The sequence below is a fragment of the Dendronalium sp. ChiSLP03b genome (genome assembly GCF_034531165.2).
Lineage (GTDB): Bacteria > Cyanobacteriota > Cyanobacteriia > Cyanobacteriales > Nostocaceae > Dendronalium > Dendronalium minutum.
This window is the reverse complement of sequence record NZ_JAVRBR020000012.1, coordinates 1-57,671: the sequence shown is the minus strand read 5'-3', so window position 1 is coordinate 57,671 and position 57,671 is coordinate 1. Positions and strand designations below refer to the sequence as shown.

Annotated in this window: 38 protein-coding genes and 2 pseudogenes (1 of these 40 running past the window's edge); 19 read left to right on the top strand and 21 right to left on the bottom strand. The window is 43.1% G+C overall.

The genetic code is table 11. The features are described 5' to 3' along the window. The 3 genes from RMY31_RS02330 to RMY31_RS02320 all read right to left on the bottom strand — a co-directional run. Nucleotides 1–535, bottom strand: partial view of a TldD/PmbA family protein gene (locus RMY31_RS02330; protein WP_322658935.1) — the beginning only. The gene continues 779 nt to the left of window position 1, outside the view; the window shows 535 of its 1,314 coding nt (coding positions 1–535); the start codon lies at nt 533–535; its stop codon lies beyond the left edge, outside the window. Nucleotides 536–867: 332 nt separating this feature from the next. Continuing rightward, the gene (locus tag RMY31_RS02325) at nt 868–1,731 is read right to left on the bottom strand and encodes a Tab2/Atab2 family RNA-binding protein (protein ID WP_322658976.1); all 864 of its coding nucleotides are present in this window, start codon (nt 1,729–1,731) and stop codon (nt 868–870) included. A 62-nt stretch (nt 1,732–1,793) separates the two neighbouring features. After that, nucleotides 1,794–2,459, bottom strand: coding sequence for a phosphoribosyltransferase (locus RMY31_RS02320; protein ID WP_322658936.1), 666 nt, complete (start codon nt 2,457–2,459; stop codon nt 1,794–1,796). 756 nt (nt 2,460–3,215) lie between these two features. Between RMY31_RS02320 and RMY31_RS02315 the strand changes: the two genes are divergently transcribed. The 4 genes from RMY31_RS02315 to RMY31_RS02300 all read left to right on the top strand — a co-directional run bounded on the left by RMY31_RS02315 (nt 3,216) and on the right by RMY31_RS02300 (nt 7,604). Then, nucleotides 3,216–4,427 carry a sigma-70 family RNA polymerase sigma factor gene (locus RMY31_RS02315; protein WP_322658937.1) on the top strand — a complete coding sequence of 404 codons (1,212 nt, stop codon included), beginning with the start codon at nt 3,216–3,218 and terminating at the stop codon, nt 4,425–4,427. Nucleotides 4,428–4,429: 2 nt separating this feature from the next. Next, nucleotides 4,430–5,575 (top strand): DUF1822 family protein, encoded by a 1,146-nt coding sequence (locus tag RMY31_RS02310; RefSeq protein ID WP_322658938.1) that lies wholly within the window; start codon nt 4,430–4,432, stop codon nt 5,573–5,575. Between the two features lie 445 nt (nt 5,576–6,020). Continuing rightward, a complete protein-coding gene (locus RMY31_RS02305) occupies nt 6,021–7,289 on the top strand; it encodes an alkaline phosphatase PhoX (RefSeq protein WP_322658939.1) in 1,269 nt (422 codons plus the stop codon). Between the two features lie 45 nt (nt 7,290–7,334). Next, nucleotides 7,335–7,604 (top strand): element excision factor XisH family protein, encoded by a 270-nt coding sequence (locus RMY31_RS02300; protein WP_409877138.1) that lies wholly within the window; start codon nt 7,335–7,337, stop codon nt 7,602–7,604. A gap of 226 nt (nt 7,605–7,830) precedes the next feature. On the opposite strand, the gene RMY31_RS02295 is transcribed toward RMY31_RS02300, so the two are convergent. Further along, on the bottom strand, nt 7,831–8,076 hold the full coding sequence (locus RMY31_RS02295; RefSeq protein WP_322658940.1) for a hypothetical protein: 246 nt from the start codon (nt 8,074–8,076) through the stop codon (nt 7,831–7,833). Nucleotides 8,077–8,345: 269 nt separating this feature from the next. Here RMY31_RS02295 and RMY31_RS02290 point away from each other — a divergent pair, with 269 nt between their 5' ends. Together RMY31_RS02290 and RMY31_RS02285 are read left to right on the top strand one after the other, a co-directional pair. Then, nucleotides 8,346–10,691, top strand: coding sequence for a CHASE2 domain-containing protein (locus tag RMY31_RS02290; protein ID WP_322658941.1), 2,346 nt, complete (start codon nt 8,346–8,348; stop codon nt 10,689–10,691). A gap of 107 nt (nt 10,692–10,798) precedes the next feature. Next, a complete protein-coding gene (locus RMY31_RS02285) occupies nt 10,799–11,596 on the top strand; it encodes a DUF928 domain-containing protein (protein WP_322658942.1) in 798 nt (265 codons plus the stop codon). Between the two features lie 325 nt (nt 11,597–11,921). Here RMY31_RS02285 and RMY31_RS02280 read toward each other — a convergent pair whose 3' ends face one another. The 5 genes from RMY31_RS02280 to RMY31_RS02260 form a co-directional block, all read right to left on the bottom strand. Beyond that, nucleotides 11,922–14,915: a calcium-binding protein gene (locus tag RMY31_RS02280; protein ID WP_322658943.1), complete on the bottom strand. Its 2,994-nt coding sequence runs from the start codon at nt 14,913–14,915 to the stop codon at nt 11,922–11,924. A 277-nt stretch (nt 14,916–15,192) separates the two neighbouring features. Next, nucleotides 15,193–15,318, bottom strand: a complete 126-nt coding sequence (locus tag RMY31_RS02275; RefSeq protein ID WP_322658944.1) for a DUF4258 domain-containing protein — start codon at nt 15,316–15,318, stop codon at nt 15,193–15,195. A gap of 146 nt (nt 15,319–15,464) precedes the next feature. Further along, nucleotides 15,465–17,903, bottom strand: coding sequence for a CHAT domain-containing protein (locus tag RMY31_RS02270; RefSeq protein WP_322658945.1), 2,439 nt, complete (start codon nt 17,901–17,903; stop codon nt 15,465–15,467). A 236-nt stretch (nt 17,904–18,139) separates the two neighbouring features. Further along, nucleotides 18,140–20,551, bottom strand: a complete 2,412-nt coding sequence (locus RMY31_RS02265) for a filamentous hemagglutinin N-terminal domain-containing protein (protein WP_322658946.1) — start codon at nt 20,549–20,551, stop codon at nt 18,140–18,142. A 289-nt stretch (nt 20,552–20,840) separates the two neighbouring features. Then, nucleotides 20,841–21,824 carry an alpha/beta hydrolase gene (locus RMY31_RS02260; RefSeq protein WP_322658947.1) on the bottom strand — a complete coding sequence of 328 codons (984 nt, stop codon included), beginning with the start codon at nt 21,822–21,824 and terminating at the stop codon, nt 20,841–20,843. Between the two features lie 41 nt (nt 21,825–21,865). Here RMY31_RS02260 and RMY31_RS02255 point away from each other — a divergent pair, with 41 nt between their 5' ends. The 3 genes from RMY31_RS02255 to RMY31_RS02245 all read left to right on the top strand — a co-directional run bounded on the left by RMY31_RS02255 (nt 21,866) and on the right by RMY31_RS02245 (nt 24,850). Further along, complete coding sequence (locus RMY31_RS02255; protein WP_322658948.1) at nt 21,866–22,051, top strand: hypothetical protein; 186 nt, start codon at nt 21,866–21,868, stop codon at nt 22,049–22,051. Nucleotides 22,052–22,224: 173 nt separating this feature from the next. Continuing rightward, nucleotides 22,225–22,743, top strand: a complete 519-nt coding sequence (locus RMY31_RS02250; RefSeq protein WP_322658949.1) for a hypothetical protein — start codon at nt 22,225–22,227, stop codon at nt 22,741–22,743. A gap of 382 nt (nt 22,744–23,125) precedes the next feature. Further along, nucleotides 23,126–24,850, top strand: coding sequence for an ABC transporter ATP-binding protein (locus RMY31_RS02245; protein WP_322658977.1), 1,725 nt, complete (start codon nt 23,126–23,128; stop codon nt 24,848–24,850). Between the two features lie 21 nt (nt 24,851–24,871). Here RMY31_RS02245 and RMY31_RS02240 read toward each other — a convergent pair whose 3' ends face one another. The 6 genes from RMY31_RS02240 to RMY31_RS02215 all read right to left on the bottom strand — a co-directional run bounded on the left by RMY31_RS02240 (nt 24,872) and on the right by RMY31_RS02215 (nt 33,702). Next, on the bottom strand, nt 24,872–25,624 hold the full coding sequence (locus RMY31_RS02240; RefSeq protein WP_322658950.1) for a peptidylprolyl isomerase: 753 nt from the start codon (nt 25,622–25,624) through the stop codon (nt 24,872–24,874). 243 nt (nt 25,625–25,867) lie between these two features. Next, nucleotides 25,868–30,277 carry an ELWxxDGT repeat protein gene (locus RMY31_RS02235; protein ID WP_322658951.1) on the bottom strand — a complete coding sequence of 1,470 codons (4,410 nt, stop codon included), beginning with the start codon at nt 30,275–30,277 and terminating at the stop codon, nt 25,868–25,870. Between the two features lie 134 nt (nt 30,278–30,411). Next, the gene (locus RMY31_RS02230; protein WP_322658952.1) at nt 30,412–30,564 is read right to left on the bottom strand and encodes a hypothetical protein; all 153 of its coding nucleotides are present in this window, start codon (nt 30,562–30,564) and stop codon (nt 30,412–30,414) included. Between the two features lie 104 nt (nt 30,565–30,668). Beyond that, nucleotides 30,669–31,307, bottom strand: coding sequence for a PEP-CTERM sorting domain-containing protein (locus tag RMY31_RS02225; protein WP_322658953.1), 639 nt, complete (start codon nt 31,305–31,307; stop codon nt 30,669–30,671). 753 nt (nt 31,308–32,060) lie between these two features. Next, nucleotides 32,061–32,498 (bottom strand): molybdopterin-binding protein, encoded by a 438-nt coding sequence (locus RMY31_RS02220; RefSeq protein ID WP_322658954.1) that lies wholly within the window; start codon nt 32,496–32,498, stop codon nt 32,061–32,063. Between the two features lie 274 nt (nt 32,499–32,772). Beyond that, a complete protein-coding gene (locus RMY31_RS02215) occupies nt 32,773–33,702 on the bottom strand; it encodes a DMT family transporter (protein WP_322658978.1) in 930 nt (309 codons plus the stop codon). 229 nt (nt 33,703–33,931) lie between these two features. Here RMY31_RS02215 and RMY31_RS02210 point away from each other — a divergent pair, with 229 nt between their 5' ends. Further along, the gene (locus RMY31_RS02210; protein ID WP_322658955.1) at nt 33,932–34,282 is read left to right on the top strand and encodes a hypothetical protein; all 351 of its coding nucleotides are present in this window, start codon (nt 33,932–33,934) and stop codon (nt 34,280–34,282) included. Between the two features lie 485 nt (nt 34,283–34,767). Further along, nucleotides 34,768–37,527 carry an NHLP bacteriocin export ABC transporter permease/ATPase subunit gene (locus RMY31_RS02205; RefSeq protein WP_322658956.1) on the top strand — a complete coding sequence of 920 codons (2,760 nt, stop codon included), beginning with the start codon at nt 34,768–34,770 and terminating at the stop codon, nt 37,525–37,527. Nucleotides 37,528–37,577: 50 nt separating this feature from the next. Here RMY31_RS02205 and tsaB read toward each other — a convergent pair whose 3' ends face one another. Both tsaB and RMY31_RS02195 read right to left on the bottom strand, forming a co-directional pair. Then, the gene (gene tsaB, locus RMY31_RS02200) at nt 37,578–38,234 is read right to left on the bottom strand and encodes a tRNA (adenosine(37)-N6)-threonylcarbamoyltransferase complex dimerization subunit type 1 TsaB (RefSeq protein ID WP_322658957.1); all 657 of its coding nucleotides are present in this window, start codon (nt 38,232–38,234) and stop codon (nt 37,578–37,580) included. 137 nt (nt 38,235–38,371) lie between these two features. Then, a complete protein-coding gene (locus RMY31_RS02195) occupies nt 38,372–38,620 on the bottom strand; it encodes a Ycf34 family protein (protein WP_198125284.1) in 249 nt (82 codons plus the stop codon). A gap of 86 nt (nt 38,621–38,706) precedes the next feature. Between RMY31_RS02195 and RMY31_RS02190 the strand changes: the two genes are divergently transcribed. The 3 genes from RMY31_RS02190 (at nt 38,707) to RMY31_RS02180 (ending at nt 43,542) form a co-directional block, all read left to right on the top strand. Then, nucleotides 38,707–39,978, top strand: coding sequence for a CCA tRNA nucleotidyltransferase (locus RMY31_RS02190; RefSeq protein ID WP_322658958.1), 1,272 nt, complete (start codon nt 38,707–38,709; stop codon nt 39,976–39,978). Nucleotides 39,979–40,508: 530 nt separating this feature from the next. Continuing rightward, nucleotides 40,509–42,731, top strand: coding sequence for an FdhF/YdeP family oxidoreductase (locus RMY31_RS02185; protein ID WP_322658959.1), 2,223 nt, complete (start codon nt 40,509–40,511; stop codon nt 42,729–42,731). Between the two features lie 22 nt (nt 42,732–42,753). After that, nucleotides 42,754–43,542 (top strand): ADP-ribosylglycohydrolase family protein, encoded by a 789-nt coding sequence (locus RMY31_RS02180; RefSeq protein WP_322658960.1) that lies wholly within the window; start codon nt 42,754–42,756, stop codon nt 43,540–43,542. A gap of 124 nt (nt 43,543–43,666) precedes the next feature. Here the strand turns inward: RMY31_RS02180 and RMY31_RS02175 are convergent, their stop codons facing one another. From RMY31_RS02175 to RMY31_RS02165, 3 genes and pseudogenes are all read right to left on the bottom strand, one after another. Continuing rightward, nucleotides 43,667–45,478 carry an ABC transporter ATP-binding protein gene (locus tag RMY31_RS02175; RefSeq protein WP_322658961.1) on the bottom strand — a complete coding sequence of 604 codons (1,812 nt, stop codon included), beginning with the start codon at nt 45,476–45,478 and terminating at the stop codon, nt 43,667–43,669. Between the two features lie 560 nt (nt 45,479–46,038). After that, nucleotides 46,039–46,288, bottom strand: a pseudogene (locus RMY31_RS02170) (cobalamin/Fe(3+)-siderophore ABC transporter ATP-binding protein); the annotation flags it as partial. After that, nucleotides 46,284–46,465, bottom strand: a pseudogene (locus RMY31_RS02165) (iron chelate uptake ABC transporter family permease subunit); the annotation flags it as partial. The pseudogenes RMY31_RS02170 and RMY31_RS02165, both read right to left, overlap by 5 nt. Nucleotides 46,466–46,683: 218 nt before the next feature. Here RMY31_RS02165 and RMY31_RS02160 point away from each other — a divergent pair. From RMY31_RS02160 to RMY31_RS02145, 4 genes are all read left to right on the top strand, one after another. After that, nucleotides 46,684–49,977 carry an aminotransferase class I/II-fold pyridoxal phosphate-dependent enzyme gene (locus tag RMY31_RS02160; RefSeq protein ID WP_322658979.1) on the top strand — a complete coding sequence of 1,098 codons (3,294 nt, stop codon included), beginning with the start codon at nt 46,684–46,686 and terminating at the stop codon, nt 49,975–49,977. Next, complete coding sequence (locus tag RMY31_RS02155) at nt 49,970–50,800, top strand: SDR family oxidoreductase (protein ID WP_322658962.1); 831 nt, start codon at nt 49,970–49,972, stop codon at nt 50,798–50,800. The genes RMY31_RS02160 and RMY31_RS02155 overlap by 8 nt, the downstream gene beginning before the upstream one ends. Nucleotides 50,801–50,925: 125 nt before the next feature. After that, on the top strand, nt 50,926–52,107 hold the full coding sequence (locus tag RMY31_RS02150) for a low temperature requirement protein A (protein WP_322658963.1): 1,182 nt from the start codon (nt 50,926–50,928) through the stop codon (nt 52,105–52,107). Between the two features lie 257 nt (nt 52,108–52,364). Then, the gene (locus RMY31_RS02145) at nt 52,365–54,152 is read left to right on the top strand and encodes an ABC transporter ATP-binding protein (RefSeq protein ID WP_322658964.1); all 1,788 of its coding nucleotides are present in this window, start codon (nt 52,365–52,367) and stop codon (nt 54,150–54,152) included. A 161-nt stretch (nt 54,153–54,313) separates the two neighbouring features. Here RMY31_RS02145 and RMY31_RS02140 read toward each other — a convergent pair whose 3' ends face one another. After that, on the bottom strand, nt 54,314–55,255 hold the full coding sequence (locus tag RMY31_RS02140) for a hypothetical protein (RefSeq protein WP_322658965.1): 942 nt from the start codon (nt 55,253–55,255) through the stop codon (nt 54,314–54,316). Between the two features lie 856 nt (nt 55,256–56,111). Between RMY31_RS02140 and RMY31_RS02135 the strand changes: the two genes are divergently transcribed. Next, complete coding sequence (locus tag RMY31_RS02135) at nt 56,112–56,627, top strand: N-acetyltransferase family protein (protein ID WP_322658966.1); 516 nt, start codon at nt 56,112–56,114, stop codon at nt 56,625–56,627. The last annotated feature ends 1,044 nt before the right edge of the window (nt 56,628–57,671 follow it).

The window sequence follows — 57,671 nt, the reverse complement described above, 5'->3', positions numbered from 1 at the left end:
CGCCTCGTATCCATTCGGCTGAAATATAGCAGCTAAGAGTAGTGTCAGTGTAGTAACAATCTAAACCTTGACTATTGACAAGTCTAGTAGTTTCCACATCACATTCCCAGTCGCTGCTGCAAAGCACATCTGGATAAACCTCGCGGATGAGGGCGATCGCTTCTTTGCCCCAGTCTACCAACACTTCTATGGGTACAGCTTTCCCCACATCTGGATAGACTGACCCAGAGTTACCACCCAATTCTACAGGTTCGGGTTGATTGAGGTGACTCAAAGCCAGAGCGCGTTCCACCATCGCTTGTGCTGGGACATCACCATAAGCGACTGTGAGTCCTGGACGACCATTTCGCCACAGCCGCAGTGCTGTGCCTTCAGATTGGCTGGTTTCTATCTGCTTAAGTCGGTTAGCCTCAAAAAACACGGGACGAGAAAGCGATCGCGACTGATACACTTCAGCTGCTTGCGCTCCCGATTTTATGGCTAGTTCCAGTAGCTGTTCTGCTAGTGTATCTTGTGACAAATTTTCAGCACCCATGACCCTTGATAAAATATAGATTTTGGATTTTTAACTGCGGCTAAACGCAGATAATTATCCCAAATCATTGGTATCTATCCGCATGTATCGGCAGTTGCCATTTTTAAAAGCAGATAGACGCAGATAATTATCCCAAATCATTGGTGTCTATCCGCATGTCATGGACGCAGAGAATTATCCCAAAATCATAAATTTTGTATCAGAGTGTCTCAGTAGAAGGATAAAGGATGAAGTATGAAGCAAACCTATGAATAAATTCAGCAGCTTGTATCCCCTTTTTCTTGTTTTAGCCTTTATCCTTTATCCTTTCTTATCCCTTCTTTATATATACTTTACGGCAGATTCACCTCTTGCAGCAGCCAAAAACCAGCAAAAGATTCTGCTTGGGGATCGGATTGCACCCCGATAAAATGCACTCCATTGGCTTGTTGTTTAGCTTCTTCAAAACCTTTGGCTTCCGCTAGGGTTTGGGGATTTTTGATATTAGCCAAAATCCAACTTTCAGTAGCACCTGTTTCTAAAACTAATCTCTCCCCTTGGCTAGTGTCAAACTTCAAAAAAGCCAACTCTAAACCTGACATCCAACCCGCTATGGGTAATGCCCTAGGAGAGAAAATCAAAACTCCAGGAATGCGGGTTTCGGGCGATACTTGTGCCAACTCTAGGGGAAATGCCTCGCCGAAACCAATTTCCCACTCTGTCATTTCTGCAAAATCCGCAGCTTGTAAAGTGACAAATACCCACTGTTTTCCTTCCAAAGCATCTGGTAAACGTTGGGGTAAGGGTCTTTCTAAGCGCACCGAGGGATTAGTCCCTCCTTGATACCCAGGTTCTTGAGGATAGACTTCCTCCATCCGCTGTTTCAGCCATTGATTGAGAAACAAAGTGCGGCGGCTAGGTTGGGCGGGGATACCCGCATCTTGACAGGCTTTAGTAATCATGTTGTTCATTTGGCGACGGAAAAAGCGAATTTTGATTGGTGCTTCTCCCGCTTTAGCGATCGCCTCTTGCAATGCTGTCCGCAACCAACCCGAATTTACCTGGGTACTGGAACAATATTGAGCATAACGAAATAAAGAATCTGTTCTGGTCTCAACATTCAAGGGGCTTTCGCAAATTAAGACTTCCCAAACTTTTTTTTGATTTTCGTCCAAAATTGGACGGGAGTAAAAATCGATTTCCCAAATACTGCCCATGTTTTGCCGTGAAAGTCTGGCGACTTCATATTTTTCTGATATTTTTACTCTACCAAGGTTCGTCAATGGTCATTGGTCATTGATAAAAGCTGACCCCTTGCCAACAGGTCGCGTACTTCTTCGTCGCTGGTTTGCGAGAACTCTTCATACCAAAGACCGATCGCATATAACGGCTCTGGTGCTGTCAAACAAATTACTTCGTCTACTTCAGTGCGTAACTGTTCGCAAGTTGCGGGTGGTGCGACTGGAACTGCAACAACAATCCGCTGAGCTTGCTGTGCCCGTAGTACGGCAATGGCAGCACGCATGGTTGAACTCGTGGCAATACCGTCATCTACTAAAATTACGGTGCGATTTTTAACCTCTGGTTGGGGTTTCTCGCCGCGATAGGCGCGATCGCGACGCTGTAATTCCCGCAATTCTTTGGCAGCTACTTCATCAATCGTATGACTGGAGATGCCCAACCAACTGACAACTTCGTAATTTAACACCCGAACGCCCCCAGAGGCGATCGCGCCCATCGCCAATTCTTTGTGAGTCGGGACACCAAGTTTTCTCACCAAACAAATATCCAGTGGTACATTTAGTTCTTTTGCGACTTCAAATGCTACTGGTACACCACCACGGGGCAAACCTAAGACTAATACATCTTCACGGTTAGCGTAAGCTGTGAGATGTTTTGCTAACATCTGACCTGCTTCAGTGCGGTTGCGAAATCTAATAGTCATAATTAGAACCTCCCAAGGATGAGAGCAAAATGAATCCAAATACTTTTCGGTTAACGGGAGCACCCCAATTTTGCGACTCATCCATTTTTAAACTGATAGCTCTAGGTAGTTCTCATCACTCATGAGACAGCATCTCTACGTTCAAATTAGAAGGTAATTTTGAGGAACTTGTGAGTCTTGATAGCAACATCCTGTTAATCGCAATAATAATTAATAATAATTTTTATTTTCTTTACATACTTTTCAAATTTATTTTTTACTTTCATAGTAAATTCAAATCATACATTGTTTTAACTTCATGTGATAGTAATTTTCTCAAAAATGCACTGAATATTTAATAAAGGTAAACGCGCAAACGTGAGTTGGTGCTGGCAAATTCCCCGACCTAAGTGGCAACTGCTGTTAGCGACATGTAGCGGATGCACCAGAAGCAGCTTCACCCCGTTGAAGTAACTGGAATGCCAAAGACACAGAGGAAAAAAGGGGTAATTATTACTAGTTAACTCTAGTTGTTAAAATCGGTTAATTTTATTTTCTCTCCATAAATGGAATGGTAAACACATAATAATTCAGCTTCTATTAGTTGATTTTCTAAGTTTGTTTGATACAATGGGTGATAATCTTTTTAAGAGATAAGTCTTCTTGACAATAAATGATTTATCTTTATGTACCATAATTTGGTCAAGGATTTATACCACCTGAAATATGGGACGTATAATGTCCCTCAGATATTTTTCCACACCTAGTTAGTAATTCATGCGTCCTCGCCAAAGCATTTATGAAGTTTTTTCAACCTTCCTAAAATTTGAGTTTGATAGCGTCCAGAGTTGGGTATATGATGCGAAACTACGCCGCAGCATCCAGAATTGCTTGCTACAGATACCAGAAACGAAAAACTCAGAAAAGTTTTGGGCAATTTATTGGCACAAGTCCTGGCAAACTCAGCCAAACTCTCTAGCTGAGGGACATTTGTCTGCTTATTTACAAGAAACCTGTTATTGGGCGACACAAAGAACAATTCCCCAATTTGGCAGCGTGCATTGTAAATTGTCTGACTGTTTTCAGTTGGCGATCGCAGAAGTTCCGAAAATATTAAAAGGCTGCGACCCTGACCAAAATGGCAGCCTTAAAAGTTATAGTAATGTAGCTTTTGGTAATATTATTCGCGATGCTTTACGCCAAAAACAAGAAATCGATTTTTCTAATGATTGGGCGTTACTGCTGAAATTAAGCCGCAAGCAACTACAGGAATCTTTGCAAAGTGCTGGGCTAACACCTGAAATTATTGCTTCCTATCTTTTAGCTTGGGCGTGTTTTGAAAAAGGTTATATTCTCACAAAATCCCCAGAAATTCGCAAGTTGCAACGACCTGACGAAGATACTTGGAAGGTAATTGCTCAACTATATAATAGCGATCGCCTCACTCAGCTCAAACCGCCAGGACAAGAATGTAATTCCCAAACCTTAGAAAAGTGGCTGTTGTTTTGCTCCAAACAAGCACGTTCTTATTTGTATCCAGTAGTTGCATCTCTTAATGTATCCAGACCAGGACAAACAGAAGGTGAATTACAAGATGATTTGCCAGATACCAATGAATCTTTACTAGCAAACTTGATTGAACGTGAAGAAACAGAAACTCAAAAAAATCAAGAAATCAAAATTAAAACAGTTTTAATAGATGCGATCGCCCAACTTGAGCCACAATCGCAGCAATTGATGCAACTATATTATCAGCAAGGACTTACCCAACAGCAAATCGCCAAACAACTGCAAATTCAACAGTATCAAGTTTCCCGCCGACTGGCTAAGGTCAGAGAATCTTTACTATTAACACTTGTTAGGTGGAGCCAGGAGACAATGCATATTTCTCCAACTTCCAACGTGGTTAAACATGTTAGTGCTGTTTTAGAGGAATGGTTGCTGAGTTATTTCAGTAATCCGAACGATAACACCACCCAGGAGCAGTAGTCATGTCTTTTTCGTGTGTTCCGCCAACTCAATTATGGTTAGAGGTTTCCCCAGAGATTCAAGACCAGTCTTGGCAAGGGAGCCAATCCTGTGTCAGCCTCCGTGGTCGTTGGAATGCTTATCTCAATCAAGTTTGCCTCAGCACCTTTTTGCCTTGGCTGCAAGCAGAATATGCTCCAGAAGCATCTGTGAGGACTGATGTCAGTGCGCTGCTCAATTCTTGGGAAGTGGTCAACGGAACTGCCATACATATAGATACAAAGCGTCTGATTCTGATTCCAGACAAGACTTTGGAAACCAGAGAATTTTACGTGCCTCAAGAATGGGTAGATATTCCTAACTGGGTAGGAGATTATTATCTAGCAGTGCAAGTCAATCCTGATGGTGAGTGGATGCGAATCTGGGGCTATACCACCCACGAACAATTGAAAAATCAAGGTAGTTACGATTCTCAAGAACGCACCTACTGTTTAGATGCCAATCAGATGGTTGAAGACTTAAACGTACTTTGGGTAGTACGTCAACTGTATCCTGACGAACCAACACAAGCAGCTTTAGCTCCACTCCCTGCTTTATCAGATACTCAAGTTGAAAGCCTGTTGCAGCGTTTAGCCAACCCTACAATTACTAATCCTCGCCTGGAATTGCCGTTTGAACTTTGGGGAGCTTTACTACAGAGAGAAGAATGGCAACAACGCAGAAGTCCAACCACTCTAACTGTCAACTTGCGCCAATGGTTCCAGAACATTGTTGCAGATAGCTGGCAAACAATTGAAACGCTTTTTGGAGCACAGCCAGATTTTGCCTTCAGCTTTCGAGAGGTTAGCGAGTCGGTTGAACAAATCAGACGGGTAAAGGTAATTAACTTAGGCACTCAAACCGTAGTACTGATGCTGACGTTAACAGCCGAGGCAGATGGCAGAGTCGGGATTCGCACTCAACTTTATCCCAGCGATCGCGATCGTCATTTACCTGCCAATATCAGATTATCGCTGATTTCAGCATCAGGGCAAACTGTCCAGTTAGTCGAAGCACGGGAAGCAGATAACTCCATCCAACTGAAGCGGTTCAAATGTCCGTTGAACACAAAATTTAGTCTTCAGGTTGAACTAGATGATTTGAGCTTCACAGAAGACTTTGAAAGTTAAGTATCCAGTATTAGCTCTGACTACAATCCAAGTGTATTTCTCAATGCTCTGTTAATCTCACATTCCGCAGGTTAGTTTTAAAATATTGGGATTTCCCATAACCCGGATATAGTAATGCTTTCAGGTATTGAACCTATATTCCGCATTTTGCGATCGCAACTTTCCTTAATATCAAAATTAAGCTCACAAGACAGTTGCTAAGGCTGAAAACCTTACTAAGTAAGCATTCTACCCACCGATGTTTTTTGCAATTTTCAAATTACTAGATCAGCTATTTGGTACAGTATTTAGTAATTAGAAATTTGTATATTTTCTACATTAATTTAATGCCTTGAATAATCTTTTTTTAACCTATTATTAATTTAAAAAAACTGCTCCTCCTAGATAATTGAGGCTGGCCATTTGCAACCAATTAAGCCTCATCCAAAACATTAGGGAGTTTACATTGAATCTATCGAGACGTCAGTTTTTTACCCTAGCAGGGGCATCGGCTACAGGTGCTGTCCTTCTATCTCCTTTGCAAGCATTCTATGCTAAACCCGCGATCGCTGCGGGCCCCTACGGCAATTTAGTAGCCGACCCCAACGGAGTATTAGATTTGCCAGCTGGATTCACTTACCGCAGACTGTCCGAAACAGGTCAAACGATGAATGATGGTTACAAAGTACCCGGTGGTCACGATGGTATGGGTGCTTTTGCAGGATCTAATGGTAATACGATTCTAATTCGCAACCACGAACTCACTCCCACTTCTAGCAATGGTCTGGGCGCTCCTACTGGCAGTAAGTACAACTCAAATGCGAGGGGCGGTTGCACTAAATTGGTTGTTAATTCTTCCCGCACCTTGGTAAGCCATCGGGGAGTCCTAGCGGGAACTATTCGCAATTGTGCTGGTGGCCCTACACCTTCAGGGTCATGGTTAAGCTGTGAAGAAACCTTTGAAACCAATAACAACAAGAAGCATGGCTATGTTTTTGAAGTTCCAAGTAGCGCAAATACTTTTGTTACCCCCGCTCCACTAACAGCAATGGGGCGTTTTAATCACGAGGCTGCCGCTGTAGACCCCAACACAGGGTATATCTACATGACGGAAGACCAGGGGAACGGACTGTTCTACCGCTTCATTCCCAACCAAAGCAACAACCTGAATGCTGGCGGCTCGCTATACGCCTTAAAGATTACGGGGTCGCCTGGAATCAACACGGCAACAGGTTTCCCAAAAAATACGCCTAAGGCGGTGGAATGGGTACAGATTAACACTCCCGATCCCGCCACTGATACCGTCAGGACACAAGGTTATAACAATGGTGCCGCCAGGTTTTCAGGGGGGGAAGGCATCTTTTATGGCAGTGGTTATGTCTACTTCACTTGCAAGAGTGGGGGTAGTTCTGGAGATGGGCAGATCTGGCGTTATTCGCCTACTAATAATACTGTTGATCTCTATATTGAACCCAATAATTCTGGTGTGCTAGACAATCCAGACAATATTATAGTTTTCCCCAACCGGGATATCTTCCTCTGTGAAGATGGGGATGGAACGGATTACATTCTGGGCATCACTTCCAGTGGCAGTCTTTATAAGTTTGCCAAGAATGCCCTCAATACATCAGAGTTCGCCGGGGTCTGCTTCTCCCCAGATGGTCAGACGATGTTTGTCAACATGCAAAGTCCAGGAATAACCTTTGCTATCTGGCCAACCACCGCCTCCTGGTAAACCTACGTCCTTCAGTACAGTCAGGGTAGAAAGCGATCGCCCTGACTGAACTCCTATCGTGACTTAAAATGGAAAAAGAGCTTATCGGCTGATTTGGGAATAGAACGCCTTATCAGTGCTGAGAAGGGATTTCAAAGAATTGTTGTTGAAGTGAAGAGCTTTGTCAGACAATCTAACGTAAAAGATTTAGAACAAGTACTGGGACGAATGTCACTAAGAAAACGTGAAACTCTTGCTATGGCTGGGTGTAGGAGTATAGGGGTGTGGGGTGTAGGGGAAGAGTGTTGCTTTGCGAGTCTGATTAGTTGGTTTTAATTCTTTTCCTTACACCCCTACACCCCTACACCCCTACACCCTTACACCCAAAAGCCAACCAAATTAAGGATTTGCGCTTTTCTTAGTGCCATTCAGTACTGGGACAGTATGTCTGGTGTTGCATTTAATTTGAGGTCTTGGCAACTTTTGGCGATATTGGTTGAGGGAAGGCAGAGGGCAGAAGGAGGAAGAAGGAAAAATTCCCACAATTGAAGCAGTGCAAGGATTATAGGACATCTGCATCACAACAAAGCCGTAAGCGATCGCCCGTCTTAGTCACAAGTCCCACGCTCGGATAACAAAACGTCTTAAAACCTTCTGCCGTCTGCCTTCTGCCTTCTGCCTTAAAGTGCGTAACTTTCAACGATCGCCAAAAGCTGACAAGAACCTTAATTTGAGCAGAAAATCGGCTTGTTTGTGAGCCGAAGCGATCGTGTTTGTAAGCGGCAACAATTAGGATAGTTATCTTCAAAACTAGTCAGTATTTCTAACCTCGCTACTTGTGAATAATTCAACACTTTAATTACAATGAATAAATTCTTATATTTATATTAAATTAATGGATAAAGTGTATCATCAAAATTACAAGGATATAATGCTGCTTCTGGTAACATTTTTTATGAGTAAAAAAGTAAAAACAGAGGAACGCCAAATGTAAGTTTAGCAATATCAGGATTATTCTGAGGTTATACATCCCTATTGGGTAACTTTAGATCGAGAATTAGAATTAGTGCAAAAGCCATGAGTAAACTGATCGTCCTGAACTTAGGCAAAGGAAACTTGCAGCAAGGGTTTTCCACGATCGCAGCTCAACTTTGGCAAACAGATACACCCACGCCAATGCAATTTACAGGGGGGTTACCTGCTGCACCACAACTACAGAGTCTTTATCAACGTTGGCAAGTGCTGTATGAAGTACTGTATGCAAGTTTAGGTTGGCGTAGTAACCATATTTCTGAATTTGAAATTGATGAAGATGATGTTACTCATATTTCTCAAACAGAGTTTAACGACCTCTGCCAAGAATTACAACAGGGCATTAACACATGGCTGAATAGCGCACCATTTCTCAATATTGACCGAAAGCTACGTACTCAACTTACGCCTACAGATGAAATTCGCTGCATAATTACAGCCGATTCCAATGAAGTTTTAAGACTTCCTTGGTGTTTGTGGCATTTTTTTACAGATTATCCTCAAGCAGAAATTGCCCTTAGTCCTCCAGAGTATGCCCGCTCGATTAAAGCAATTACTAGCAAGCACAAAGGCAAAGTCAGGATTTTAGCAATTTTAGGCGATCGCCAAAAAATTGATGTTGAAAAAGACCAATGTTTACTAAAGCAACTACCCAATACAGAACTCAAATTTTTAGTTGAACCAAATAGCTGCGACTTAACTGAACAATTGTGGGAATCTGGTTGGGATATTCTCTTTTTTGCAGGACATAGTTCTAGCAAAGGCAAAGGACAAATACAACTAAATCCAACTCAAACTTTAACAATCGATCGGTTGAAGTATGGGTTGCAAAAAGCGATCGCTCAGGGTTTGCAGCTAGCAATTTTTAACTCTTGTGATGGTTTAGGACTAGCGCGAGATTTAGCCGATTTGCATTTGCCTCAAGTAATTGTGATGCGAGAACCTGTCCCTGACAAGATAGCACAGGAATTTCTCAAACATTTCCTAACAGCTTTTTCCCGCGGGCAATCCTTATACGCAGCAGTCCGGGAGAGTAGAGAAAAGTTACAACCTCTAGAGGAAAACTTTCCTTGTGCTACTTGGTTACCTGTAATTTGCCAGAATCCAGCAGAGATGCCGCCAAGCTGGCAGGATTTGTGTGGTCAGATGAGCATCCACCTGCCACAACTCAACTATCAGCAATTGCCAGTAGTATTAGTAAGTGGCGTATTTGTTACTTTGATTATAGTATTAATACGGTTGCTTGGTGGATTACAAACTGTAGAGATTCAAGCATTCGACCAGTTAATGCGATCGCGCCCAGCCCAAGAACCAGATCCGCGGTTGCTTGTCGTCAGTGTTACAGACGAAGATATACAAGCTCAAGGACAAGAACCGCGGCGAGGTTCGCTTTCAGACAAGTATCTGAACTTACTGCTGGCAAAACTGGAACAATACCAACCCCAAGCTATTGGTCTAGATATATACCGAGATTATCCAGTAAGTTCCAACCAGCCAGAATTAGTCAAGCGGATGCAACGAAGCGATCGCTTAATTGCCATTTGCAAACGTGCCGATCCACAATACGATCCTACAGGCATTGCACCTCCACCAGAAATACCAGAAGCAAGACTGGGTTTTAGTGATTTTGTGGAAGATAACGACAGTGTGTTGCGCCGTCACCTCTTGGCAATGACTCCAAATCCTGTTTCATCGTCTTGCACTTCTAGTTATGCATTCAGCGTGCAATTGGCATTTCGTTATCTGCAAGCCAAAGGAATTACAGCCAAGTTTACGCCGGAATGGGATTTACAGTTGGGGAATAAAATTTTTCCGCGCTTGCAAAACCGGACTGGCGGTTATCAGACAGTGGATGCACAAGGTACTCAACTTTTACTTAATTATCGTACCTCGCCAACTGTGCAAGCGATCGCTCGCCAAGTCACCCTTACCCAAGTCCTCAACGGACAGGTCAATCCCAATGCCGTCAAAGACCGAATTATTCTTATTGGAGTCACCAGTAATAGTAGTAGCGATTACTGGTCTACACCCTATGGTGCAGGGCCTTCAGATATTGTACCAGGCATACTCATTCAAGCACAGATGGTAAGCCAAATTCTCAGTGCTGCTTTAGACCAAAGACCGTTTTTATGGGTTTGGCCTCAATGGGGTGAAATCTGCTGGATTTGGAGTTGGTCTTTGACAGGCGGTCTACTTGCTTGGTGTTTTCGCAGAATAGCTTACCTAAGTATTGCTGTATTTATAGCAACAAGCACACTATATGGACTTTGTTTGCTTTTATTAACTCAAGGTGGCTGGGTGCCCCTAGTACCACCGATATTCTCATTATTAGTCACAGGCAGTTATATTATCTACACAAATAAAAGTTTTTATAAAGCTCAGAAATCTTAGTTATAGAGAGTGTATAAGGAGATAGGAACAGAAATTTTTTGTAACTTATAGTTATTAACTGTTCGTAGAAATTACGTATGTTGAATGCAAATTGATTGATATTAGCTATGAACAAGGTACTCCGGTTAAAAACCGCTACCCTCACCACCGCATTGACTCTAAGTATTATTAACTTCCCTGGCAATTGGCAATATGGGCTGGCACAAACGCCAACATCAACCGCTAAAGTACGGTATGTTGCACCAGTTGCAGTAGAAAAACCAGGAGAACCCAGAGGACGGCGTAGAGGTGGAGGTAGTCGTGGCCCGTGTAAGCAGTATGAAACGCTTACAGCTTTAGTACCCATAACGAAGACAGGAACAAAAGAGTCAGTTTGGGGACAGTCAATATCTCAAAACCCAACATTTTGGTTTTTGGTGTCTGACAAATTAACTCCGAAAGTTCCTGTAGAGTTTGTCATACAGGATGACACAGATAATTATGTTTATCAGACAAAATTTAATCCACCAGAAACAGCGGCGGGAATTATCAGCGTTGCTGTACCGCCTACAGCAGCTCTAGAAGTTGGCAAATCTTATCGCTGGACTTTTTCTATTTATTGCGATTCAGATAAGCCCTCTGCCTCTGTTTATGTTCGTGGTTCAGTGACACGAATTGCTTTAGAACCAAAGCTACAAAAGCAACTTCAAACAGCTAAGACTCCCCTAGAACGTGCTGCTGTTTTTGCCCAAAATGGAATCTGGTACGATGCCTTAACTACTTTAGGAGAACAGATGCAAAGTAGTAAACGCGAAGATCCAGAAATAGCATCAGCTTGGATAGAGCTACTCAAACAAGTTAATTTAGATAACTCTGCTTCTGTCGGTATTGTTCCTTGCTGTACACCTAAATCACAGACTTTGTGAAATAGTACAAGCCCACATTTAGAGGTTATTTATAAAGTAAAAATAAAATTCCTATAGGGTGTGTTAGGCGCATATTTTCGATATGATTTATCATGAGGAAAAACTATCAAAGCGCCTAACGCACCGTATTATAGTAGCAATCTTCTTTTCTGTTTGTGTTCTCTGCACGGCAGTTGCTTCAAGTCGGCAAAGCCGCCCAACGCACTGCCTCGCCTCTGTGGTTTATTAATGCATTTTTTTAGTCCGGTTACGCCACTACACCCAGAGATTCAAATCACTGGGTGTAGTTGCAAAGCTTTAAATTATGAACTTGTCAGACTAATTTCTAAACAAGCTGGATGTCTGAACTAACAGCGAAACCAGTAGGTTTATTCTCAAGGGTAGCAAATTGAGCGCCTTGGAAGAACAGGCCACCAGTAGCATCGTTGTAGCTAAAACCACTGATGTCAGTAACACCAAATCCAACTTTAGAAATCTGAATCTTGTCACTTTCCTGGCGATTGAAGTCTTTGATAACATCTAAGCCTTCTAGCTTAGAATTGAACACAAATTTATCTGCACCAACACCACCAGTAAGGATATCATTACCAGCACCACCAACGAGAACATCATTACCAGCAGCGCCGTTGAGTTCATCATAGCCAGCACCGCCTTTGAAGTTGTCATTGCCAGCGCCACCCTCGAAAACATCAGTATATTGTGTGCCTGTGATGTCAAGCTGCTCAATATTGCTGTAGTTGAGTACAACGCTACCATTTACGCGGCTGTAGATAGCATTTTGTCCTTGGTATCCAACGTGAATACCAGCACCATTGTTGAATAAGCTGTAGTCTGCTATGAGGGTGTCAGTACCTACACCACCGTCAACATTACCATCTATATCAGTCAAAGTATCATTGCCATCTCCACCAGAGAGCGTGTCATAACCAGCCCCGCCAATGAGAGCATCATTACCAGCACCGCCATTGACAATATCATTGCCAGCACCACCTTTAAGGATGTCATTGCCAGCGTTACCACGCAGTACATCGGCGTATTGCGTACCTGTAATATCTAACCGCTCAATATTGCTGTAGGTGAGTAGTTTAGCACCAGTTTGCAGGTTGAAAATTGTATTTTGTCCCTGGTACTCCATGTCAACAACAGCACTACTGTTGAACTGACTGTAGTCTGCTACTAAAGTGTCAATACCTGTACCACCGTCAACACTACCATCTATATCAGTTAAAGTATCATTGCCATCTCCACCAGAGAGCGTGTCATAGCCTGTTCCACCACTGACAATATCATCACCAGTTCCACCTTTAAGGATGTCGTCGCCAGCACCACCACGCAGCACATCAGCATACTGTGTACCTGTGATGTCAAATCGTTCAATATTGACATGACTGAGTAAAGTATTACCAGTTTGGCGGCTGAGAATAGCATTTTGTTGCACATCAATACCAGCACCATTTAACGCGCTGTAGTCTGCCACTAGAGTATCAGTGCCTATACCACCATCGACAGAACCATCTGTATCAATCACAGTATCATTACCTGCTCCGGCAGCGTAAGCATCGTTACCAGCAGCACCTTTAAGGATGTCATCACCAGCGCCACCTCGCAGCACATCAGCATATTGTGTACCCGTGATGTTCAAGCGCTCAATATTGCTGTAATTGAGTACAGAATTTCCAGTGAGGCGGCTGAAGATGGTATTTTGTCCGTTGTATCCCACATCGACACCAGCACCATTATTCAATTGGCTGTAGTCTGCTACTAACGTGTCAGTACCTGTACCACCATCGACAGAACCATCTGTGTCAATTAAAGTATCATCGCCATCGCCACCATACAGATAGTCAAAGCCAGCATCACCACTGAGGGTATCATTACCAGACTCACCATAGAGATAATCGTTACTAGCACCGCCACTGAGTGCATCATTGCCAGCACTACCTTTTAGGATGTCATTACCAGCACCACCACGCAGTACATCGGCATACTGTGTGCCTGCTACGTCTAACCGTTCAATATTGCTGTAGTTGACTAACACACTACCAGTTTGGCGACTGAGAATAGTATTTTGTTGGACATCAATACCAGCGCCATTGTTGAACTGGTTGTAGCTTATTAGTAGCGTATCAGTGCCTGCACCACCATCAAGATAACCATCTGCATCTATGAGAGTGTCGTTACCATCTCCACCATAAAGATAATCGTAGCCAGCACCACCCTCAACGATGTCATCACCAACCCCACCATCGAGGCTGTCATCACCAACCCCACCATCGATATAGTCATTGTCTTGACCGCCGAAAATCGTATCATTGCCGTTGCCACCATAAACAGTGTCTTTTGCGGAGCCGGAGAAAACAACATTCGGCGAGTCGCCATAAATCACATCGTTGCCATCATTACCTTCGATGCTGTCATCGCCAGCCTCACCATAGAGGCTATCATTACCAGCACCGCCACTGACGAAATCATTGCCAGCGCCTCCTTTGAGAATGTCATTGCTAGCACCACCACGCAACACATCTGCATATTGCGTGCCTGTGATTTCAAACCGCTCAACATTGCTGTAACCAAGTATGCCAGTACCAGTGAGGCGACTGAAGATGACATTTTGTCCGTTATATCCTACATCCACACCAGCACCATTATTCAATTGGCTGTAGTCTGCTACTAAAGTGTCGATGCCTGCACCACCATCAACAGTGCCATCTGTATCATTTAAATTATCATTACCATCGCCACCAGAGAGCATGTCATAACCAGCACCACCAACTAGTGTGTCATCGCCAGCCTCACCATAAAGGCTATCATTACCAGCACCGCCATTGACAATATCATTGCCAGCACCACCTTTGAGGATGTCATTACCAGCAGCACCACGCAGTACATCTGCATACTGTGTGCCTGTGATTTCAAATCGCTCAACATTGCTAAAACCAAGTACGCCAGTACCAGTGAGGCGACTGAAGATGACATTTTGTCCCAAATATCCTACGTCAATACCAGCACCATTATTCAATTGACTGTAGTTTGCTACTAAAGTGTCAGTGCCAGCACCACCATCGACATTGCCATCTGTATCTATCAAAGTATCATCGCCAATGCCACCATATATACTGTCACTGCCTGTTCCACCAACTATTGTGTCGTTGCCAGCACCTCCTTGGAGTACGTCGTTACCTTCATCACCATAAATTGTGTCGTTCTGAGATGCACCAGATAAGTTATCATCGCCTGCTTTGCCGGAGAGTACCCAAGGTTGACCATCTTCGACGACTATGAATAAGTTGTTAGAATTGTCACCTGTGTATGTAGGCATTTCAATTTATCCTTAACGAGTAAAGTTTTTGTGTAGTGGAGTTTGGCGTTAGCTTTTGAACTCCTTGCTGAGTTACACGTTGAGGTTTTGGAATTTATGCAGGGGTTTGGAAAATAAAAAAGAAAAAATTTGCTGAGTTAATAAAAAGCTAGCTGTGGCGTTGAAGAAGACGCGGTGAGGTAGTCGCAGTCCTGGCAGTTTCCGTCGGTTGCGTTAGTGACGTTCGCGTAAGCATCTCTCCTTGGCAGAATGTGTCGATCCAGTGCAGTCCCTACTACTACATATTTGTGCCTCTCGGGTCATCTTTTTCAACCCGAATGACTTGACCATTTAAAACAGCTTCTTCCACATCCAAGATAGTCAGCATATCCTCAGCCATCTCTTCCATTGCATGGGCTGACATGTCATACTGGCGAAGCCGAATTTTCTCTCTAATACGGTCAATATCATTACGCGGCACTTGTGCTTGTTCGGATTATATTTAGGCAATCATAACAATTTAGTTGGATTTCTCTAAATTAATGATGGCGATCGCATCCCTTGCACGCACTAAAGCCAATTTCCTAGTAAGATGTAAGGTGCCCAATGCACAGGATGTCGGTAATCTGGGTCTTTTAACAGTGAGAGTTGAGCTTGGCGCAGTGCTTCTGCCTTCGTTACTTTCTTAGTCGCTAACTCCTGGTAAAATTTACTAATCAGCTGAGTACCAGATGCATCATCTACACTCCAAAGAGAAGCCAAGGTACTGCGTGCGCCTGCTTGTATTGCCACTCCAGCTAATCCTAGAGCTGCTCGTTTGTCTCCCTCAGCAGTTTCACAGGCACTGAGGACAAGTAATTCAATCGGCTCAGGTTTAGTTTGGTTTCTGCTGCGAAGCAAATCTTTCAATTCGTTGACTTTTACTGGCTTATCCCAAGCCAAGACAAAGGTTTCATCCGCATTGGAACTAAATTGACCGTGAGTTGCCAAATGCACCACAGAAAAGGGGAGTGAGTCGATTTGTTTTCGTAATGCTGAACTGGTAAATGTCTGATTTAGGAGAATTTCACTAGGTACTTCCGACTCAATTGCCTTTAATTCATCACTAACATTTGGTAGTGGGCTATATCCATGCCGTGCTTCTGTCAGTCCAGCCACCAAGGTTTTCAGCTTGCTTTTATTTAATGGTTTAGGGCCTAATAATTCCAGTCCTGGTGTGAGGGCGATGCTATATTTTTCTACTAGATACTGTTTGCCATCATATAGGGCTGCGATCGCTATATTCCGCAGAGAACCATCCAACACAAACACCAACGTTTTTACCTGGCTTTGAGACAGTCCCGCTTCCATTGAGCGAATTAACCAGTCATAAACTTTTGTAGATAAAGCTTTGCCCTCCGGTGTTGTGTAAGGCTTTTCCAAATTTTGCCGCAGTTGCTCCAATACTTCTTCTACTTCCTGTTGAGCTACTTTAGTACTGTAGTGATGTAATGGTTGCTGAGGCAAACTCACAATTACTTCTAGTCGGTCTTTGAGGATGATAGGATAAATCACAGCTGCTGCTGACTGTTCAATTTGCTCAATTGGTACAATCTGTCCTTGCAGACATGCCGAGCGGAAAAAGTTGTCGAGTTCTGCTAGTTGTAGCGATTCAATGACTTGACGAGCTTGTTTAATATTATTCTGACTTGGTTCTGTGTTTTCTCCTGGATTTAAGAGCAGTTCCACATATTCGCGATATACAGGCTCGACACTCTCACGAAAAGAAAACTGGATGTCAGAGTTAATTGCCACCAAGTCACTACGCAAAGATTTGAGTGTTGTAAAAGCAACTTCATAAGCAGCGGTTGCTGGCTTAATTGCCCCTTCTGCTTTTAAGATGCGTCCTAGCTGCCACTGCCATTGATAAGCAATATCTGGGGCGTTAATAGCTTGTGCTAGTTGCAAAGCCTGTTGCGTTAACTCTTGAGCGTTTGACCATTGCTGATTTTGTTCATACAGTCCACCTAGATAACCCAAAGCATAAGATTCAGCTTGTTGGTCACCTAAGCTTTTAGCTTGTTGAACTGCTGTAGCGAGTAATTTAGCAGATTCGCCTTGTCCCTGAGTTCCCTTTGCCAAACTTTTGCCAAAGTTAATTCGTGCATAAATTGTAGAGCGACTGGGAGATAGGTCGTTAAACTTAGGCTGGAGTTGATTTCGCAGATTTTCAGCTTTTTGTAATTGTTTAGTTGCTATCAATAGATTAAGTTGATTAACTTCCGCCTGAATCTGCGTAATTATTGCAGAAGCGTTTGTAGCAGCTTGTTGATAATATGCCAATGCAGCTTCTGTATCTCCTTGGGTACGAGCAGTGTTACCTAAGCTCAGGAGAGTAGCGCTGATATCCTGTTTTGACACGTTAGCTGCACCTTGTATAGCTGCCAAGCTTTGCTGTAAAACCCTACGGGAATTACCTAAATCGCCCACTAATCTCAAAATATTGCCCAGGCCACGCAATCCTGTAATCTTTAGTTGCTGGTCTGGCTGATTCTCTAGAGCTTGTTCTACCTCAGCTAAGGTTTTACGAGCTTGGAGGTAAAGCCCTAAAGCCTGTTGAGCCTGAGCCTGATTTACCAAGCTGCCAATTCTGCCAGAAGCATAACCTGCTTTGGTGTAAGCGGCAGTTGCTTGCTGCCAAGTATTCAGAGCCTGTTCTGCTTGACCTTGCGCTAATTGCAGACTTCCTTGAGTATTAAGAGCTTGGGCAAAGATCAGTTTTGCTTGCTGGGTGATGTTTTTAGAGTTTTGAGTCAGCTTGAGACTGGAGGTAATTGCTTGTGTTGCCTGTTGCCACCGTCCTAATTGCTGATAAGCCAGAGAGAGATAATTCAGTACCATCGCCTCTACAAGTGGATTTTCTTGATGCCCTTTGAGTGCCTGTTGCCAAATAGTTACAGCTTCAGCAAATCGCTCTGCTTGGTACAATTCTCTACCTTGCTCAATTAAATCTGAGTTCGATATGTGCAATGTTGACTCCCTCAATTGCTCACCTATAAGCGGAGGGGAGTAAAAACCTGATTTTTCTGTTAAGCTGTCGCCTTTGTAGAGAGATAAGCTCTGAAGGTGAGATTGAGCAGAGGCTGTAACTTTACTCCATCCAAACAACAGAGACAGACTGACACCTAGTAGCGCACAAAGGAGCAAAGTTAGAATTTTAGGAAAAAATCTAGGCTGTTTTTTGGCCATGTAAGAATTACAATATGTCAGTTTTGGGCAACTGGGCAACTAACAGGTGTTAGCGAGGAGTTGTTTGGAGTTACAGTAGGTGCTTGGGCTACGAGGATGATATCTCCATCAGCACCAATTACCCATCCTTGAGCCTCCACAATAGCTGTAGGTGGTTGAGATATTCTTGCTTTTTCTTGAGAATTACTCAATTTTTCATTCAACAAAGCATGAGGTTGCAAGTCTTGCCAGATGGCATCACTAGTAAGTGGCTCACTGGGGTTAGGTGGTAAACCACCTCGTCCGGTGACTACAAATTCGCTTTGTTGAAGGGCAGTTGTAGCGCCACCTACTGAACAGTTTTGGGCAATCAGCCCGGATGCATCTACTAGATTTGTGGGTAAAGTGACGAGTCCACGACTAGGGTCTGCATCGGGTTTGTTAATTTCTACAACTCCATCAATTCCAAGCTGAGAATTAGCAGAGATAACACTATCTGGAGATACAAAAAATCCTTGAACGCGAATACGGATATTCCCTCCCTGACCTTTGACTGCATTAGCAACGATCGAACTATTATTCGCCAACACTAAATTATCTGCATTAATAATTGTGTTGCCACCATTAGCGGTGCTGTCAATAGTAATGTCTGGTTTAGGGAAAGCTTTAGCACTAGGATCGGCATCACTTTCGATGACAGCATTGTGGTTTAAAATTACGGTTCCAGCGTTAATGAAGATATTACCACCCTCACCAAATATGCTAGCAACGCTGATCCTGGCTCTATCATCTACCAGCAGGGAAGGAGTTGTAATGAATAGGTCGCCAGCGCCTCCTCTTCCTAGTCCATCGATTTGTAAATAGGTGGGGTAATCAACTAGGAATGAGACACCAGTAACTTCAACGGACTTTGTGGCAATGATTTCTAATTTACCTCCCCGTCCCTGTCCGCGGTTAGAGGCTGAGACAAAGGCTCCGTCTCGAATGGCAAGCTTTTGAGTTTCAATTCTGAGATTACCTGAAAATCCAGTGGCTGTTTGGTCGCTCTGAGTTGCCAAAGTGCTGCTAAATGTATCGCTGGGATTGACCCCAATCACATCAACGAAATCAGAGGCAATGACAGTTAAATTTCCCCCATTTCCTGAACCGAAAGTAGTAGAACTTACCTGACCACCATCACGTACAATTAACTGTTTAGTAGTAATGCTGACATTGCCAGCGTTACCTATAGAATTAGGTTGGGCATCAGCATTTAAATAACTTGCTGTATCATCGTTGCTTCCAGACACTTCCACTAGTTCAGAAGCATTCACGGTTACATTACCTGCATTTCCTGCATCTAAAGTAGCAGTTGAAATACCTGCTGTGTTTCCTATATTCAATCGCTTTGTGGTGATATTGATGTCTCCAGCATTACCAGCACCGCCAGTTCTAGCCAACAAGGCACTAGGAAACTGAGCATCAGCAGATGTACCAGTTAATTCCACGGACTCAGAGGCATTCACTATTAAACTTCCTCCTAGTGCTGTATTGGTATCAGCAACAAGCTGAGCGCCTTCACGGAAGGTCAAGTTCCTTCCCTGCACTTGGATGGCATTACCTCCATTTCCAGTAATACTGGCTTGTGCTCCCTGAAATAGGTTAATGTCACGGAAATTTGTAACACCTGAGTAATCTAAAGCCCAGCCATAAGCGTTTGAGGTAATTCTTACGAGGTTGTTTGTGGCAACACTACCCAACTCGATGCGTCCACTCTCGGCAGTCAGGTATCCTCCCTCTAGTGCAATATCCCCACCTACGAGTGCTAAAGTTTTTGCCAAAGGGACTTGTAGACCAATCAATTGACCGTTTGTATCGGTGGTTATTGAGCGATTGACAATACTTCCTGGCGCTGCCCCAAATTGCAAACCGAAGGGTACATTTATAGTCAGCAGAGGTAGTGCTTGAGGATTACTGGCGCTAAAGGCAAAGTTATTACCAAATACTAAGCTGTCCGCTGTACTCGCTACAAATGACCCATTAATATCTAACTGTGCATTTTGTCCAAATAGAATGCCATTAGGGTTAATTAAAAATAGATTGGCATTACCCAAAACTCCCAGTTTTCCTAAAATCTCGGAACGGCTATTCCCTATAACTCTTGTGAAGATATTTTCTACTCCTGTAGGGTTGGAGAAGTAGACCAGTTGTCCATCTGCAACGTTAAATTCCGAGAAGCTGTGGAAGAGGTTTGCTCCTCGCACTGCACCACCATTAATCAGCTCGCCTGTTGCACCATTAATATCAACCCCTTGTTTTAACTGGGATGCTTCATTACCCAATGTACTATCAGGTTGAATATCGGCAAGGACAAGACTCTCCCCCCTAATTCCGGTCGAAAGTTGTGCTAGTGTCAGACCAAACACTAAAAATCCCTGGCTACACCAGCTACAACTTTTTTTATTCAGCATAATTACATACGCGATCGCATTTGTGGGTATTAATTAACATATCGCACATTCCACATTTAAAGTTTTAAATTTGAGTATCTTTTCTGTAAATTTACTTATGGCAATTCGCCTGCAATTGTGTACCGCAGAAAGCAACGCGTAGCGTCTCCCCTAGGAGAAGGCTAGCCGCCCAACGGACTGCTCACCGCAGGCGACTCAGAGTGGCTCCGGTTCCCGTCGTTAGCGCAGCGAAGCGCGAGTCCTCTCCCAAGGGGAGAAGATATCTCTAAAATTTCAAGTCACATAAACGTTACTTTGCAAAAATATCTCGGAGCATCATGGTTGCCTGGGCGATCGCAGCTCGTGTTGCAGGAGTATCGGCGATCGCATTCAACATTACGAAATCATGAATCGTGCCAAGATAGCGTGTTGCTGTGACTGTAACGCCTGCTTCCATAAGCTTGCGAGCGTATGCCTCGCCTTCGTCGCGCAGTACGTCAAACTCGTCGGTAACGATCAGTGCAGGCGGTAAACCTCGCAGCTGCTCGATTGATGCTTGCAACGGAGAAGCGGTTGGTTCTGCCCGTACTGATTCATCCGGCGCATATTGGTTCCAAAACCACTTCATCGCTTCTCGCGTCAGCCAGATACCTTCTGCAAATTGCGTGTAGGACTGAGTATCAAAATTTGCATCTGTGACTGGATAAAACAGCACTTGAAAGGCGATCGCTGGAGTTTGCCGTTCCTTCGCCAGTAGGGTAACTGCCGCCGCTACGTTGCCACCCACACTATCTCCGGCAACCACAAGGTGCGAACTATCGACGTTAATTGCTGTGCTATTTTCAGCAACCCATTTGGTAGCTGCATATCCCTGTTCAATTGCAACTGGATAACGAGCCTCTGGTGAAGGTGTGTAGTTAACGAAAACAACTGCCGCCTCTGTACCATTAGCAATTTCACGAATCAGGCGATCGTGCGTATCTTTGTCGCCCAGTACCCAACCGCCGCCGTGGAAATACACCACAACTGGAAGGGTATCTGTGTTGCCTTGAGGGCGAACAATGCGGATTGAAATCTCATCATTTGAACTACCTGGAATCACTCGGTCTTCAATATCTACAGGCAGCTTATCTACTACTACACCCGCTTGTGCGCCACGCAGAACGTTTCGGGCATCTTCAGGTGACAGCGTATAGATTGGCGGCCCTCCCTGAGCAGCGAGGGCTTGCAAAAAGTTCTGGGTATTTTGTTCAATGCCTAAAATGGGGGCGGCATCTGTACTTGATGAACTCATAATTATCTCCTTGTACTTAGTGAATTGTTGCAGAGAATGTAATGGCAGGAAACAGTCTATCCTTCAGCATTAGTCACGGCTGTTTGGCTGATGGTCATAAAATACTCCAACCCCCAAAACTACTTGACATCACGGAAATTAAACTCGATTTGGAAACCCTATTAATGACAATGCAAAAAATTAGCCCTATCTCTTCATTCTCTTTTTTTGGCGAAGGTATTGTATAACGGTCGGATTGAATCCAAGCAATCACAAAGGTGTAGAGTATTATTTTTGTTTGCGATCGCGTCAAGGGCTTAATAATTTATCATTATCTGTGACCATTAGGTCAAACTTGATTCTTAAACTCAAGAAAGAAAACCCTACCCTACGGGAACTTACGGTTTAGTATTTTATTCCCATGATTTCTAATATCAATCTTTACCTGTTCTTAGAAAACCTGATTTTTTTCTTGCTTGCTACATCTTTTTTAGTTGTAGTGGGTTGGGCATGGAGACATGCGAAGCCATTCAGTCTACCAGAACCGCTTCCAGGGTGGTTTAAAATCTGGTTTGGTACGGTGCAAGTGCTGGGAGTATTACTGCCACTACCGATAATGGTTTTGTCGGGTGTATGGGGCTACACTTCTGTGCTAATTGTACTTGGCTGGTACTTTGTGATGTTAGCGTTGCAGATTCTTTCGGAGATTATAACGCTAAGGCAGTTTCACAACGTAGTGTGGGTGATGGTTCCTTATTTGTACCTTCCTTATCGCCTCTGGCAGTTGTATGAGGGGTTGACACTCTTGGGTTCCGCAAGCGAACTGCTATGGATACGCTATTTGTTGGTTCTGGAAATTGTCTTGTGGACTGGTAACTACGCTTTAGATTTATCACAACTACCAAGGCTATTTCGCTGGGAAGTAAGAGAAACTAATTAAATTGGGACTGGGTATTAGAAGCTGGGTACTAGAGACTGGGGATAAGGGAGTGTTGTAGAGGGAAGTTTAGCCTTTGAGGTTGGAGTTTGCACCTTTGAAGTCGAAGTTTGCGGCTTTGAACTTGAAGCTTGAGGTTCTGAGGCTGAAACTTGAGTCTTTGAAGCTGAAACTTGCACCTTTGAGGCTGAAACTTGCGCCTTTGAGGCTGAAACTTGCGCCTTTGAGCCTGAAACTTGCGCCTTTGAGCCTGAAGCTTCAAGTTTTAACTCTCCTCTACTACACTCCCTCATCCCCAGTCCCCAATCCCCAATATATATGTAGAGAAACTACGCAAAAGCTGATAGCGTCAAACAAAGGAAAATATTTTTGTGGACATTACAGCTTGAAAACCCGTTCTAATTACTGGCAACTGCTACCTTATATTCGACCCCAGTGGTCAAACATCGCTAAGGGATGTGTTGGCATCTTGGGATATGTGCTAGCGACGTTAACCTTGATTAATCTCGCGGGTAAATTGGCAACTCCCTTCGGACAAGGTAATGTAGTAGCGATCGCTCAACTGGCTGGAATTTTAGCTTTGGTGTTTCTTGTGCGCGGCTTTTTTCAGTCTGTACAAGATATTTATATGGCGAAAGCTGCTTTGAGAGTTGCTTTTAATCTCCGCAAGCAGGTATACACCCACCTCCAAAAGCTGGATTTAAGCTATTTTGAAACGGCAAAGGCAGGTGATTTATCTTACCGTCTCACAGAAGATGTTGACCGGGTTGGGGAAGTGGTAAATAAAGTATTTCACGACTTTATCCCCTGCGTTTTGCAGCTGGTAGCAATTCCCATCTACATGATTTACCTGAATTGGCAACTGACACTAGCCACGGTCATTGTTGCACCACTCATGGGGATTTTAATTGGCTGGTTTGGCGAACGGTTACGCAAGTATTCCCTTAAAAGTCAAAATCGCGTGTCTGGTTTATCGGCAATCCTCACGGAAGTTTTCAGCGGTATCCGTCTTGTACAAGCTTTTGCTGCGGAAATTTATGAAATTGCTCGGTTTAGCTATGAGGCAGAACGTAGTTTTCAAGCGAAATACTCAGCAGAAAGGCTAAAAGCAATTCAAATTCCGATAGTGGGATTTTTGGAAGCCTTGAGTGCGTTATCGTTACTCATGGTGGGAGCCTGGCAAATTGCTCAACGCAATATGACAGTGGGAGAGTTTTTCAGCTACCTGGCCGCCGCCGGATTGTTAATTGACCCCATTGGTCACACTACTAACAATTACAACGAGTTTAAGCAGGGTGAAGCATCAGTTGACCGAGTTTTTGAATTGATGGCAATTCAACCAACTGTCATAGAAAAGCCCAACGCGATCGCCTTACCGCAAGTCTTGGGCAAAGTAGAATATCATCATGTATCCTTTGCCTACAAACCGGGTGAACCCGTTTTAAAAGATATCAGTTTGTCGGCATTACCAGGTGAAGCGATCGCTCTTGTGGGTGCATCTGGTGCTGGTAAAACCACATTTGTAAATCTTTTGCCCCGCTTCTATGATGCGGCATCTGGTCAAATCTTAGTTGATGGCGTGGATATTCGGGATGTCACCCTTCATAGTCTGCGGCGACAAATTGGGATTGTTCCTCAAGAAACTATCATGTTTTCTGGAACTATTGCCCAAAATATCGCTTTTGGACAAGATAATTTTGATATGCAAGCAGTTGCAGCAGCGGCGAAAATTGCTAACGCCCACCAGTTTATTACCCAACTTCCCGAAGGATATCAGACTTGGGTAGGTGAGCGGGGAGTCAATTTATCGGGTGGACAACGCCAAAGAATTGCGATCGCTCGTGCTGTTCTACTTAACCCGCAAATCTTGATTTTGGATGAGGCGACATCTGCATTAGATTCTGAGTCAGAAACACTAGTACAAGAAGCACTGGAAAGACTGATGCAGAACCGAACAGTATTTATTATTGCCCATCGTTTAAGTACAGTGCGCCGATGCGATCGCATTTTAGTACTGGAACAGGGACAAGTTGTCGAATCGGGAACACATGAGGAATTATTAACACTTGAGCGTCGCTATGCACGGTTTTATGCTCAGCAGTTTAGTTAGTTGGGGACTGAGGACTATCTATTAACTTGCAACTTGGTTTATGTCCGATTCAGTTGGCAAAGGCGCGATTTGCTTTCTTTGTTCCTGTAGCCAAGTTTCAAATAGTTCATTCATCAGGCGCACTTTCATAGGTTCGTCTAGTTGTGCGGGGATAAATTTCTCCAATCGCAAAATCACAAACCACTCAGCGATACGAGTCGGGGGTAAAACTTGATTTGGTTGACTGCTAGAAAGCAGTTGCACCATTGCTGGATGCAGTGAATTCAATTCAATTGGCCCGACTAACCCACCTGTTTGGGCTTCTGGCCCTTGGGAATATTCCCGTGCGACATCTGCGAAAGACTGTTCTTTTGCCTGAATGCGGAAGTAAAGTTCTTGAGCAATGCCTATATCTTGGGTTCGCAACAGTGAATAAATCACTTTGTCGAGTTTTGCCTTGGACTGAAAAAAATAGGATTCCAGTTTGTTACCCCAAGTAGCTTGCTTGAATTTTTCCAGTTTTAACTTACGAAGAGTCAGAGTTTCTAATTGACTGGCACTCAGACCATGATATGCCATCCATGCTTGAATGTCGGCTTCTTGTGTCAACTGTTTTTCGGTGTAAAACTGCTTTTGAGCGTAGGCTACTTCTTCTGGGGTACACTCTATTGGTGCGATCGCTTCGTCAATAATTAACTCCCGCAGCAATTGCGGCAGCATTTGGTAACTGGCTAATAAAGGAATCAGTTCACTAGCGTTGATTGTCCGGTTGCCGATTTGGAGTACTTCAGTCATTATCTCTTAGGCAGGGTATCTGCTTGGTTTTGCGCTCTTTGCTGGCAGATGCTAAGTTAGTAGCCTGCAAACAGCTATGGAACAACTTGTTATAGCCTTAGAATTTTAATTTTAAAAATATACACTTTATGTGAAATTTTAACGCAGATTATACTTAGTTAGCCCAAAGCTAAAAATAGGTAAAAAATGCCTTAAGGCGAGTCACAAGAAATCGCCTCAAGCAAATAGCATCAGCGAACAAACTTAGAACACAAAGTTATTGGTGTTATCCATCTGTTGTGGAGTCACGTTGTCTAACTGAATGAATGGTCTGAAGACAGCATTACCAAATGTGCCATCACGGTCAATTTGCACAATAGTACTATTAGCAGTACTACCTTGTACCAGTCGCACATAACCATCGGATATAGCATCGCTGCCGTTGTAACCACTAGCCACAAGGCTATCAAGCAGCCGGGTCAGTACAATTTTGTCTTCACCAACAGTAAAATCAGTGATGCGATGACCAACTTCGCGAATGCTGGTGTAAACAAACTCATCATTACCCGCACCGCCCGTAATTGTTTTGCTACCAGTACCGCACATGATGCGATCGCTGCCATCAGTACCAGTTAAGGGGTCACGGCTGCCATTACCATTGATTACATTGAATTGGTCAATAATTGTGACACTTACAGGAACTTGATATGTATCTATGCTATAGTCATCCCCTGTATCAAGGGTGAGAGTCACAGTCTCACTGCCCTCAGCTAACCCATCATCCACTGGGCTAATAGTGATATCAACAAAAGATTGACCTGCGACAATGCCAGCAATACCCGTAAGTTGAGTGTAGTCACTACCATTATTTGCACTCCCGCTAATAGTGTATTTAACAGCTAGAGCAGTATCTATATTGCCAGTGCGGCTGATACGGAAGGTGGCTGGGTAATTGCCAGCTTCAACGGCGTTGCGATCGGTGGCGGTAATGCTAACTGTAGGAACGACTGGGGTTGGGTTTGCGTTCAATGCCCACAACTCAAAACTGTGGATGCCATCGTCAGCATTAAAATAGAGGGTGTCATTGACAAGGGTCAGGTCGGAGGGGGCAGAACTACCGATGCCTGGGTTAATATCTTGAACCAGGACAGTACCTTCTGTAGTACCATCACTCCTCCACAATTCAATACCGTGGGTGCCGTCATTAGCCGTGAAATAGAGAGTGCCGTTAACATCAATCAGCTCATTGCTATAAGAGATAGCAAACTTGTCAGGAGGGATGTAATAATTAGTGGAACTACCAGAACCTGGGTTGATATCTTTGACCAGGATGGTACCAGCAGTTGTACCATCACTTTTCCACAACTCTGTACCGTTGATGCCGTTATCAGCAAAGAAATAGAGAGTATCGTTGACTTGAATCAGGTTAGTGGTGTTATCGTCGTCATAATAAATAGCAGAGCTTGGGTTAATGTCTTTGACTACGACAGTACCTGCTTCTGTACCATCGCTTTTCCACAATTCTTTACCGTAAGCAGCGTCGTCAACAATGAAATAAAGGGTGTCATTGAAGTTGGTAAAGTTGGAGAAAGCAGAAATGTTTGAATTAGGTTTTGGGTTAATGTCTTTGACTCTGACAGTACCCGCTTCTGTACCATCGCTTTTCCATAACTGATAGCCGTTGATATCGCCAACAATGAAAAACAGAGTGCCGTCAACGTTTGTCAGATTCTCGAAAGATAAATCACTATTGAAGTCCTTAACTAAGACAGTGCCTTCTTCCGTGCCATCACTTTTCCACAACTGTTGTTCGTTGTTACCATCGTTAGCAACGAAATAGAGAGTGCCGTTGACATTGGTCAGGTTGTAAGGACTGATGTCTTTTTTAACTAGGACAGTACCAGCAGCAGTACCATCGCTTTTCCACAACCCTCCACCGTCGGTGCTGTCGTAAGCGTTGAAGTAAAGAATATCGTTAACTTTGGCCTGACTGAAGTCAGAGCGAATAAAAAGATAACCACCAGACACTGGGATAGCAAAGGTTCCGTCTGCTGTACCATCGCTCTGCCACAATTGATCAGAAATGTAGACACCATCGTCACCTATAACGTTAGCTGCAAAATAGAGAACGCCGTTAATGTTGTTCAGCAAACCAGAGCCGTCGTAATCTCCAAAGCTACTAGCAGCTCCTGGGCTAATATTTTTGACTAATACAGTACCAGCATTAGTACCATTACTCTTCCACAATTCTCTACCGTTAGTGCCGTCATTAGCAGTGAAAAACAGGATACCGCCGACATTGGTCAGACCGGAGGGTCGAGGGCCAAATCCATCAGAAAGAGAACTACCATTACCAGGCAGAATATCCTTCACTAGGTATGGTTGACCTACTACTGCGGTGCTAGCATCATCAGCAACGATCGCACTAGCGGCAACGTAAGATGTATCTACAGCATAGTCAGGCTGGGCAAATAGAGTCAGAGTCACTGTTTCGCTGCCTTCCCTGTAAATATCATCTTTTGGGATAACGGTAAGGTCTACAAATGATTCACCAGCAGCAATGGTGACAGTCTCGGTAAGTTGGTTGTAATCGCTAACATTGTTAGCAGTGCCGCTAATAGTATATTTGACAGTTAACGCAGTACTGGTATCGCCAGTGCGGCTGATACGGAAGATAGCTGGGTTACTACCAGCTTCAGCAGCGTTAGCATCGATGGCGGTAATGCTGATAATCGGGCTGACTACAGGAGGGATAATGTCCAATGCCCACAACTCTTTACCTTTGATGCCGTTATCGGCACTGAAGTAAAGTTTGCCGTTGACGTAAGTCAAGTTATCAGGACTGGAACTACCAGACCCAGGATTGATGTCTTCGACTAGGACAGTGCCAGCAGTAGTGCCATCGCTTTTCCACAACTCTAAACCGTGGGTACCGTCATCAGCAGCAAAATAGAGGATACCATCGACGTTGAAAAAGTCGGAAATATTGCTGCCATTGTTACTACTACCAGTTCCTGGGTTGATGTCTTTGACCAGGACAGTACCAGCAGTGGTGCCATCGCTTTTCCACAACTCAAGACCGTGGATGCCGTCGTCAGCAAAGAAATAGAGAATGCCGTTGATGTTGGTCAGGGTCGAAGCTGAATTATAACTGTTGTCATAATTAGAACTACTGGAACCTGAGTTGATATCTTTAACTAGCACTGTGCCAGCATTAGTACCATCGCTTTTCCACAATTCTCTACCGTTAGTGCCATCGTCAGCAAAGAAATAGAGAGTGCCGTTGACGTAGGTGTAATAGCCAGGATTGGAACTATTCATAAATCCTGGATTGATGTCTTTAACCTGGACAGTACCCGCTTGTGTGCCATCGCTTTTCCACAATTCAATATCGCCATACTCATAAGCGTAACCACTACCAGCATTAAAATATACTGTGTCGTTAGCATTTATGAGTTGGGAATACCAGAATGACCCAGACTCAACATAGCTTGGTATGTTTTTGACTAGCAGGACTGTACCTTCTTCTGTACCATCGGTCTTCCACAATTCAGACGGGCCTCCATCGAGGTAGACAACTACTCTCAAATAGAAGATGCCGCTGGAGTTTACTGGGGATGCGATCAAAGTCAAACCAGGATCAGTGCCAAAACCACCATCAGGGTTGAGATCTTTGACTAAGACTGTGCCTGCTTCTGTGCCATTGCTTTTCCACAATCGTATGTTGAATTTGTCGAAACTAACATTGAAATAAAGGGTGTCGTTGACATTTGTCAGTAAGTTAAGAGAGGGTGAGTCGGAATAATAGTAGCCGAAACGCTCAACTTGCACAGTACCAACAGTAGTACCATCGCTTTTCCATAACCCATAGCCGAGACCATCATCGGCAGCAAAATAGAGAGTGCCGTTGACGTTGGTCAAATCATAGTGACCATTGTAGTAATTAGCGCCAGTATAAATGTCCTTGACTAAAACAGTGCCAGTGGCGGTGCCATCGCTTTTCCACAACTCTCTACCATAGATGCCGTCGTCAGCAATGAAATAGAGAGTACCGTTGACATTTATGGCTTCCGTGAGAGAGGAACTATTAGACCCTGGTTTAATGTCTTTGACTAGGTAGGGTTTAGCCAACACTGAACCATAGGCTGACAAAGTTGCCAACTCAAAAGCAAGGACAGCACTAGTATCTTTGGATGTTACTTCTAATTCCCAGTTTCCCCCCAGTGTCGCACTACCAGTGCAGTCATCAGATGCCAACACTGTAGCGCCAGTTAGTTCACTCAGACGTTGCACAAATGCTTTGCCTGACCCGGTTTGAGCAACATTGCAACCATACAGCAGCACCTGAGCATCTACGCTCAAAGCTTCAGCCCACTTTATTAGTTGACCAGCATAGCTGTTAAGGTTGTGTTGCCCCAGTTCTGTCTTGCCCAAGTACACCCGTCCCGGTGCGCCATGAGACACAATATGTAGGGTGTTGACTCCAAAGCGTCGAGCCAGCAATGCACTAATTTGTTCTACCCCATCACGGTCAGCGTCCAAGATGATGACTTCTGTATCTATTAGTACACCTGCTACTAAGCTTTGATAATCCTCGACTGTGGTATCGATAAAGACGATGCGATTTTGAGGAATTTTCGCCGTCAGCAATTGTGATTGGTGAGTATTTTCCATAAGTTGATTTTTTAGTATGGTGATTTTAATACTTTGTTGGTGTCAGTGTAAGTGTGCTGCGGAGCTGGTAAAATCTATCTGTAGGAAGATGGAAGCTATAAAGATTTATTGAGGCGATCGCCTTCATCGCCAAATTAAACACATGTTAAAAAATACCAGAGGCGATATCTCTGACAAGCACCTGTGCGTCTACGTACTTGCTGATTGGCGATCGCGTAGACGCGCAGTGTTAAACCAGCCCAGTCTTGAGGGTCTCCTTCATGAGTGACTGGCGCACCCGGAGACATCACCTCATGCTGGTAATATTCAGTACTGTGGTCGAGAATTCAAACTTGCATGTGCGAACTTTGATAATTTTGAATTCACATCCCACTCATTGGTAATTCCACCTTTAAGCACCACCAGATGCCGAATTTTTTCGACCAAAACGCCGTCGCATACTGACACCAAAACCTAGCGCTGTCAAAGAACCCAGAATAGTAATCGGTTCGGGAACTGCGTCTAACTTTGCATTACTTACTATCAATTTTGAAGCACCAATCGTATCGTCTACATCGACAACGCCAATGCCGACATTGTAAGTGCCCGCAGAGGTAAAGGAATAGGTAAAAGGAGTGCTTGCAGTCAACGCAATGACTGAATTGTTAATCGTTACAAAAGCACTATCAGCATCGTTAGTCAAGAAAGAATAATCGAAGCGCAAAACATCTCCAACTTTGATATCTGTGAAAGTTTGCTTGATTGCAGAACCTTGGGTAGCACCAAAGATTGAGGTTGCGGGGTCTAAGCTACCAGGAGTAAGACTAAGGAAATCTTCTAGGGAACCCGCACCACCACCAGTAGGTACTGTATAAAAAGAGCCTGAGTTGAGCGTAGCCTGAGTTGATGAGATAGGGTTGACATCACCAATTGTCTGCCAAGAATTTAAATTAAGGCTAAAACCGTAGCTTGGGCTAGTTAGCGCTAAACTGCCCAGACTCAATAAGCTAGCTGTACCTGCGGTGAGAACGGAATTTTTTATGGTAATCATGAGATTTTATATTGTTTAGGAGTGAGCTAAATCAAGAAAAAACACAGTTAAAAGTCTCCCCAAGCGCAGGCGCGGTTAGGAGAAATCTAGAATGTGAAGTTATGAACGTTGTTCAACACTTGCGGGGTAACGTTATCTAACTCAATGAAGGGTCTAAAAATTGCAGACCCAATTGCACCATCGCAGTCAGTACTCCAGATTTGGATTTCTATATCAGGTAAAATACCTGATACCAGGCTTTGGTAGTCTTATACTATGGGGTCGATAACTACAAGCTGACTATTTACTAATGCATAATATCCAAGTATTTAAGTTAAATTAATGACACTAAAAAAACAAGTGAAAAGATTTTATGTAGAAAAGTTTTATACCAGCTTTACAAATATGAAGGAATAGTGAAGAAGTTTGTACTGTTTTCCGCTCGGTATTCAGTGTATATATTTACGTAGGCATCGCGTGAAAATGAAAAATATCCAAATTAAAAGAGTCAGGAGCCAGAATGCATAGTTCTCCTGACTCTTAACTTCAGAGCCTATCGTACGCAGTCAAGAACCGCTATAGTTTAAGGAAAATACGATACGGAAATTGTCTATTCTATAAATTGAGATGAGTAAACTCAATTTGTTGCTGTTACTTATGGATGCAAAAGTCACATTTATGTTTTTGTGATGTACGACCACTAACACTCACAACAATTTAGTACAAACTTGTGACAAAGTAACAAAAAAGCACTTAGATTAAATCAACTCATCTTTATTCCCTTGCTATGACGATATCATTAGATTTGATCACTGCATAAGCTTCTGTTCCCTCAGAAAGTTGTAACTCCTCTGCTGACATTCTGGTGATAATCGAGGTTAACTCAACTCTGTGAACAACCTCTATTGTCACCTCACTATTTACAGAGCCGGTGACAACTCGTTTAACAATTCCCTTGAGAATATTGCGTGAGCTAACTTTTAGTGGTTTCTTTGGACTAGTAGTTTCTAACTCAGGAATAGAAGCATTTTCTTTTTCCACCTGCATGGTTGGTGACGATGCAGGTGCTGTGTGCTGCTTGTTGAGGCCACGCACTAATTCCCGCAGAATTTCAGTCTTAGTTCGCTGAGATTGCTGGCAGAACTCCTCTAGAAGTTTTCGCTCCTCTTCTGATGTTTGAAATGTAATCCATCCTTGTTCTTTTCTTGGCATAATGTTACCAATTTGGTTGGTACATATTTAGATTAACGCTTGGTATAATCCTACCAAGCGTCAATCCTTTGAAGAAGAATTTATTTAAGTACGATTTTTCTTTGAAAAGACGACAAATTTTTGGCTTGTTTGGCACAGTAATTGCTAGTTGGTTTTTAGCAATTAGCTCACCATTAATTACACCTCTGTTATAGTATCTTTTCGGTTGGTCAATTTGATAAATTCTTTGCTGTTATCATAAAACACATCGCCAACTATCGCTCTCCCATAACAACTACTTGAAGTAAAACAATAATCCAATGCCTGCGATCGCTATTATTACACCTGCGATCGCTCTCCAACTTACTTTTTCACCCATGTAGATAGCAATAGGAATCACAAACAGAGGGCTAGTCTGTATCAGTGTTGAAGCAATTCCCACAGGCGTGAGTTTAATTGCTGTCTGTTGTAGCCAAATTCCTAAGTAGGTTCCACAAAAAGCAGCAAAGCAACTCGCTAGAATTACTCGTTGCGATCGCCAGTAGGGATAGGATAATGTCCGATCCCTATGTTGTGAAAACGATACCAACACTAAAATAACTAAGACGGCTGCACTCAAACGCAACAAAGCAGCCCATAACGGTGAAATATTGGCAGTCGTAAATGCTACACGAGAGATAACTGTTCCAGCGGCGTTTGTGATTGCTGCTAATAAACCATAGCTGATTCCTCGCCATAGGTGCGTTGTGGAACTATCGCTTGTACTGGGAACTCTTTCTGTAACTACCCAAGCGACTCCTAGAATAGTCAGCAAAATGCCGCACCAAGCACTGACATTTAGCTGTTCCTGAAGCAGGATCGTAGCTGCGATCGCAGTCATCGGAGGGGCAAGGGTTCCTATGAGTAAAACGCGACGTGCCCCCAGATAATTAATCGCAGCCAGGAAAGCTGTATCACCCAAGCCAATGCCCACAGCACCACTGAGCAAGAGTAAAGACAAAGGCAGAGGTGCAAGGTTTGGAAAGAATTCGCCACTGAGCGAGATTGTGAACAAAAGCAAAGCGATAGCAACTATTCCTTTAATCAAATTTAGATGTAGCGGTGGAATACGCTGCCCCACAATACCATAAACTACCGAAGCCACAGCCCACAAACAGGCAGCAGATAAAGCCGCTACTTCACCTTTACCATCTGTAAGTGCAAAACTTAAAAAATTATTAAAAATAAACTACGCCCCTGAATTAATGCTTGAAACTTTTTAATAATACATCAATATAATTGAATAAAAATTAGCACTCAAGGCTAGTAAGTGCTAATTTTTGAACAAAGTTTAATTCCTATGACATAGGTGGGAATTATACTTTTATCAGATGACATGTGGATGTTTTTTCAGACATAATTTTTCTAAAAATATAAGTTTTCTGTACAACTAATTACCATTTGGGAGGACTGAGATGAAATATACTTTTGACATTGTAGGGGTGTCTCCAATTTGGCATTTTTTTAATAATCAACAGCAAAACATCCAAAAACCATATAACCAAGGTGTAGAGTATTTAGGAACACAGAAATGTACTCTGGATGCATTGATAGAAACTGTAGAACCAGTACCAGTTAAGTGGGGTTGGAATTCTGAGCAAGTGATAGATACCGTAGTTCAATTTTGGTTAAATAATGCAGAAACTACTCGCTATTGGAAAGCACGTTTAAATGATGCTGGTCAAGAGAATATACTAGTGGCAAGGGTGGCAGATATTGCGGCGTTACAAGCTGAATTTGAAACGCTATTAGGTAAGAACTGGTAAGTAGGCGATCGCAATTCACCTGGATGATGGCAATTACCAATTAAGTAGAAAGCAAAAGGTAAAAGCTACTCAGCAAGCTGATTTTACTGGTTGGCATTTTACGTTTAATTATGTCTACCTACTTAAATCTTGATGATATAGCGATCGCCAGTTGCTCTACTTGGGGAGCCACCCCCGTGGGCGGGTCTCCCGACTTGTAGACGCTTTGCGGCTTCCCGCAGGGTGGGGAGTGGCGTGAAACCCCAAGACCGCACTGGACTCACTGCGCTGCTTCACCAACTTGAAATCTGCTGTATATACAAGTCTGGCAAGTCAATCTTACATTCAGCCGGGATACAATAGTTTTTCTATATCTTTTTCCACCTGTCGAACTCACATTGATTTTCCCTCAAGTGAATCCTTTTCCCAAACCACACTCTCTTCAGGCAAACGAAACATTATTATTGAATGACCCACAAATAATGTGGGTAGTCCAATCTGGAAAAATGGCGGTATTTGCAACTAGAGTCAACAATCATTCACCTGAGGAAAATCGTCGTTATCTATTTCATATCAGCGCAGGCGGGGCGTTGTTTAGTGCATCTGGACAATGGGGATTTGTAGCGATCGCAATTGAACCCTCACAATTATGCCAGATATCAATAACTGATTTGGTGAAAGGAATAGCAAAAGCTGACCCTCAAGCAATAGAATTTTTAGAAGGTTGGGCGTACCACTTAGGTCAATCATTTAGTACCCAGCCAATAGGCTTGGCAACGCCATTAAACCTTGTGGAAGTAAACAAGCGTGATTTTTCCTTATCGGCTGGTGAAGCATTAGTCTTGTCACCAAAAACACTTGCTTGGGTGAAGTTGCAGCAAGGTAATACTCGCTGGCAGGGAATTGCGGAACTCACGCTGAATGCCGCCTCACCAGCGTTTTTGCTTACCAGTGGAATGTGGCTGGAGGCAGAAAATGCGGTTGTGGGACAGATTTTATCAACGACAGATTTAGTAAATTACGAGGAAATACTTACAGGCATAGCAAATTTACATACTTACTGCTGTTACTATTTCAGTTTGTTAGCGAACCAAGAAGCAGAGGCAGAACTGCGTCGATTTCAAGAACGAGAGCAACTTAACCAGCAAATAGTAGAGGGGGCACTCTCCGAGTTGGCGGCAGTCTTGCAACCACAGCCAGAGACGGTATTCTTTCCCGAAGGGCCGCCTCTGTTGGTGGCGCTAGGAGCAATCGGACGGACACTAGGTATAAAAATTCGTCCCCCAGCAGAAAATTTAAGTACCGTTCCTGACCCAGTAGAAGCGATCGCTCGCTCGTCGCAAATTCGTATTAGGCGTATCACTTTGACAACCAACTGGTGGCATCAAGACCAAGGGCCGTTGTTAGCTTACACACAATTAGAACGACCAGTGGCTTTGTTGCCCGACGACCGGGGTTATATCGTCTTTGACCCAATAGCGCGGACTCGCACACCTGTAAATCAGTCAGTGGCAAAAACACTGAAACAGTCGGCTTACATTCTGTATCTTCCGTTACCACCAAGTGTAAATAACGCCTTTGACCTGCTACGGTTTGGAGTCAAGGGTTATGAAAAAGACATTGCCAGTATTTTGGTGGTGGGAATAATCGGCACGGTATTGGGAATGGTCGCACCGCAAGCAACGGCAATTTTAATTAATCATGCCATTCCTGATAGCGATCGCATCTTATTGTGGCAGATAGGATTAATTCTGTTTGCAGTAGCTTTTGGGCAGCTAGCCTTTCAAATCGCCCAAAACATTATTACTTTACGAGTCGAAAGTGCGACTAACAGTACATTGCAGCCAGCCATTTGGGATCGGCTGCTGAGATTAAGTCCGGGTTTTTTTCGGCAGTATACTTCTGGAGATTTGGTTAATCGCGTGCTGGCTGTGAAGCAAATCCATCAAAAACTCAGCGATGCCACCCAAAGGACTTTGTTGAGTGGTGTCTTTGCCTTATTCAACTTAGTACTGATGTTTGTTTACAGTTGGCAACTAGCTTTTGTGGGGGTGGGTTTAGCAATCTTTGCTGCTGTGGTTGGGGCTGTTTCTAGCTTCCTATTAGTGAAGAAATCGCAAAAACAGCAAGAATTAGATGGTGCAATCCATGGACTTACCATCCAACTAATCAACGGTATCGCCAAGCTGCGGGTGGCAATGGCAGAAGAGAGGGCATTTGCAGCTTGGGCAAAAAAGTACAGCCAACAGATCCGATTGAAGGCAAGTTGGCAGCAGATTAAAGATGGGATTTCTATATTTAACGAAGCACTGCCTTTGGTAAGTTCTGTGCTGCTATTTGGCTTTGCCATGCTGTTGTTGGATACACGCCTCACCCTAGGCACATTTGTCGCTTTTAACTATGCTTTGGCGATTTTTATCAAGGGAGTGACTGACCTGAGCAATACCGTAACTGATATTTGGAGTATTGTACCAGTCTGGGAAAGGGCAGAGCCGATTTGGCGATCGCAGCCAGAATTTGATTCCACCAAAGCCAACTCCGGTCAATTAACTGGTCGCATTGCTTTGGATCGTGTCAGCTTTCGTTACTCTGAGCATGGAACATTAACTTTGAATGATGTCAGCCTCCATGCACAACCAGGGGAATTTATCGCCATTGTTGGCCCATCCGGGAGTGGGAAATCAACGATATTTCGCTTGTTGTTGGGATTTGAAACTCCATTGACAGGTAGCGTCTACTATGATGGCAAAGACTTGGCAGGGTTGGATCTCCAAAGTGTCCGCAGACAGTTGGGCGTAGTACTGCAAAATGGCAAAATTGGGTCAGGCTCGATTTTAGACAACATTACTGTCAAAGCTTTGGTATCGCTAGAAGCAGCTTGGGAAGCAGCACGCATGGCAGGGTTGGCTGATGATATCGAGCAAATGCCCATGGGTATGCACACTGTGATTAGTGAGGGAGGTACTAATCTTTCAGGTGGACAACGGCAGCGATTATTGATTGCGCGATCGCTAGTCTCAAAGCCGAAAATTATCCTCATGGATGAGGCTACTAGTGCCCTAGATAACCGTACCCAAGCGATCGTCACTGAAAGTTTAGCTAAGTTAAACGCTACCCGTATAGTAATTGCCCATCGCCTCAGCACAATTCGCCATGCTGACCGCATTTATGTTATTGACGCTGGTCGTGTAGTGCAGGTAGGTACTTTCTCGGAACTGATTGTGCAAGAAGGGTTATTTGCCCGCTTGGTAGCCCAACAGTTATAACAACTTGGAATAATATAGTATTTTTATCTTCCCAAAGTGACAGAAGATGGTTAAACTTCTACTGGATGTTGTCCATAGTATGGCAAAGCTTCTGACCAATTAGGACGCTGACCTTGTTGCCATTCTACATAAGCCAGTTCTAAGACACTTGTCACTGTTGCTGCTAAACCTGATTTTGCTTCAATTAGCTGATAATCAGTATTCCAATTAGCTAAAGTTTCCTGCCATGCTGCTGGTGTCAATACAGTATCCGGTAATAAGGCTGTGATTCCAGAACTATCTGGCGTAAGCTGATAAATCGCAGCAAAAACTTTACCTCTTTGGGCTGGCATTTCCACAGCAATAGCTTGTCCTTTTTTACTTTTGCTTTCTTCCATCCAAGCTACTGCTGCCAAAGTAGAAATAGCAAATACAGGAATAGCTAACTGCTGTCCTAAAGTGCGGGCAATAACTACACCAATGCGAGTCCCAGTAAACCCACCAGGCCCTTTTGCTACTGCAATAAACGCCAAATCTTCCCAAGTTTGTGGTTGGATGAAGTCAACTAAATATTGATGTACATAACTAGATAAATCACGACCTAAATTCCAAACATCAGAACGAGTTTCACCAGCAAAATTACTAATCGCTAAACCCAACTCTGGAGTAGTTGTGTGTAGTGACAAAGTGTATTTTTTGGCTGTGAGATATTCGAGTTCAGTTATCAACGTTAGTTAAAATATTTGTCTTTCTAAAGTTTACGCAATCTATTTAACCATATAATAGCTATCTGAGAATCACAAAAATAATTTACGACTACTACATCCAACGGCAGTAGTCGCCCTGAAGATACACCCATAATCTATCAAGTCGGTACTAATTCACCGGGACGTAACTTCGACCACTTACCCATTTCCTGCTTAAAACTCAGACAGCCAACAACATCCCATTCCATTTCAATCACATCCTCTTTAGTACGGATGTTAACATTAATCGAAGGTTCATTTGGATCAAAATTGGGGGTTTCAGTCAAGTGGGGCTGTTGGTGCTGTGTTTCTACGGCATGATAGGTTACACAGCGGTCTACATAGTGGCAGTTCACGCAAATACACATAATAGAACCAACTCCAGGAACCTTTATTGTTAATCTAGCTTAAGCCCAACCTTTATTCATTAGCTACTAGGTTGATTTTTATTACAATGCATGGCTCAGTTCCTTCTACTTTAGCTCCCGAAAATTGGCCTTTTAGGTTGGAATGGTTGCCACAACCAGCTTATATGGTAGGTGGCGCGGTGCGAGATGCTATCCTTGGCAGAACTCGCGAATATTTGGATCTAGATTTTGTGATACCATCCGATGCAGTCAAGGTAGCAAGAGCGATCGCTCGGCATTACAAAGCTGGTTTTGTACTGCTCGATCCCGAACGAAAAATTGCTCGTGTAGTATTTCCCCACGCCACAGCTGACTTTGCTCAACAAGAAGGAGATAGCCTAGAAACTGACTTGCACAGACGAGATTTTACAGTAAATGCGATCGCTTACAATCCTCACACCCAAGAATTTATCGATCCTCTACAAGGCTATGCAGATATAGAACAGCGTCTGTTGCGAATGGTATCACTAGCTAACCTTGAAGACGACCCTTTACGGTTAATGCGAGCCTATCGCCAAGCAGCTCAACTTGGTTTTACCATTGAGCCAGTCACCCAAACAGCAATTCGTTCTTTAGCATCACACATAACTAAAGTAGCAGCAGAACGAGTGCGGGTAGAAATTGGCTATTTGCTAGCAAGTCCTCAAGGCACTCTTTGGATGGTAAGTGCTGGAAAAGATGGTTTAATTGCACCTTTCTTCAAAAATGCTACAATCGAAAGCTTCAAAAAACTGGCCGCGGTTGACATAGCAGTCACCTTACTTACAGAAAATTGGCCGCAACTAGGGGTGGAATTAGAACAATATGTACGTGATACAGTCAAAATTACTTGGTTAGGTATTGCCAAACTTGCTTGTCTTGTTCACCCAAATCCAGAAGTGGCAGAAACAGAACTACAAGAACTCACTTATAGCCGTGCAGAAATTCGTGCTGTCACCACTGCCCTGAGACTGTTCCCGCAGCTAAAATTAGCCAATATGTCTTTGCGAGAACAGTATTTTTTGTTCCAAGAAGCGGGTATTGTATTTGGGGCTATAGTAATGTTAGCCTTGGTAGATGATACTCTGGTAGAGGCGATGTCTGGCAACAAGTCGCTACGCGTCTACGCACCTTTGATACGCCGCTACCTGAACCCTGATGATCTGGTCGCTCATCCCACTCAACTAGTAAGTGGTAAAGAACTAATGATAGCATTGAATATTCCGGCTTCGCCACTAGTGGGTGAGCTACTGACAGAGATTGCAGTAGCACAGGCTGAGGGTAAAATCTCGACACCAGCCGAGGCTACAGAGTTTGCACGTCAGCTAGTTGAGGGTTAAAATCATCATCACCAACAGCCAACATTTTTACAGTAAAGGTATCTCTAAATCTTTACAAATTTTGACAACTAGAATCTCACTCAAAACTTGCTCCCCTGACCCTCTGCGGTCTTTATGATAAGTCTTTAGCCGGATGCGATATGACACAGGCTGTTTCCACGACTTGACCGTGTGAGACTGAAACAATACATAACATACTTTCATAATTTGGTAAGTACATCGCAAGGGTTGGGATTGCTTCGCTTCTCTTCTTTTGTCGCAGACGTTGCGCGTAGCTTGCTTAAGAGCAGGGGTACGAAACGCGAACCTCGCAATGACTGTAAATATTTTTGTTCATCTACTTATATACGCTGATTCACTAACGTCGTATTAGACTATAAACAAGAATGATGATCTGAGTGAGTTTATGTCAAGGAGGTATAGGATAGTTCAATAGGAAATCTGCGATTCAAACAGACTATTTGAACTAAAGACACCGTTTTAAATTAAATATTATTTTTATCATTAACAATTAAATTCTGCGCCTCATTATGTTGCCTAAACCCAAGAAACATTGGACACCCCAGCATTGGGCAAGTTGGAAGCCCTTTGGTATTGGCGAACAGTACCCGAATAACTATTGGGAAGTCTTTCGGGCAATCTGGTTGTCCCGCGACCAGCTGCCCTATGCATGGAACATCCTGAATCAAGGTGTCTGTGATGGTTGCGCTTTAGGAACAACCGGAATGAAAGATTGGACGCTAGATGGCATTCATCTCTGCAATGTTCGGCTGCGGTTGTTGCGGATGAATACCATGCCAGCTTTCGATCCTGTCTTACTGGAAGATGTCTGTGAGTTGCAAAAGCAAAAAAGTGCCCAATTACGCGACTTGGGAAGGCTTCCCTATCCAATGATTCGTCAAAGAGGGGAAAAAGGCTTTCGTCGTGTTAGCTGGGATGAAGCTCTAGAGGTTATTGCTACTCGCATCCGCGCTACTACACCAGACCGCCTGAGTTTCTACATTACTAGTCGGGGCACCGTTAACGAAACTTACTATGCCACTCAAAAAGCTGTGCGGGCAATGAAATGTAACAATATTGATAATGCTGCCCGGATCTGTCATTCTCCTAGTACAGCGGGGCTGAAAGCTGCTCTTGGTGCAGGGGCTACCACCTGTTCTTATAAAGACTGGATTGGTACTGATTTATTAGTCTTCATTGGCTCTAACGTTGCCAACAATCAGCCTGTCACCGTCAAATATCTCCACTACGCTAAGAAAGCTGGCACAAAGATTGTGGTAATTAATACTTACCGCGAACCCGGTATGGAACGATATTGGGTGCCCTCAATTGTCGAAAGTGCCCTTTTTGGTACTAAGTTTGCGGAAGACTTTTTCTTAGTAAATGCTGGCGGGGACATAGCATTTTTAAATGGCACAATTAAAAATCTAATTGCTTACGGCTGGGTAGACCAGTCATTCATCGATCGCTACACTATTGGTTTTGAGGAACTCAAAGCTTCTTTAGAAAACCAATCTTGGGAAGAACTAGAACGACTTTCTGGTGCTTCTCGTTATGATATGTATGCCTTTGCCAAAATGGTTGCAGAAGCCAACAAAGCTGTATTTGTCTGGAGTATGGGAATTACCCAGCATGAGTGTGGCGAAGATAATGTCCGAAGTATCATTAATCTAGCCCTCACTAAAGGTTTTGTCGGTCGGGAAGGCTGCGGTTTAATGCCAATTCGCGGTCACTCTGGAGTACAAGGTGGTGCAGAAATGGGATGCTATGCGACAGTATTTCCTGGTGGCAAACCCATTAACTCAGATAATGCTGCCCAGTTGAGCGAACTTTGGGGCTTTGAAGTACCTGCAAGTAAGGGTTTAATCGCACCAGAAATGATTGATGCGGCACATCAAGGACAGTTAGATGTATTGTTCTCTGTGGGAGGAAATTTCCTAGAAGTACTGCCAGAACCAGATTATGTAGAAGATGCTTTAAAAAATATACCGTTACGCGTACATATAGATATTGTCCTTTCCAGCCAGATGTTGGTGGAACCTGCGGAAACAGTGGTGTTGTTACCTGCCACTACTCGCTATGAAATACCAGGAGGGGTGACAGAAACTAATACCGAACGTCGGGTGATTTTTAGTCCCGAAATTCCAGGCTTACGCATTGGAGAGGCGCGTCCAGAGTGGGAAGTGTTTTTGGAGTTGGCAAGGCGGGTGCGACCAGATTTGGCAGACAAGTTAGCTTTTGCTAATACAGCCGCTATGCGCCAAGAAATTGCCCAAGTCGTTCCTCAGTATGCTGGCATTCAACACTTGCAGCAAGCAGGAGATCAGTTTCAGTATGGCGGGGCACATTTGTGTTTTGGCTGGAACTTCCCGACACCTGACGGTAAAGCACACTTTGGAGCATTGTTACCACCCAAGAAAGAATTACCAGAGGGCTGTTTTTTAGTGGCAACGCGTCGAGGCAAGCAGTTTAATAGTATGGTGCAGGAACGCAAGGACGCAATTACTGGGGCAGTACGTGAGGCGGTACTTATGAATGCGTCTGATGCAGCAAAGTTAGGCTTAAAAGATGGTGATGCGGTAATTCTCAAGAATGGGTTGGGAGAGTATAAGGGGCAAGTATATATTGCACCTATTCAATCAGGCAACTTGCAAGTACATTGGCCAGAAGGAAATATACTACTTGATAAAACTAAGCGATCGCTTGAAGGTGTCCCAGACTATAACGCAGTAGTACGCCTGGAAAAACAATAAATATTACACTCACAAGATAGATATGCTAGGTGCGATCGCAGGTGACATAATTGGTTCGGTATATGAGGGAAAAAGTCTAAAAACAAAGGATTTTCCACTGTTTAGCAGACAATCTCGCTTCACTGATGACACAGTGTTGACGGTTGCAGTAGCAGATGTCATTCTCAACGCTGGGAAATTCCTCCATAGTAGTAGATACATCGATCAATTTAAGTGGTACTACCGTCGCTATCTCTATGCTGGTTACGGGCGTAACTTTAGAGAATGGGCAAAATCTAGCAGTAACGAACCATACAATAGTTTTGGTAACGGTGCAGCTATGCGAGTCAGTCCCATTGGATTTGCCTTCAATGACCTAGATACTGTGTTACGAGAAGCTCAGCGAAGTGCGGAAGGTACTCATAACCATCCTGAAGGCATAAAGGGCGCTCAAGCAATAGCAGCAGTCATCTTTCTGGCGCGTACAGGTGAAGATAAAATTGGGATTAAGTCCTATATTCAGACCACCTTTGGTTATGATTTGGGACAAACTCTCAACCAAATCCGACCTACCTATCAATACGATTCTACCTGTCAAGGTTCTGTGCCCCAGGCAATTATCGCCTTTCTCGAATCTACGAATTTTGAAGATGCTATCCGCAATGCAGTATCACTTGGTGGTGACAGTGACACCATTGCCTGTATGACAGGTGCTATTGCCCAAGCATATTATGGTGGTGTACCAAAAGCGATCGCCGAACAAACCCTATCTCATCTAAATGAACATTTATGCACTATTACCGAAAAGTTCATGTTTCAGTACTGTGCATAAACCATGCCCAGAAAAGTGAATTTATACATCTGCAAATTCTACAGAAATTGGCTATTGAACCAGAGAGTCTATACAAATTGATGCTGCGTAGAAATCAAAATCATGCAGCTTAAAAGCACATTACTTATTTTACCCCCGATTGCACCCGCCACAAATTAGCATAAATCCCGTTTTTATTCAACAATTCCTCATGAGTACCCGACTCAATCAACTCCCCATATTCCATCACATAGATGCAATCAGCATTACGAATAGTGGAAAGACGATGGGCGATCGCTATTGTCGTCCTATTTATAGTAATCCGTTCTAAAGAACGCTGAATAGCAGCTTCAGTTTCATTATCTACTGCTGATGTAGCTTCATCTAAAACTAATATAGGCGGGTTTTTTAAAACAGCCCTGGCGATCGCAATTCTTTGTCGTTGTCCACCAGATAATTTTTGACCCCGTTCTCCGACTATCGTCTCATAACTTTGAGGGAGTCGCACAATAAAATCATGAGCTTCGGCAATTTTGGCAGCTTTAATTATTTGTTCATCGTTAGCATCAAAAGTACCGTAGGCAATATTTTCAGCAACAGTACCATGAAATAAGAAGACATCCTGACTTACCAAGCCGATGCTGCGACGCAAATCACGTAAATTTAATTTTTGGATATCAATACCATCAATAGTGATAGTTCCAGAAGAAATATCATAAAATCGCAATAGTAATTTAACTAAAGTGCTTTTTCCAGAACCTGTAGAACCAACGATTGCAATAGTTTTACCTTGAGGAATATGTAAGGATAGTTTTTTAATCACTGGTTCTCGATTTTGATAAGCAAAAGTGACTTGCTTGAAGTCAATTTCACCACGTACACGAGTAATATGTAAAGAGATATCTCCCCGAATAATGTTAATAGGAGTATCTAACAAATTCATAACACGATTGGCAGAAGCCATTGACCTTTGATATTTGTCAAATATTTCCCCTAAGTTGACTAAGGGCCACAATAATCTCTGTACTAAAACGAGTAAAACGCTGTAATTCCCAATAGATATTGTACCAGCATATGTTGCTATTCCTCCCCAAAATAGTAAGGCTGTGAACCCTACTAAAACTAGCATTCTAATTAAGGGAATAAAGGCAGCCGAAAGTTTAATTGCTTTGGTATTACTTTTTCTATATGCTTCGCTTTCTCCTGCCAATCTAGCACTTTCATATTCTTCAGCAGTAAAACTCTTAATTGTGTTAATTCCACTAAGATTATTTGCTAGTCGTGAGTTCAGAAAACTTACCTTTTCCCGTACATCAGCATAACGAGCTTCTAGACGCTTTTGATAAGTAAAAGAACCCCAAACAATAAATGGCATTGGCAACATTACTGCTAGGGTAATGAAGGGAGGTAAAATCCAGAAAGCGCCACCAGTTAAAATGATGATTGAGGTGCTAATCTGGATAATGTCATTGGCTCCGAAATTCAAAAAGTCTTCTAACTGGTTGATATCATCATTCAAAATTGACATCAAGCCACCGGTGCTGCTTTCTTCAAAGTAAGCTGAATCTAATTCTTGTACGTGATTGTAAGTATCCAAGCGTAAATTATGCTGAATATTTTGGGCTAAATTACGCCAAAGTCGATCGTAAGCGTACTGAGAAAGTGATTCAAAAATCCAAATAATCACAGTTAAAAATGAAAGCAACAAAAATTGCGAAAATATATTTTTAATTCCCAACTTTCCAATTATGGAATCTTGCTGCTTGACGAGAATATCTACCGCAGTACCTATCAACCAAGGTGGTGCTAAGTCTAAGATTGTATTAATGATTGAAAATGATGTTGCTTGCCAAATATGTTGGCGATATCGACTTCCATATTTGAGCAAGCGTTGTAAAGGATGGACTGAATTCCTAGGTTTTTGAGATACTTGAGGAGATTTTGATTTTACTGTCACGACTTTATTATTGCTTGTAGTTACGTGATTTAGGCTGTAGCGATTGCCGCTTTTTAGCCAACACAAGTGTATTCAGAAAAATTCGGTTTATGCGAAAATAATGTCAATTTATAAATATTTTGCGCTCTTGTAAATGGGCTTTGTTTTCTTGTTACGTCCGGTTTGGCGATCGCAACTATTTACGAACGAATATCTGTAATTGCCGCTCGACATATTAATGATAAAACTCGAAAAGTTTCCCTCTGAAAAGCTTGAGTGTAAAGCTCTGCCAAGGAGATGGTAAAAGACTGCGAAAAACAGTCAACTGTACCCTGCTAATAAACATTACGGTTTTAAGGAATAAACAATCAAAAAGCTTTGTTGGTCTTACAGCCTTTTCCAGCTAAATAGACCATGCAGTGGGATACGACATTGCCGTGCCCCTAAAATAAGTTGTGGTTTAATTACCAGAAAATAGCCGTAAAGCAGCTAAGGTATTTAACCAACTCTTTGTAAGATTAGCAGTTAATAAGGGATAAATGATAGTTTTTCTCAAAAAAAATTTAAATTGGCGAACTCAGCATAATTAAGATAGATGTATATTGTGCCAACACCATAGCAATCCAAGCTCTTTATCATTGTCTACGATAAAGTATCTAGCGATCGCTCTGCCAAATTTAGTAAATCTGTAGTTAAGGGCACTTATTGCATAAGCTTCTCATCTTGAATTACCCACTGCTGCAACTAATTTTGATAAGGATAACGCCCTTGTACCACCAAATCTCGTACTGTTAACCCTTGCAGCGCTACTGACCCTTGAGGCAAATACCCAGTAGGGAACGACTAAGCCGATAAAGTCAATTGGCCCTGCTAGAGATACTGAACTTTCCGCCAGTAAAACGATGCTGATGGCAGTAATTATTTTGACTCAACCTGTTTACCTAAGCCTTTGGCTACATCTTCACCGAGACTCATAGTGGTAATTTGTCTACCAAGGGTAAAAGCTAAACTTGACGCTAAATTACCATTCAGGTATAAACAGTGCTAACGTGTATCTTTGCTCTCTTCACAAAAATGAATTAGACACTGAGATTGAAGCGTTCACCTTTTTGTGAGAAAATGCAGGCGCACTCTGATATCTTTCATTTGAAAAGCTTTTCCCAACTGCGGGTGTCAGAGCCTGTTGCGGTTTCTGTAAGCAGCGATACCCAGTTGTTAAAGTGACTATGACAATCGTAGACTCCGGTATTAAATCTGATTTCCTAGTTCCGGGAAAAACACTGATAGATTTGCTACACCAACGAGTGAAGCAGCAGCCGCATCACGAAGCTTACATATTTCTTCAAGATGGTGAAATAGAAACTAACCGTCTAACTTACCAGGAGTTGGAATCTCAAGTAAAGGCGATCGCAGCTCATCTCCAATCCCTCGGTTCGCCAGGAGATAGAGCGTTGCTACTTTACCCACCTGGATTAGACTTTATCGCAGGCTTTTTCGCCTGTCTCTATGCGGGTATTGTTGCCGTTCCCGCCTATCCACCCAAACGCAATCAAAAACTATCTCGATTGCAAGCGATTGTTCGAGATGCTCGGGCTACCTTATTATTAACCACCGCAGAGATGTTCCAAGTAATTGAGCAATATGGAACAAACGAACCGACATTTAAACAGTTGCATTGGATTTTAAGCGATCGCATCGCAACCCCTGCTCGTGACTTCATCCCTATAACGGTAGAATCCAATAGCCTAGCATTACTACAGTACACCTCTGGTTCAACTGGTACTCCCAAGGGTGTAATGGTTTCCCACGGAAATTTGATGCACAACTGCACTGCTATCCTGCAATTCTTAGGGAAAACCCCCAATGTTGGATTCTCTTGGTTACCGCCCTACCATGATATGGGATTAATCGGAGGCATACTTCAACCTGTGTCTGGGGGATTTACTGGAATATTCATGCCACCGATGGCATTCCTGCAAAACCCGATGCGTTGGCTCAAGGGAATCTCAACTTACAAAGCTACGGTGAGTGGAGGGCCCAACTTTGCCTACGATCTCTGCGTGCAGAATATTAAGTCAGAGCAATTAGAGAACCTCGACCTCAGCAGTTGGGAAATTGCCCTCAATGGTGCCGAACCGATTCGATCTGAAACTATAGAGTCCTTTACCAAGCTATTTTCGCCCTACGGATTTCGCCTTAGTAGCTTTCAAACCTGCTATGGAATGGCAGAGACGACCCTGCTAGTAACTGGAGTGAAGAAAGCAGAAGTACCAACGATTAAGGTTTGCGATACCAAGGCTTTAGAGCAAAACCAAGTAGTTAGCTGCACCGCAACCGATGTTGATAGAGACCAGCGGAAACTGGTTAGTTGCGGTCATCCCTGGCTCAATCAAACCGTAGCGATCGTCGATCCAGTTTCGTTAACTGAGTGTGAAACAGGACAGGTAGGAGAAATCTGGGTTGCTGGTGAGAGTGTGGCACAGGGATATTGGAATCGAGCCGAGGAAACTCAGAAAACATTTGGCGCTTACTTTGCTGATTCAGGAGAGGGACCGTTTTTGCGAACTGGAGATTTAGGGTTTTGGCAGGATGAAGCAGGGTTATTTGTTACGGGTCGTCTCAAAGATTTATTGGTGATTCGAGGACGGAATCATTATCCTCAAGACATTGAACAAACAGTGGAAACTAGTCACCCAGGGTTAGGCTTTCACAGTAGTGCAGCCTTTACTGTGGAGATAGATGGAAGCGATCGCCTGATTGTTGTTTGTGAAGTCAAGCGAACTTATTTACGAAATTTAGATGCCAAGGAAGTTGTAAAAACAATTCGCCAGTCAGTCTTGAGGGAACACGAACTACAAGTTTATCGAGTCTTGCTGCTAAAACCCGGAACTCTTCCCAAAACTTCCAGTGGCAAGATTCAACGCTTTGCCTGTCGTGAGAATTTCTTGACAGGTAATTTGTTATTAGTAACTTCAGAACCGCCAGATACTCAACCCATTCATCTAAACGAGTATCCCCAGCAGTATAGTGTCGAGTCAATTCAAAATTGGATATGCCAATGGTTAGCTGCAAAATTGAATATTCCCATACAATCCATTGACCAACAGGAATCTTTTGAAACCTATGGTTTGGATTCTATGCAAGTGGCACAATTCATCCAAGACTTGCAGGCTTGGTCGGGGTATTTGGCGAACATTTCTACACTGCAAACATTTGGGGCGATCGCCACTTTTGCACAATATTTAGCTCAAGAACTCGCTCGCCAGAATAACCAGCCTTTGACTGAGATTCCACCTGAATACTATCAATTTGAGTGCTTTCCAGAATACGCACAACTCCAGCAACGATTAACCCACATTCAAACTCTGGAAATTCCCAATCCTTATTTTCAGATGCAGGAATCCCTAACTAGGGATTGTACTCAGGTTCGGGGACATACGCTGATTAATTATTCAACCTATAATTATTTGGGTTTGTCTGGAGATCCGGCAGTTTCAGCAGCAGCCAAAGATGCGATCGACCGCTATGGGACATCGGTCGGTGCTAGCCGTTTGGCATCAGGCGAACGGCTTCTACATCGAGAACTAGAACAAGAAATCGCAGAGTTTATTGGCGTGGAAGACTGCATTGTTTATGTCAGCGGTCATGCAACCAATGTCACTACCATTGGACACTTGTTTAATTCCCAGGATTTAATTTTTTACGATGCCTTGAGTCACAATAGTATTTTGCAGGGCTGTTCTTTGTCTGGAGCCAAAGCCATACCTTTTCCTCATAATGATTGGCAAGCCTTAGATGAAATGCTGCAAGACCAACGTCAGCATTATCGGCGAGTTCTCATTGTCATTGAAGGCATTTACAGCATGGATGGGGATATCCCGGACTTGCCCCGATTTATTGAGCTGAAGCAACAGCACAAAGCTTTACTGATGGTAGACGAAGCCCATTCCATTGGCGTACTGGGCCAGCAGGGGCGAGGTATTAGCGAGTTTTTTGGCGTGCAGCCAGCCGATGTGGATTTGTGGATGGGAACTCTCAGTAAAGCTTTTGCCAGTTGTGGGGGATATATTGCTGGGTCTAAAGCCTTGGTGAATTATTTAAAATACACTGCCCCTGGTTTTGTTTACAGTGTGGGATTATCCCCCGCCAATACTGCCGCCGCCTTAGCAGCCTTGCGTTTACTCAAGGCCGATCCCACACGAGTGAAAACCTTGCACCAGCGATCGCAACACTTTTTGACACTGGCTAAAGCTAAGGGTTGGAATACAGCCACAAGCCAAAATTCTCCGATTATTCCGATTGTGTTGGGGAATTCTTTAACCTGTATCCAGCTTTCTCATATTCTCTTCCAAGCAGGCATCAACGTTCAACCAATCATTTATCCAGCTGTAGCCAATCATGCCGCACGCCTGCGATTTTTTATTAGTAGTCTGCATACAAAAGAACAGATTAACGCCACGATCGCAGCCTTGGCAATTGCATTTACCCAAGTACCCCATGTAGATGCTGAGAATGTATAAACATGCAATTATTACTGGTGGTTCCAGTGGTATTGGTAAAGCGATCGCTAAACTTCTGGTTCAATCTGGTAGCAGTATCTCTATCATTGCTCGCACTCAGACCAAACTCGACTCTACCAAAGCAGAACTCGAAACCCTGAAAATTCATCCCAATCAGCAAATATTAGCCATTTTTGCAGATGTATCTGAACGCGAACAGATAGAAAGTGCGATCGCATCCGCCATTATGCAGCTAGGTGTGCCTGATTTATTGATTACCTCTGCTGGTATTGCTCATCCAGGGTATTTTGCCGAACTACCTGTGGCGATCTTTGAACAAACAATGGCGATTAATTACTTTGGAACCCTTTATTGTATTAAGGCTGCCTTACCCAGCATGATCCAGCAGAGAAAAGGTCATATTGTCGCGATTTCTTCGGGAGCCGGATTGATTGGTTTGTATGGTTATACACCTTATAGTCCCAGTAAATTTGCAGTGCGAGGATTGGCTGAGTCGCTACGGGGCGAACTCAAAACCGCAGGTATCGACATTTCCATTGTTTACCCACCAGATACCGATACACCTCAATTGGTAGCTGAAAATAAAACTAAGCCGCTGGAAACAAAACTGATTACACAATCAGCCCAAACCATGACGGCAGAGAAAGTCGCCTTTGACATCTTACTAGGAATCAAACGAAAAGCATTTGTAATTACACCAGGAATAGAAATGTCTTTACTGATGCGATTCCACAGTCTGTTTGCTCCCATACTGCAATGGTATTTTGACCGTATTGTAAGGCGATCGCGCCACATCAAGGAACCCAATAATAATAATGCTTAAAAAGTGAAGTATGTTGCGATCGCTACTTTGCCTAGTTGAGCAAAACCTAGCATTTATCAGGCTTAGGTTTAATATGTGAGTAATTATCGTATCTTAGTAATTATTTATTACTAATAACTATCAATATGACCAATTTTCTGCAACCCCCAAGGTTACGTATTGGTGAAGATAGCGAAGAAGAACGACACGCCACTTGGCTAGAGCTTTTTTATGATTTGGTATTTGTAGTTGCAGTTTCTCAACTCGCGCATAATCTCGCAGGGGACATCTCCCTCTCAGGATGGTTTGGGTTTGTAGTTTTATTTATACCCATTTGGTGGTCATGGATTGGCACAACACTATATGCCAACCGTTTTGATAGCGATGACACGATCCGGCGGTTGCTTGTTGGTTTACACATGCTGACGGCGGCTGCAATGGCAATTAACGTTCACCACGGTTTGGGTGAAAGTTCTCCAGGTTTTGCAGTGTCCTATGCACTCGGTCGGGCTGTGCTGGTCGTTGAATACATTCGTGCGGGGATACACATTCCAACTGCGCGTCCTTTGACTAGTCGCTACGCCACAGGTTTTGCGATCGCTGCCTCTTTTTGGTTAATATCAGCATTTATACCCGTTCCCTGGCGATTCGTACTTTGGGGATTGGGAATTATCATTGACTTTGCAACACCGCTAATCTCACGCAAATTCCAGATAGGATTACTCCCCCACGCTTCCCACTTACCAGAACGTTTCGGGCTGTTTACCATGATTGTTTTGGGCGAGGCAATTATCGCGGTGGTTAATGGTGTCTCGGAGCAAAAATGGGATGTTTTAACTGTAACTTCCGCGGTGTTTGGTCTAATTATTGCCTTTAGCTTATGGTGGGTCTATTTTGATAACCTAGGTGGTACACCTATTCAGCAAGCACGGACACATGGACGAGTTGGTCTTGTCAATCTCTGGCTTTACACCCATTTACCGCTGGTCATCGGGATTGCTGCTGCTGGAGTTGGCGTAGAACAAATCTTGTTGAGCAAGCCAACCTTAGTACTAAGCGATCCTCAGCGATGGCTCATCTGCGGCTCAGTCGCATTATGCTTACTAGCTATTGGTATTCTCCACAAATTTGGAGTGATTCGCTACTGCAAAATTCGTTCCAAGTATCGATTTGCAGGGGCTGGCGTGCTGCTGTTGATTGCTATCTTTGGCAAAGGTTTGTTACCCGTTTTCGTTATTGCCCTTGTAGCCGTAGTTTCATCCGTGCAAGTCGTTCAAGATTTGTATCAGAGTCGCCCCACTACCCGCTTGGTCGATCCGGAGATTTAGTTAGAAAGCAGGGGCAGAGAGGCAGAGGGAGATGAGGAAGAAATAATAACTATTTTTGCCTATTCCCTATTCCCTCCCTACACAAGTATGTTCCGCAATCAAACCGGATTCCTATAGTTCGGGCATCATTGGGCTAATGGTTAATTATAATTAACCCATATTCCCCTATCCCCTGGAACAGCTACTTTTGCTAATCTGATAGACTATCCTAAATTTGAATTTATAGAAGCTGGTAGCTCAGGGCTGATAACTAAACTATGAGTAAAGCCTTATTTTGTATCGAAAATCTGCGAGTTGCCTATCCTCAGCGAAGTGGGGAAGAGCCAAGCTGGGCGGTTGATGATGTGTCTTTCACCTTGCAACCCGGTGAAAGAATGGGATTGGTAGGAGAATCTGGTTGTGGTAAGTCAACTTTAGGGCGAGCGGCAATGCGCTTGTTACCAGCCTCTAGTCGGGTTGAGGGACGGGTGACATTTCAGGGACAATCGGTGTTTGATTTAACACCACCTCAGTTACGGAAATTTCGGGGAGAAGCAGTGGCGCTGATTTTTCAAGATCCGATGACGCGCCTCGATCCGTTGATGACGATTGGTAAGCATTGCATCGAAACCTTACAAGCGCACTCACCGCAATTATCAACGCGGGAAGCAAAAGCAAAAGCACTTGCCACTTTAGAAAAAGTGAAGATTCCTGCTAGTCGTTGGAATCAGTATCCTCACGAGTTTAGCGGTGGGATGCGACAACGGGTAGCGATCGCTCTAGCTTTACTTTTGGGGCCGAAGTTAATCGTCGCTGATGAACCCACCACCAGCTTGGATGTTACCGTTTCCGCGCAGATATTGCAAGAATTAACTCGACTGTGCAGTCAAGAAAATATGGCGCTGTTGCTGATTTCTCACGATTTGGCAATGGTGGCGGAGTATTGCGATCGCATTGGCGTGATGTATGACGGCAAGATGGTGGAAATGGGTTTTACACAATCTGTATTTAGGCAACCACAGCACGAATACACGCGATCGCTCTTACAAGCAGCTTTGCACATTCAAGCAGTAGAAGGGACTGGGGACTGGGGACTGGGGACTAGGGACGCGGGACTAGGGAGCCAGTCGCGTGAGGTGAGCAGTTCGTTGGGCAGCTTCAGCGACTTGGAGGAACGACGAACCCGAAGCGAGGTTCCCTCCATTGAGCGAACTGGCGTGACTGAGGATAATTCTCTCTCGATACTCAATCCTCAATCGCCAATCTTGCGCGTCACAGAACTGAAGCAGCATTACACCATAGAACCAAACTTTATCGAAAGACTGTTTAAGGGGCAAAGTCAAACAATTAAAGCAGTGGATGGCATTAACCTAGAACTGTATCCTGGGGAAATTTTGGGATTAGTCGGGGAGTCAGGCTGCGGTAAAAGTACGCTGTCACGGACAATCTTACAACTGATTCGTCCTACTGCTGGCAAAGTCGAGTTTTTAGGAAAAGATTTAACTAAGCTGTCGCGTCAAGAAATTCGTTTTTCACGCCGACAAATGCAAATGGTTTTTCAAGACCCCCATGCTTGTCTAAATCCAGCTATGACAGTGGGGCAAAGTATCGCTGACCCTTTATTTATCCACAATCTGGCTGATTCAGCCAAAGCCAAACAAGAGGTTTTATGGATGCTCCAGAAAGTGGGATTAACACCGCCAGAAGTTTATTATGAGCGTTATCCATCAGATTTGTCTGGGGGACAGCAGCAAAGAGTTGCGATCGCGCGTGCTTTAATTACTCGTCCGAAACTTCTGATTTGTGATGAACCAGTGAGTATGTTAGATGCTAGCGTGCAGTCGCAAGTGCTGGATCTAATGTTGCAGTTAAAGGAAGAGTTTGAGTTAACGTATTTGTTTATCACTCATGACCTTTGGTTAGCGAGATTTTTGTGCGATCGGATTGCTGTGATGAATGGCGGCAAAATTGTAGAACTAGGCCCTACAAAACAGATTTTTGCCAATCCCCAACATCCTTACACCAAAACCTTACTAGCTGCCGCTCCCTTACTTGCACGGGCATAAATAAAGTAGGATGTAACAAGAGGATGGGCAGAGGGGCGGAGGGGAAAAGACTATAGACAAATTACTCTTTATTCCCCTATCTTCTCTGCTCCCTATTGCCCGCCAACCCCAGAGGGGACCCCGAAGCCCCCCATCCCCATCCTCTTGTTGCCTCCTGCCTCCTAACTCCCCATCAATTTAGTTTTTTCTGTGCCTGCACCATATAACTCAACGAACCTTTTAAAAAGTAAAGTGCTTGCGTGATTTGAAAACTTATTTAATTTAAATAAACGCTCTATATTTGTCTCAGCCAGATTCCGCAGATAAGGCAAATCTTCAAAGAGCGTCAAACAAGCCGCAAAATGCAACAGTATTTGCAGTAAAGGTTTGGGCCAGTTTAGGTCACTGTAAATCTCGATAAAGAACTGATGCTCCTTCTCTGTTAATGGTAAGGCATGAAAGATAACAATTATTCTTTTGTTATCGTAGACTGGAATACTCAGTTCAACAGTATAAGGATTATGTAATATCAAATCCACTTCAACAATTGGTTGTCTCCAAATTCTCAGAGGATTTACTGGAGAATCTAAAATTGTTTGAAATTTAATAATTCCACCAATGCTTGTTGGCTGGAAATAGCTGACATTCAAAATTTTTAATCTATTCAAGCTGAAACTGTGAACTGTTTCTAAGTGCTTTAAATTCAAGAGGTGGTAGATTTGACAAAGATAAGGAAAAGGTAAAATATACTCCTGGCTAATCATATGTCGCTTTTTCAACTCATATTTACCTGCTTGAGTTGGACAGAGACATCCTTGATTTAAGCTGGAATCAAAACCATTATTCAAACTATCGTTTGGTTTCAAATACAACCAACTGAGAAAAAAGAAGGAGGCTGTGAAAAGCTGGAAAACTTCTATGGGAGATATGTAACCATCAGTGAATGCAGCCATACTCCTGTCGGTTAATCCAAAAAGCCAGGATGGAATACCTATAAACCAAACACCAGTTTTAAATCTATTTATAAATAAAGATATTTCTAATTCTATAGATGTATTCCTAACTGGATTTTGCCCTGGGGTTTCTTCGAGCAACTGATTATTTTTCACTATATTGCTAGACATAAAAGCTCAAACATAAATCTTCATAACTATCTTGATGGTAAGTAATCTGAATGGAATCACCCTCTACCTTTAGCTGTATCTAAAAGTTGCGATCGCCTATAACTAAAAAATAAATATATATTGTAATTATCGTTACGAAATATTATTTAGATTCTGTATGATTTTGATAGTTAACTTGTACATCAAACTTGTGGCTATGGGATTTGATTCTCTTGTACCAGACTAAAACATGAAAAGCGTTCCCAAATCTGGCAGCCAGAAGAGTTCCAAAAACTAGCTGAACTCAATCCCACAAAAGATGTATATACATAGTACGAACAAAAAAGATTTATTCTTTTCCATCTCATACTTTTAGGTTAAAGAGAAAAGCTTCGCCTTGGGCAAAGAGGAAAAGAATTAAATAACCTTCCTTTCCCTGTAATAAGTAATCGGACAGAATTAATTACACAATGTCATTGCGAGTGCAACGAAGTGAAACGAAGCAATCGCAAGGGTTTGGGATTGCTTCACTTTGTTCGCAATGACAGTAAATATTTTTGTCCAGCTACTTATCAAGTCCGGCTAACTAGTTATATTATAATTCCCGAATCTATGCACAAAGCCCAAAAACCCTTCCCCTTTTGCCCCTGAAGCCTCTTTGCTCCTCTGCGGTCTTTTAACCGGACACGATATCATTAGGCTGACTCATAGCAATCCTACCAGAACAGCATCTGTGAGCAATTAAGCGAAGAAAAGTATGTTGCTTTACCAATCCTTTGTCAAGCACCTGTGATAATTGCAGTAGGGTATAGAATTACTAACCCGAACGCTGTATTATTTTTAGATATTTTTTCAATTTTTCTCCTAAACGGCAGCGATGATTATCCGTCATGCAACTGAAACTGATTTGCCTGCCATTGTGGCAATTTACAATGCTGCCGTTCCCAGCCGCATGGCAACTGCTGATTTAGATCCAGTATCTGTGGAAAGCCGCCTTGCTTGGTTTTATGGGCGATCGCCTTCACAACGCCCACTTTGGGTAATCGAATTGGAGGGAGTAATTGCTGGGTGGCTCAGTTTTCAAACATTCTATGGGCGACCAGCCTACAGTACAACTGCCGAAATTAGTATTTACATTGCCCCAGCTTTTCATCGGCGTAGTTTGGGAAGGCAACTTCTAGCGCAAGCAATTCAAGAAAGTCCTAGATTGGGTTTAAAAACCTTAGTAGGATTCATTTTTGCTCACAATCAGCCCAGTTTAAAACTTTTTGAAACGTTTGGTTTTCAAGCCTGGGGACATTTGCCTAGAGTCGGAGAACTTGACGGTGTGGAACGGGACTTAATCATCATGGGACTCAGAGTTAGTGAACCTAATGCATCTTGCACACCATAAACCCTAAGACGAAAAATCCTATGCAAACGCCACTGAGAAAGAAAAAGGCTTAGCACTTAACTAAGCCTCTAAAGATCCTAGTGCTTAAGCAGACATCCCAAATTAATTTAGACCTAATTTGCTGAAAATTCATCTTCCTGTAGATGTGTCCAAATATTTTTATGAATTATTCAAAGCTACCTAATCTCTTATGAAGAAAAGGCTTGGTTGCTCCAAGCCCCTGTAATATACCAAGCATTTACTACACCAAGATTAATGTAGACGTACTCTTACTTTAGTTCATCCTCCTATAGGAACTGTGCAAATAGTCTGGCAACTGATAAGAAAACATTTTATTACTTACAAAAAAAGGTTTGGTCATGAACCAAACCTAGATAATTGCTGTGCTTAACAACGTACTACATTAATCTAGACTGACTTTTTTGACAGTTCATCTTCCTTTAGTATGTGTCCAAACCTCTTGAAAACTGGTAAGTCATTTTTTATTTCAGAGAGTAACTATTGACTCAAATATAAGTATAAAAATATATAAATACAAAACTCTTATTTGATTTTTGAAATAACTCAGTACACATCTATTCCCTTGTTTGCTCCCTATGCAAGTAATTTTAGGAATAAAATCGGATTGCTATATTATCTCAAACATATAAAAAAGGCTTGAGCAACAGCTAAGCCTTTATATACCAGGTGTTTACCATATCTTGTTAATTTATACCTAATTCTATAGGAGTTCATCTACCTAGCAGGTGTGTACAAATATCATATTTTATGATAAGCCTCAAATAAGTACAGCGATCGCAAACAGTTTGGCATCTCCTTTGCTTTTAATATTTTCCCTTTAAGATACCCGAAAAGCTTTTCGTTAGGGGCGAAATTATTCTGATATTGGAAGTAACCCTGTTCTGTCACTCTCGGAAAACAATAATCGAAGCAAGATTCTGAAACTTTGATTGAGTCAAGCTTTGAGCCTTTATTTTCTAACAGTAACTAAAATTTATAGCCAAAACTTAGAAATTAAAGCCTCGAAAGGCTTTCAGCGATTGG

Excerpts from the sequence above, each read along its gene's own strand:
- RMY31_RS02325 (WP_322658976.1), bottom strand. The coding sequence starts at position 1,731 with ATGGGCAGTATTTGGGAAATCGATTTTTACTCCCGTCCAATTTTGGAC.
- RMY31_RS02320 (WP_322658936.1), bottom strand. The coding sequence starts at position 2,459 with ATGACTATTAGATTTCGCAACCGCACTGAAGCAGGTCAGATGTTAGCA.
- RMY31_RS02315 (WP_322658937.1), top strand. The coding sequence starts at position 3,216 with ATGCGTCCTCGCCAAAGCATTTATGAAGTTTTTTCAACCTTCCTAAAA.
- RMY31_RS02310 (WP_322658938.1), top strand. The coding sequence starts at position 4,430 with ATGTCTTTTTCGTGTGTTCCGCCAACTCAATTATGGTTAGAGGTTTCC.
- RMY31_RS02290 (WP_322658941.1), top strand. The coding sequence starts at position 8,346 with ATGAGTAAACTGATCGTCCTGAACTTAGGCAAAGGAAACTTGCAGCAA.
- RMY31_RS02285 (WP_322658942.1), top strand. The coding sequence starts at position 10,799 with ATGAACAAGGTACTCCGGTTAAAAACCGCTACCCTCACCACCGCATTG.
- RMY31_RS02280 (WP_322658943.1), bottom strand. The coding sequence starts at position 14,915 with ATGCCTACATACACAGGTGACAATTCTAACAACTTATTCATAGTCGTC.
- RMY31_RS02275 (WP_322658944.1), bottom strand. The coding sequence starts at position 15,318 with ATGTCAGCCCATGCAATGGAAGAGATGGCTGAGGATATGCTGACTATC.
- RMY31_RS02265 (WP_322658946.1), bottom strand. The coding sequence starts at position 20,551 with ATGCTGAATAAAAAAAGTTGTAGCTGGTGTAGCCAGGGATTTTTAGTG.
- RMY31_RS02260 (WP_322658947.1), bottom strand. The coding sequence starts at position 21,824 with ATGAGTTCATCAAGTACAGATGCCGCCCCCATTTTAGGCATTGAACAA.
- RMY31_RS02255 (WP_322658948.1), top strand. The coding sequence starts at position 21,866 with ATGGCAGGAAACAGTCTATCCTTCAGCATTAGTCACGGCTGTTTGGCT.
- RMY31_RS02250 (WP_322658949.1), top strand. The coding sequence starts at position 22,225 with ATGATTTCTAATATCAATCTTTACCTGTTCTTAGAAAACCTGATTTTT.
- RMY31_RS02240 (WP_322658950.1), bottom strand. The coding sequence starts at position 25,624 with ATGACTGAAGTACTCCAAATCGGCAACCGGACAATCAACGCTAGTGAA.
- RMY31_RS02235 (WP_322658951.1), bottom strand. The coding sequence starts at position 30,277 with ATGGAAAATACTCACCAATCACAATTGCTGACGGCGAAAATTCCTCAA.
- RMY31_RS02230 (WP_322658952.1), bottom strand. The coding sequence starts at position 30,564 with ATGTCTCCGGGTGCGCCAGTCACTCATGAAGGAGACCCTCAAGACTGG.
- RMY31_RS02225 (WP_322658953.1), bottom strand. The coding sequence starts at position 31,307 with ATGATTACCATAAAAAATTCCGTTCTCACCGCAGGTACAGCTAGCTTA.
- RMY31_RS02220 (WP_322658954.1), bottom strand. The coding sequence starts at position 32,498 with ATGCCAAGAAAAGAACAAGGATGGATTACATTTCAAACATCAGAAGAG.
- RMY31_RS02210 (WP_322658955.1), top strand. The coding sequence starts at position 33,932 with ATGAAATATACTTTTGACATTGTAGGGGTGTCTCCAATTTGGCATTTT.
- RMY31_RS02205 (WP_322658956.1), top strand. The coding sequence starts at position 34,768 with ATGGCGGTATTTGCAACTAGAGTCAACAATCATTCACCTGAGGAAAAT.
- RMY31_RS02195 (WP_198125284.1), bottom strand. The coding sequence starts at position 38,620 with ATGTGTATTTGCGTGAACTGCCACTATGTAGACCGCTGTGTAACCTAT.
- RMY31_RS02190 (WP_322658958.1), top strand. The coding sequence starts at position 38,707 with ATGCATGGCTCAGTTCCTTCTACTTTAGCTCCCGAAAATTGGCCTTTT.
- RMY31_RS02185 (WP_322658959.1), top strand. The coding sequence starts at position 40,509 with ATGTTGCCTAAACCCAAGAAACATTGGACACCCCAGCATTGGGCAAGT.
- RMY31_RS02180 (WP_322658960.1), top strand. The coding sequence starts at position 42,754 with ATGCTAGGTGCGATCGCAGGTGACATAATTGGTTCGGTATATGAGGGA.
- RMY31_RS02160 (WP_322658979.1), top strand. The coding sequence starts at position 46,684 with ATGACAATCGTAGACTCCGGTATTAAATCTGATTTCCTAGTTCCGGGA.
- RMY31_RS02155 (WP_322658962.1), top strand. The coding sequence starts at position 49,970 with ATGTATAAACATGCAATTATTACTGGTGGTTCCAGTGGTATTGGTAAA.
- RMY31_RS02150 (WP_322658963.1), top strand. The coding sequence starts at position 50,926 with ATGACCAATTTTCTGCAACCCCCAAGGTTACGTATTGGTGAAGATAGC.
- RMY31_RS02145 (WP_322658964.1), top strand. The coding sequence starts at position 52,365 with ATGAGTAAAGCCTTATTTTGTATCGAAAATCTGCGAGTTGCCTATCCT.
- RMY31_RS02140 (WP_322658965.1), bottom strand. The coding sequence starts at position 55,255 with ATGTCTAGCAATATAGTGAAAAATAATCAGTTGCTCGAAGAAACCCCA.
- RMY31_RS02135 (WP_322658966.1), top strand. The coding sequence starts at position 56,112 with ATGATTATCCGTCATGCAACTGAAACTGATTTGCCTGCCATTGTGGCA.